We start from the raw sequence: 55,294 nt of genomic DNA on the forward strand, positions 1-55,294 counted from the left end.
TCTGGGTTACCCAGACGCTTGGCCAGGTGCTCGGCATCAATCAGCAGCTTGCCGTCCGGCTCACCGTTGAAGGTGCCTTCCCGCTTGAGCGGCGGGTCCAGGCTGAGCGGCAGGTGCGCCGCATGCCAGGCCTTCAGGCCACCATCGAGGATCGCTACACCGCTGCGCTTGCCCAGCCAGGCCAGCAGCCACCAGGCACGGGCGGCAAAAGCGCCAGGGCCGTCGTCGTACAGCACCACCTCGCTGTCATCGTCCAGGCCCCACTCACGCAGGCGCTCGACCAACCGGCGCGCATCCGGCAATGGGTGGCGCCCGGTGCGTCCCTTGCTCACAGGCCCGCTGAGGTCACGCTCCAGGTCAGCAAAATGCGCTCCGGCAATATGCCCCTGGGCATAGCTGCGTTGGCCATAGTCCACATCCTCGAGGGCAAAGCGGCAGTCGAGGATCACCAACTTGGGCGAGCCCAGACGCTCGGCCAACTGCTGCGGGGTGATCAATTGCGCAAGGGGCATGACAATCTCCTGATCGAAGGCACTATCGATAACACTGAGGCCCTGGGTTAGTGCTCCAGGGCCTGGTTGAACGGTACATGGAATTCCTGGCAAAGGGCGTCCACCGCATTGCGGGCGTTGTCGGTGACGAAACCGAGCTCCAGCACCAGTACCTGGTAGACGCCGCGCTTGAAGGCTTCTTCACCCAGATGCGCGGAATGTTCCCGCGTGGTGCTGAGAAAACGTACCCAGGACGTCAATACGATCCAGGCATTGATGGTCAGCGATTCGATCTGGGCTTGTGTCATGGCCAGGATGCCCGCCTCGACGAAACCGCGGTAGATCGCCTGGCCCTGACGCAGGCATCGTTCGGAAAAGCGCCGATAACGTGCGGCCAGCTCCGGGTCGCTGTCCAGCAGGTGTTCCAGATCACGATGCAGAAAACGGTAGTTCCACATCGCCGCCAACAGCGCCTTCAGGTAGAAGCGCTTGTCCTCCACGGTCGCCGCACGGCCTTGCGGCGGGCGCAGGAAGCTGTCCACCAGTTCTTCGTACTGACTGAACAGCAAAGCGATGATCGCCTGCTTGTTGGGGAAGTGGTAATACAGGTTGCCGGGCGAAATTTCCATGTGCGCGGCAATGTGGTTGGTACTGACGCTGCGTTCGCCCTGCTGGTTGAACAGCTCGAGGCTGTTCTGCACGATGCGCTCTCGGGTCTTCATGCGCGGGGCCATGCTCAGCTCCCAGTCTGCGGGCCTTCATCAAAGGGTCATCTTACGGCGTATTGGCAATGGAATGCACCGCTCGACAACGCGGAAAAATTCGCACCATCGTACAAATTAGAGTATAGGCTCTAGGGATTCCCTCCCCGGACTCGACGCCGCCATGAACTCGCCCAGTGCCTTGCCCCCTGTGCAATCCGACCTCGACCTTGCGGCGACGTTCGCCACCCAGCGCCAGGCTTTTGCCGGCAACTCATCGCCAGCGGCGGCGCAGCGGCGCCAATGGCTGAAAAGCCTGCGGGAAGCCTTGCTGGCCGGCCAGGCCGAACTGATCGAGGCAATCGGCCAGGACTTTGAGGGGCGCAGCGCCGACGAGACCCTGCTGGCCGAGCTGCTGCCCTCGGTGCAAGGCCTGCGTCACGCCGAAAAGCACCTGCAGCGCTGGATGCGCGCCAGCCGGCGCAAGGTCGGCCTGGCCTTCCAGCCGGCCAGCGCGCAGGTGCGCTACCAACCCCTGGGCGTGGTCGGCATCATCGTGCCGTGGAACTACCCGCTGTTCCTTGCCATCGGCCCACTGACCTGTGCCCTGGCCGCCGGCAACCGGGTCATGCTCAAGCTCAGCGAAGCCACGCCTGCCACTGGCCAGGCGCTCAAGCAACTGCTGGAGCAGGTGTTCCCCACCGATCTGGTCAGCGTGGTGCTCGGCGAAGTCGAGGTAGGCCAGGCCTTTGCCCGCCTGCCGTTCGATCACCTGCTGTTCACCGGCGCCACCAGCGTGGGGCGCCAGGTAATGCTGGCTGCGGCGCACAACCTGACCCCCGTCACCCTAGAACTGGGCGGCAAGTCGCCGGCCATAGTCTCTGCCGACGTACCGCTGGACAGCGCCGCCGAGCGCATCGCCTTCGGCAAGACCCTCAATGCCGGCCAGACCTGCGTCGCCCCCGACTACGTGCTGGTGCCACGCGAGCGCCTGGATGCCTTCAGCGATGCCTACCAGCGTGCCGTACGCCGGCTGTACCCGCGCATCGCCGACAACCCCGACTACACCGCCATCATCAACCAGCGCCAGCTGCAGCGCTTGCAGCATCTACTGGACGATGCCCACGCCAAAGGTGCGCAGGTACTCGACCTGTACCCCGGTGAAGCCCGCCAGGGCCGGCGCCTGCCACCCCACCTGCTACTGGGGGTGAACGACGGCATGCAGGTGATGCAGGACGAAATCTTCGGCCCATTGCTGCCGCTGGTGCCCTACGACAGCCTCGAGCAGGCACTGGCCTACATCAACCAGCGCCCGCGCCCGCTGGCGCTTTACTACTTCGGCTATGACCGCGCAGCCCAGGAGCAGGTGCTGCGCCACACCCACTCCGGCGGAGTGTGCCTGAACGACACCCTGCTGCACGTGGCCCAGGATGACTTGCCGTTCGGCGGCATCGGCCCTTCAGGCATGGGCCATTACCATGGCCACGACGGCTTCCTGACCTTCAGCAAGGCCAAGGCGGTGTTGGCCAAGCAACGCTTCAACGCTGCCCGGCTGATCTACCCGCCCTATGGCAAAGCCTTGCAGCGCCTGGTCTTCAAGCTTTTCATCCGCTGAGGGCGAGCCCATGCACCGCCGCGAACTGCTGCGCTTCAGCCTTGGCGCCAGCGTCTTTCTGGCGGGTACCAGCCTGGTCGGCTGCAGCGCACAGACAGCCGCAACGGGTTACCAGGTACTGCGCGACGACGACCTGCCGCTGCTGCGCGCGCTGATCCCGGTGGTACTGGCCGGCACCCAGGCCGCCGAGACACTGGTGCTGCATAGCCTCGACCACAAACTGGCGGCGCTGTCGCCGGAAATACTCAAACTCACCCGGCAGTTGTTCGACGTGCTCAACCTGCCGCTCACCCGCGGCCCACTGACCGGGGTCTGGGGCGCCTGGGAGCAAGCCAGCGCCGCGCAGGTCACGGCCTTCCTGAAACGTTGGCAGGACAGCTCGCTGAACCTGCTGCGCATGGGCCACGCCTCGCTGCTGCAGTTGCTGCAGATGGCCTGGTACGAACGCCCCGAATCCTGGGCCGCCTGCGGCTACCCCGGGCCACCGAAAATCTGAAAACAACAAGAGCAGCGCCAATGCCTGTACCCGACCCGTTTCGCCAAGGCCTGGAAAGCGGCTGGATCACCCACGACGCCTCGCGCCTGGAGCACGACCTCACGCTGGAAGCCGACGTTGCCGTGATCGGCAGCGGTGCCGGTGGCGCTACCAGCGCGCAAATGCTCAGCACTGCCGGCTTCAAGGTGCTGCTGATCGAAGAAGGCCCACTGAAGACCAGCAGCGATTTCCACCTGCTGGAAAACGAAGCCTATGCCAGCCTGTACCAGGAAGGCCTGGGCCGCATGAGCAAGGACGGCGCCATCACCATCCTCCAGGGCCGCGCCGTGGGCGGCACCACGCTGGTCAACTGGACCTCCAGCTTTCGCACGCCGCCACAGACCCTGGCCCACTGGGCCGCAGCCCACAAGGTGAGCGGCCTGGGCGAGGAGCAGATGCGCCCCTGGTTCGAGCGCATCGAGCAAGAGCTGGGCATCACCCCTTGGGCCCTGCCACCGAACGCCAACAACGAAGTGCTGCGCCGTGGCTGCGAACAGCTGGGCTACCGCTGGGCGGTGATCCCGCGCAACGTGCGCGGCTGCTGGAACCTAGGCTACTGCGGCATGGGTTGCCCGGTGAATGCCAAGCAGTCGATGCTGGTCACACGTATTCCCGCCACCCTCGAACAAGGCGGCGAGCTGCTGTACCTGGCTCGGGCCGAGCGCTTCGAACACAACGGCGAGCGCATCCAGGGCCTGTCATGCCAGGCGCTGGATAGCCAGGGCATACACACCACAGGCCGGCAGATCCGCGTTCGCGCGCGTCACTACATCCTTGCCGGTGGTGGCATCAACAGCCCGGCCCTGCTGCTGCGTTCCGACGCGCCCGACCCGCATGGCCGCCTGGGCAAACGTACCTTCCTGCACCTGGTCAACTTCAGCGCAGCACGCTTCAACGATCGTATCGACCCCTACTACGGCGCTCCGCAGTCCATCTACAGCGACCACTTCCAATGGCAAGGCGGCAACGATGGCCCGATTGGCTACAAGCTGGAGGTGCCACCGCTGCACCCGGCCCTGGCCACCACGCTGCTGGGCGGGCATGGCCACGAGAATGCCCAGCGCATGGCCGCGCTGCCACATACCCACGTGATGCTGGCGCTGCTGCGTGACGGCTTCCACCCGCAAAGCCAGGGCGGGGCCGTGGAGCTGCGCGGCGATGGCTCACCGGTGCTCGATTACCCGATCACCGACTACCTGCGCGACGGGCTGCGCCGCGCCTACCGCAGCATGGCGCAGATCCAGTTCGCCGCCGGCGCCACCCAGGTCACCCCCGTGCACAGCGATGCCAGCGCCGCGTCCAACCTGGCGCAGGCCTTGGCCATGATCGACCGGTTGCGCCTGGAGCCGTTCCGCACACGCCTGGGCAGCGCTCACGTGATGGGTGGCTGCGCCCTCGGCGACGACCCGCGCCAGGCGGTATGCGACAGCCTTGGCCGCCATCACCAGCTGGAAAACCTGTCGGTTCACGACGGCTCGCTGTTCCCCACCAGTATCGGCGCCAACCCGCAACTGTCGGTGTATGCCATCAGTGCCAGGCTCACCGAAGCACTGGTCGCCCGCCTGGCACACAGTGCATGACAAGGAACAGGCCCCCTGTCTATAGTGCCGTCAGCCGGCCGCATGACTTGGCCGGGGCGCCGTCGCTGCGCTACCATCCGACTCCCCCACGCACTCCAGCCAGGATGACGCGATGAACCGAGTGTTGTACCCGGGTACTTTCGACCCCATTACCAAAGGCCATGGCGACCTGGTCGAGCGCGCCTCGCGGCTGTTCGACCACGTGATCATCGCGGTGGCGGCCAGCCCGAAGAAAAACCCGCTGTTCCCGCTGGAACAACGGGTGGAGCTCGCCCGTGAGGTCACCAAGCACCTGCCCAATGTCGAAGTCATCGGCTTCTCCTCCCTGCTGGCGCATTTCGCCAAGGAGCAGGGCGCCAACGTCTTCCTGCGTGGCCTGCGTGCGGTGTCCGACTTCGAGTACGAGTTTCAGCTGGCGAACATGAACCGGCAACTGGCCCCCGACGTCGAGAGTCTGTTCCTCACGCCTTCGGAGCGTTATTCGTTCATTTCCTCGACCCTGGTCCGGGAAATTGCCGCGCTGGGTGGTGATATCAGCAAGTTCGTCCACCCAGTGGTGGCCGATGCGCTGACCGAACGCTTCAAGAAATGACCTTTAGCGGCTGATCATCGCGCCCGCGTGCACTGCGGGCGCGAATGCGGCACAATTGTGCCCACTGCGTTGAACATGCCCGGGCGCGGAGCCCCGGCCGGAGTCCCCATGTCCCTGATCATCACCGACGATTGCATCAACTGCGACGTCTGCGAACCCGAGTGCCCGAACGAGGCCATCTCCCAAGGCGAAGAGATCTACGTGATCGACCCTAACCTGTGCACCCAGTGTGTAGGCCATTACGACGAGCCGCAATGCCAGCAGGTCTGCCCGGTCGACTGCATCCCGCTGGATGAAGCGCACCCGGAAACCGAAGAAGAGCTGATGGCCAAGTACCGCCGGATTACTGGCAAGGCCTGATCGCTGCCTGAACGCCTCCACGCGGTCCCTGTGTGGGAGCGGCCTTGCGTCGCGATGGGGCGCGAAGCGGCCCCAGGATTTCAGCTTCGCAGCAGAAACTGCCGGGGCCGCTGTGCGGCCCTTTCGCGACGCAAGGCCGCTCCCACAAGGGGTTCCGCGTAACTTGCCTCAGCGCTGGCAACGCGGGCAATACACACTCGCCCTCTGCCCCAGCTTCACCTCGCGCAACTCCGTGCCACACACCTTGCACGGCTGCCCGCCCCGCCCGTACACGAACAATTCCTGCTGGAAGTACCCCGGCTGCCCATCACCACCGATGAAGTCGCGTAGCGTGGTGCCGCCCTGTTCGATCGCCGCCGCCAGCACACGCTTGATCTCGATCGCCAGCTTCAAGTAGCGCGCCCGGGAAATCCCGCCCGCTTCCCGACGGGGGTCGATGCCAGCGGCAAACAGCGCCTCGGTGGCGTAAATGTTGCCCACCCCCACCACTACCGCGTTATCCATGATGAACGGCTTGACCGCCATCGACCGCCCACGGGACAACTGGAACAGTCGCTCGCCGTCGAACAGGTCGGTCAGCGGTTCAGGCCCCAGGCGCAGCAGCAGTTCGTGATTGAGCGGGTCCAGGCTCCACAGCATCGCGCCAAAGCGGCGCGAGTCGGTGTAGCGCAGCATCAACCCCGACTCAAGCTCGATATCCACATGCTCATGCTTGGCCGCCGGCAAGCCCAGTTCGACCAGGCGCAGGTTGCCCGACATGCCCAGGTGACTGATCAGGGTGCCGACCTCGGCATTGATCAACAGATACTTGGCGCGCCGCTCGACACTGACGATGCGCTGCCCCGACAGGCGCACATCCAGGTCTTCCGGAATCGGCCAGCGCAGGCGCCGGTCACGTACCACCACCCGGCTGACGCGCTGGCCTTCCAGATGGGGCGCAATACCGCGCCGGGTGGTTTCTACTTCTGGCAATTCCGGCATGTGTCAGTGCCCGCCCATCTCGCGAATGTTCTGCTTGAGGTTCTCGAAATCGTATTCCGACAAACCAATGTAATCGAGCACCAGCGGGCCAACCACACTCCATTCGTGGTCCACGGCCTGGCTGCCCAGCACCCGGTACGATGCGCAGATGTGCTCGGCCATCTTCAGCACTGCCAGCAGGTTTTTCAGTTGGCTCTGGGTATTGCGCGCGCTCTCGTCGCGGAACACCGCCAGGGCGTTGTGGTGGTTGGCAATGGCCGCGCTGAGGTGCTCGGGCAGGCGCCAGGACTTGGCCGTGAAATAGCCGACCACCGAATGATTGGTGTTGAACACGCGGTTTTCGGTGTCGACCACGCGGGTTTCCTCGTCGGCCTTGGCATAGGCGTCCTCCAGCACATCCATATAGTTGGGGAAGCGCTTGAGCATCAGCGGCACGCCACAGTCATGGAACAGGCCCAGGGTATAGGCCTCGTCTGCCGCCTGGATGCCGGTGCGCTTGGCCAGAGTGAGGCAGGTCATCGCCACGTCCTGGGCAGTGTCCCAGAAGCGGTTGAGGGTAACGATGGTCTCGTCGGTCATTTCACCCTTGATCGACTGGGCGTTGATCAGGTTGATGATCGAACGGCTGCCCAGCAGGTTCACCGCGCGCTGGATCGAACCGATCTTGTTGGAAAGGCCGAAATGCGGGGAATTGACCAGCTTGAGCAAGGCGCCCGAGAGGCCCGGGTCCTGGGAAATCAGCTTGGCGATGGTTTCCAGGTCCGGGTCAGGCATGTACTGCTCGAACTGCAGGTCGACCATTATCTGCGGTTGCGGCGGGATGGTGATGCCTTGCAAGGCTTGCTGGATCTGTTCGGCGCTGAGTTCTTGGGACATACGTGCACACTCGTTTGGGACCGGCGATTCTAACCCTCCAGACCGGAAATGGACCAACCACTGAATCGTTGCGCCGGAACTTTACTCTATCCATGCGGGCCTCTCTCTCATATTCATCAAGGAAAGGAGCAAGGCCCATGAGTGCAGAACTGAACGGCAAGCGAGTGGCTTTCCTGGTCACCGACGGCTTCGAGCAAGTGGAGCTGACAGGCCCTCGCGAGGCCCTGGAACAGAGCGGCGCGGTGGTGGACATCCTCAGCGACAAAGAGGGAACGGTACGCGGCTGGAACCACGACCAGCCGGCTGACGCATTCGCCGTGGACGCAACCTTCGAAAGCGCCCACCTGGATCTCTACGATGCTCTGGTGCTGCCCGGTGGCGTGCAAAACTCTGACACGATTCGGTTGATCCCCGCCGCGCAGAAACTGGTGAAAAGCCACGATTCAGCTGGCAAGCCGCTGGCGGTGATCTGTCATGGTGGCTGGTTGCTGGTGTCCTGCGGGTTGGCCAAGGGCAGGCGGCTGACCAGCTATAAGACCCTGCAGGACGACATCCGCAATGCCGGCGGAGACTGGGTGGATGAAGAAGTGGTGGTCGATGGCAACCTGATCACAAGCCGCCAGCCCGATGACATTCCGGCGTTCAACCGGCAGTTGATCAAGGCATTGGCAGCCTGACGTCATCTCATGGCCGACGCGAGGCTGCTCCCGCAAGGGACGAGTGCCCAGGCAACAGGCTATAATCCCGCTCTTTTTCCCGGAGCGACGTCATGCCCCTGCCCAGCCTACGCCTCAAAGCCAATGCCGACCGCCGCCTGCGTGCCGGCCACCTGTGGGTCTACAGCAACGAAGTCGACGTCAGTGCGACCCCGCTGCAAGGCTTCCAGGCCGGCCAGCAGGCTGTTCTCGAGGCAGCCAACGGCAAGCCGCTAGGCATCGTCGCACTGAGCCCGAACAATCTGATCTGCGCCCGCCTGCTGTCGCGCGACGCCAAGCTGCCGCTGGACAAGTCGCTGCTGGTGCACCGCCTGAACGTCGCCCTGTCGCTGCGTCAGCGCCTGTTCGACCAACCGTGCTACCGCCTGGTCTATGGCGATTCCGACCTGTTGCCAGGCCTGGTTGTCGACCGCTTCTTCGACATCCTCGTAGTGCAATTGGCCTCCGCCACCATGGAAGCACATAAGGACGACGTGATTGCAGCCCTGGTACAGGTGCTCAAGCCAAGCGGCATCCTGTTCAAGAACGACTCCTCCGCGCGAGATGCCGAAGGCCTGCAGCGCTATGTCGAAACCGTCTATGGCGAGGTGCCGGACTGGGTGCCGCTGGAAGAAAACGGCGTCAAGTTCGAAGCCCCGGTACGCGAAGGCCAGAAGACCGGCTGGTTCTACGACCACCGCATGAACCGTGCACGCCTGGCGCCGTACGTGAAAGGCAAGCGCGTGCTCGACCTGTTCAGCTACATCGGTGGCTGGGGCGTGCAGGCCGGTGCCTTCGGCGCCAGCGAAGTGTTCTGCGTCGATGCCTCGGGCTTTGCCCTGGACGGCGTCGAGCGTAACGCCGCCCTGAACGGCATCAGCGAGAAACTGACCTGCATCGAAGGCGATGTGTTCGAGGCGCTGCGCGAACTGAAGGCCGCCGAAGAGCGCTTCGACGTGATCATTGCCGACCCACCCGCCTTCATCAAGCGCAAGAAAGACCTGAAGAACGGCGAAGCGGCCTACCGCCGCCTGAACGAGCAGGCCATGCGCATGCTGACCAAGGATGGCATCCTGGTCAGCGCCTCGTGCTCGATGCACCTGCCCGAGGACGACCTGCACAACATCCTGCTGACCAGCGCCCGTCACCTGGACCGCAACCTGCAGTTGCTCGAACGCGGCGGCCAAGGCCCCGACCACCCGGTGCACCCGGCCATCGCCGAAACCCGCTACATCAAGAGCATCACCTGCCGGTTGCTGCCAAACAGCTGATATCCGCTAATAAGGGCCGCCAAGCGGCCCTTTCCTGCTGCAATCTCCCCGCCAGCTATCCACATCTGCATTCCCTCGCCGCGCCAGCGGTGTAGAATCGGCCTATTCATCGCCAGTCATCCCCGGCGGGTTTATGAGCTCTGCCCAAGCACGCGGCGATCCCGCGCGGTCTTCGGCCCCATCCGTGCCAGTGGCAACCGGCCTGCGGTACAAAGGACAAGAGAAGCTCACTCCCCTTTTTGTGACCTGATTAAGCCGCCAGGAGTGTTTCATGCCTGATTATCGTTCCAAGACTTCCACCCAAGGCCGCAACATGGCCGGCGCCCGTGCCCTGTGGCGCGCCACCGGGATGAAGGACGAAGATTTCAAGAAACCGATCATCGCCATCGCCAACTCGTTCACCCAGTTTGTCCCGGGCCACGTGCACCTGAAGGACCTGGGCCAGCTGGTCGCCCGCGAAATCGAACGCGCCGGTGGCGTGGCCAAGGAATTCAACACCATCGCGGTCGATGACGGCATCGCCATGGGCCACGACGGCATGCTCTACTCGCTGCCAAGCCGCGAGATCATCGCCGACGCCGTGGAGTACATGGTCAACGCCCATTGCGCCGACGCCATCGTGTGCATCTCCAACTGCGACAAGATCACCCCCGGCATGCTGATGGCCGCCCTGCGCCTGAACATCCCGGTAATCTTCGTCTCCGGCGGCCCGATGGAAGCCGGCAAGACCAAGCTGGCCAGCCACGGCCTGGACCTGGTCGACGCCATGGTCATTGCCGCCGACTCCTCGGCTTCCGACGAAAAAGTCGCCGAATACGAGCGCAGCGCCTGCCCTACCTGCGGTTCGTGCTCCGGCATGTTCACCGCCAACTCGATGAACTGCCTGACCGAAGCCCTGGGCCTGGCCCTGCCGGGCAACGGTTCGACCCTGGCCACCCACGCCGACCGCGAGCAGTTGTTCCTCACTGCCGGCCGCACCATCGTCGAGCTGTGCAAGCGCTACTACGGCGAGAACGATGAGTCGGTACTGCCGCGCAACATCGCTAACTTCAAGGCGTTCGAGAACGCCATGATGCTCGACATCGCCATGGGCGGCTCGACCAACACCATCCTGCACCTGCTGGCTGCCGCCCAGGAAGCCGAGGTGGCGTTCGACCTGCGTGACATCGACCGCCTGTCGCGCAAGGTGCCGCAGCTGTGCAAGGTTGCGCCGAACATTCAGAAATATCACATGGAAGACGTGCACCGTGCCGGCGGCATCTTCAGTATCCTCGGCTCGCTGGCCCGTGGCGGCCTGCTGCACACCGACCTGCCGACCGTGCACAGCCGTAGCATGGAAGAAGCCATCGCCAAGTGGGACATCACCCAGACCGATGACGAAGCCGTGCACACCTTCTTCAAGGCTGGCCCTGCCGGCATTCCGACCCAGACGGCATTCAGCCAGTCGACCCGCTGGCCGAGCCTGGACCTGGATCGTGCCGAAGGCTGCATCCGCAGTGTCGAGCACGCCTATTCGCAGGAAGGCGGCCTGGCCGTGCTGTACGGTAACATCGCGCTGGATGGCTGCGTGGTGAAAACCGCCGGTGTCGACGAGTCGATCCTGGTGTTCGAAGGCACCGCGAAGATCTTCGAGAGCCAGGACAGCGCCGTACGCGGCATCCTCGCCGACGAAGTGAAGGCCGGCGACATCGTGATCATCCGCTACGAAGGCCCGAAAGGTGGCCCGGGCATGCAGGAAATGCTGTACCCGACCTCGTACCTGAAGTCCAAGGGCCTGGGCAAGGCTTGCGCCCTGCTCACCGACGGCCGCTTCTCGGGCGGCACCTCGGGCCTGTCGATCGGCCACGCCTCGCCGGAAGCCGCCGCTGGCGGTGCAATCGGCCTGGTGCGCGACGGCGACAAGGTGCTGATCGACATCCCGAATCGTTCGATCAACCTGCAGGTCAGCGATGAAGAGCTGGCTGAGCGCCGTGTCGAACAGGACAAGAAAGGCTGGAAACCGGCTGAAGTACGCCCACGCAAGGTGACCACCGCGCTGAAGGCCTACGCCCTGCTGGCGACCAGTGCCGACAAGGGTGCTGTGCGTAACAAGGCGATGCTGGAAGGGCTGTAAGGCTTCCTGGCGTTTGAAAAGCCGGCGCCTTGTGCGCCGGTTTTTTCATGGCTATGAAAAATGCTCGATCAAAGCTCACCCCGCGCAGCGCATTGGCGCAATTGCGCCAGCAACAGAGCAACTGAACGCTTCGGCTTCGCTGTCGATGTCAAAATGAACTGCGCATGAGGAAGGGGGGGCAACGTTGGCACTTCCTGTAAACCTGAAGCCAGTGCAGACGATCGGGTGATTGGCGTTACACCCAGCCCACCGCTGACAGCGGTCATCAGCCCACCGGCACTTGGGCTCTGGCAAACGATCCGCCATTGTCGCCCCGCATGCGCCAGGGCTTCGATGGCTGCAGCACGATATGGGCATTGATCGGAAAACACCGCCAAGGGTATCGGAGCAGTTGCATCATCGGGGTTCACTGCAACCGGCCCTGTCGCCCAGACCAAAGGCTCGGACCAAAGCAGTTCGCCTCGGTCCTCATCGCCGCAGCTGCTTCCCAATACGATATCGAGCCCACCCGATTGCAGAAGGGCAAGCAGATCACCGGTCAGGCCGACTTTCAGGGAGATCTCTGCATCGGGATGTGTCACCGAGAATCGACGCAGACAGTCGATGATGGGCGGTTTCACCACCTCCTCGCTCAACCCGACAAACACTGTACCTGACACCCGACGGCCTGCGCCAAGGCTCGCGCGAGCATCATCATGCAGCGCCAGAATCGTGCGGGCATACCCCGCCAGGCGAGCACCTGCCGGCGTCAGGCTGACCGAACGGGTCGTGCGCTCCAGCAATTTTTGCCCAGCTTCGCTCTCAAGCCGCCTGATGTGAGCGCTGATCGCCGACTGCGTTAGGTGCAGTCTTTGCGCTGCACGCGTGAAACCACCGCTGTCGGCAACGGCAAGCAGGCTACGCAAAAGCACAGGGTCGAACACAGATTAATCACCTAGCTCACTCAATATGCAGAGCATACGTGATTTCTATAACCAATCATTCTGAATCAGACTTGCACTTAACACCTGAGCGAACGAACGCCAGGGAAAGTGCCCTCAATGCTGACAAGGAAACGCCCCATGGTTGAACGTATTTTGTATGTCTGTGCATCACCGAGAGGCGAGCGGTCCGTTTCCACCCAGATTGCAGACGTGTTTCTGACCGCATTGGCCAAGCGCAAAGCCGTAGAAATTGACCGCCTGGACCCTTGGGAATGCGAACTCCCGGAGGTAGATGGCGCTTTGCTCGCGGCAAAATACGCAGGCCTTGCCGATGTCCCGTTGTCGAGCGAACAGGTCGCGGCATGGGAGCAGATCAAGGCACTCGCTGAACGGTTCCACCGGGCTGATACCTTGGTGTTCAGCGTACCGCTGTGGAATTTCGGCATCCCGTACAAGCTCAAGCATCTGATCGACGCAATTTCGCACAAAGGCGTCCTGTTCACCTTCGATGAGCAAGGGTTGAATGGCATGCTGGGCGGACGTCGAGCTGTTGCAATCTACTCCCGTGGGCTTGGTTACGGCTCTGACTCACAGACACCCGACCAGGCTTTTGGACTGGAAAAACCCTTCATCGATACGTGGTTCCGCTTCGTCGGGATTAACCAGGTGCACAGTGTCGTGGTCGAACAGACGCTTGGCCCGGTGGGGGCCAGCGTCCGTGCAAGCGCCATCGAAGCAGTGACCTTGTTGGCACAGAACATCGATCAGGAAGCGGCCCGGACTCTCATCGTGGGCCGCAACGGCTGACAGGCCTCGTTACTGGATCTGCTCCGGTGTCACGATCACCCAGTTCTTGTCTGCTGTCACCGGCAGCCCTTCCTTGGCCTGCGCCGCTGCATTCCTGGCAATCATCCCGTTCATCTGGTCCATGTACTTGGCCTTGCGATTTATCCACAGGTGGATGCCGCCCTTGCCCACGTCCACCCCATGAAACTGCATGTAGCCATCGCTGGTCGGTGTGTCGCCCCCCACGAGTACCGGTTTCTTCCACTCATCGATATAGGTGAGGATCGCCGCCTGCTTGCCCGCCATCCAGGTGGCCGGAGTCCACAGGTACGGGGTCAGCTCCAGCCCCAGGTTGGCCTTGGCATCATAGTGCCCGGCGCTGATCTGCTTGCGTGCGGTGGTCAACTGGCCGCTGGCACGGTCCTTCAGCAACAGGCTGACGCCAATCACGTTCTGCGGCTTCACGTTGTAGCCGTACTTGGGGTCCGACGCGACCATGCGCACCAGTTCCTCTGAGGCCGCGGAAATCACATAGACCTCGATACCGTTCTCCATGAGCTTGTTGTACAGCTCAGCCTGGCCCTGGAAGACCTTGGGGGGCTGTACCTCGATGGTCTTGACCTGATCGCCTTCGTAATAGGTGCTGGGGATCGGCTTGCCGGAGGCCATCAGCTCATCCACCTGCACTTTCAGCTCCTGTAGGGTAAAGCCGGAGAACACCTGGGCCACCCACGGGTAGCAGACCATGTCATCGACTTCGCACAGACGGTAGTAGTAACTGAACAGGCTTTCCTTATGTTCGGCGGTGTCCTTGAACGGCATCAGCTTCAACGACGGGTCGAGCTTGTCACGGCTCAACAGGCCCTTGTTTTCCATGAAAGGCAGCAAGGCCTCTTCAAGATCGTAGCGGTAGCTGGTGTTGTCCATGTCGAACACCGCGTAGTTACCCTTGTTGGCATTGGCGGCGATCATGCTGTCGAGCTGCTTGGCCGCCTCGGCGGGCCAGTGTTTGAGCTCGGTGGCGAAGGTTTCGATACTGAACAACAGGGACAGGCCGACGGCGACGGCTTTCGGAGCAAACTTCATGTACGAATCTCCTGAAATGACCCAGAAACGCTAGTGCAACACCCTCCGCTGGCAGCCCTCGATAACGACCTCCATGCAGTTGCAAACGCCGCGTTCATTGCAATCCGCGACACATCGTTATTCCATAAACGACTATACACATTCCATTTGGGTATAAATTCGTTTGTTTTCAGGCTGTTAGCATTTCCGTTCGCAATCGCTCACAGGGGCGATGCCTCTTCTGCTTTTTTCTGCTGGAGCTTCAATGAACCTGCCGCTGTCCCTTAACCTGCTGGCGTTCCTGGCCCTGTTGCTGGGCCTGGCACAAACCCGCCGCACCGACTGGAGCCTGGCCAAGAAGGTATTGCTGGGCCTGGTGTTGGGCGTGGTGTTCGGCCTGATCCTGCATACCGTCTATGGCGCGGGCCACCCTGTGCTCAAGGCCACCATCGCCTGGCTCGACCTGGTCGGCAACGGCTACGTCGGCTTGCTGCAGATGATCGTCATGCCGCTGATCTTCGCCTCGATCCTCAGTGCAGTGGCGCGCCTGCACAATGCCTCGTCGTTGGGCCGCATCAGTGTGCTGAGCATCGGCACCCTGCTGCTGACTACCGCCATCGCTGCGTTGATCGGCATCGTCCTGACCAACCTGTTCGGCCTCAGCGCCGAAGGCCTGGTGGCCGGCGCCCAGGAAAGCGCGCGCATGCAGGTTATCCACAGCGACTACGCCGGCAAGGTCGCCGACCTCAACATTCCGCAACTGCTGCTGTCGTTCATCCCCAGCAACCCGGTAGGTGACTTGGCACGGGCCAAGCCGACCTCGATCATCAGCGTGGTGATCTTTGCCGTGTTCCTCGGCCTGGCCGCGCTGCAGCTGATCAAGGACGATGCCGAGAAAGGCGAACGCGCGCTGTCGGCCATCGACACCCTGCAGGCCTGGGTGATGCGCCTGGTGCGGGTGGTAATGAAGTTGACCCCGTATGGCGTACTGGCGCTGATGACCAAGGTGGTGGCCAGCTCGAACATGGAAGACATCCTCAAGCTGGGCAGCTTCGTGGTGGTGTCGTACCTGGGCCTGGCGCTGATGTTCGTGGTGCACGGCGTTATCCTCGCCGCTACCGGCGTGAGCCCGCTGCGCTTCTTCCGCAAGGTGTGGCCGGTGCTGACCTTCGCCTTCACCAGCCGCTCCAGCGCCGCCAGCATTCCGCTGAACATCGAAGCGCAAACCCGCCGCCTGGGCGTACCGCAGTCGATTGCCAGCTTCAGCGCATCGTTCGGTACCACCATTGGCCAGAACGGCTGCGCCGGGCTCTATCCCGCGATGCTGGCGGTGATGGTGGCGCCGGCGGTGGGCATCGATACCTTCGACCCGCTGTGGATCGCCACCCTGGTGGCCATCGTCACCTTGAGTTCGGCAGGTGTTGCCGGCGTAGGTGGCGGTGCGACTTTCGCCGCGCTGATCGTGCTGCCGGCCATGGGCTTGCCGGTGGAGCTGGTGGCGTTGCTGATTTCGGTGGAGCCCCTGATCGACATGGGCCGCACGGCGTTGAACGTGAACGGCTCGATGACCGCAGGGGTGGTGACCAGCCAACTGCTGAAAGAGACCGACAAGGATGTGCTGGCTGGCGATGAACATGCCGAGCTAAGTCATTCCTGACAGATTGCCGGGGGCGCGTTGCGCCCCTGTCGCGACACAAGGCCGCTCCTACAATGGTCCCGCGTACGCCGATCAATGAGGGAGCGGCCTTGCCGGGGCGCCGGACCGGTCGGATAGGGCTGCAAGGCAGCCCCGGCAATCTCAAACCTTGTCCCAGACCTCGAAATGATACCCAGGCTTGCCTTCCTCAGCCTGCGCCTCGCTCGACACCAAGGTCCACTGCCCCCGATCAAACTCAGGGAACCACGCATCCCCTTCCGGCGACAACTCGACCCGCGTCAGGTACATGCGGCTGACCAGCCCTTTCTCCAGCGCCTGCCCATACAGCTGCGCCCCGCCAATCAGCATAAGCTCATCAACGCCCTGCTCACGCGCCCACTGCTCGGCCCGCACCAGCGCCTCTTCCAGCGAGCCAAACACCTCGGCCCCCGCCAGTTCCAGCCCGGCCTGCCGGCTGACGACGATATTCAACCGCCCGGGCAATGGCCTGCCCAGCGAGTCCCAGGTCTTGCGCCCCATGATGATCGGCTTGCCCAGGGTAGTGGCCTTGAAGTACTTGAAGTCCCCCGGCAGATGCCAGGGCATGGAGTTGTCGATGCCGATCACGCGGTTCTCGGCGTGAGCCGCGATCAGGCTGAGGGGGAGTGATGTATTCATGCCAGCGAGGATAGCACCGGGCGTGTGGGTTATGCTTCTGCCCTGACCTGTGCAATGGAAGACCTTGTGACTGCACCCACTTCACTGGACAAGCGCTGGCTCACCGAAGCGGTACGCCTGCGTGAGGAACATGCCGGCCCCCTGGAGGACCAGGAAGCCAACCGCCGCGCCCGCCAGGCAGGCGGTGACCTGGCGGCCCGCATCGAAACCCGTGCCCTGTTCCTGGCCGAACGCGACGGCATCACCACCGCCCTGCGCCACTGGAAACAGGGCGCACGCCTGGCGCTGCTGGCCTTGCTGGTGCTGGCCGTGCTCAGCGGCGCAGGGTTGGCACTGGCCGCCCTGGGCGACGGGCAGCGCCCGGTGAATGTGTTCTGGGCCCTGGGTAGCCTGCTCGGGCTGAACCTGCTGATGCTGCTGGGCTGGGCCATCGGCTTTGCCCTGAGCGGCGAGCATGGCGCGGGGCTGGGCCGTTTGTGGCTGTGGCTGAGCGAACGCTTTGCCCGTGACGCCAAGGCCGCGCACCTGGCACCGGCGCTGCTGGTGCTGCTGCAACGTCAGCGCCTGAACCGCTGGCTGCTCGGCCTGCTGGTGCATGGCCTGTGGCTGCTGGCGATGATCACCGCACTGGGCATGCTGCTGGCCTTGCTGGCGACCCGGCGCTATGGCTTTGTCTGGGAGACCACCCTGCTCGCCGCCGACCCGTTCATCCACCTGACCCAGGCCTTGGGCGCGCTGCCCTCGTTGCTGGGCTTCACGGTACCCGACGAGGCCATGATCCGCGCCAGCGGCGACAGCCAGCCGGCCCTGGACCTGGCGCGCCAGGCCTGGGCCAGCTGGCTGCTTGGCGTGGTGCTGGTGTACGGCCTGCTGCCGCGTCTGCTGCTGGCCGGGCTGTGCCTGTGGCGCTGGCGTCAAGGCCGCCAACGCCTGGCGCTGGACCTCAGCCTGCCCGGCTACGCGCAGCTGCGTGAAGCGCTGATGCCGCGCAGCGAACGCATCGGCGTCCAGGATGCCGCGCCCGAGGCCTTGCCGCAGTTTGCCGCTGGCCAGCTGGAAAGCGGCAGCAGCGGTGCCCTGCTGGTCGGCCTGGAGCTGGACGACCAGCATCCCTGGCCACCCGCGCTGCCAAAAAGCGTAACCAGTGCCGGCGTGCTCGACAGCCGCGAATCGCGTAACCGCCTGCTGGAACAGCTCAGCCGTTTCCCGCCAGCACGCCTGGCCATCGCTTGCGACCCGCGCCGCTCTCCCGATCGTGGCAGCCTGGCGTTGCTCGCCGAACTGGCACGCAACGCCGGTGCCACCCGTATATGGCTACTGCAGGCCGCACCGGGCGAGGCCCTGGACGCCCAGCGCCTGGGCGACTGGCACGAAGCCCTCGACCGCCTTGGCCTGGCGCATGCCGATACCTCGCCGCTGACCTGGCTGGAGCATGGCCATGACTGAGCCGCTGAAACTGGCCGTGGTCGGCCACACCAACGTCGGCAAGACCTCGCTGCTGCGCACCCTGACCCGCGACGTCGGCTTTGGCGAAGTCTCCCACCGTCCCAGCACCACCCGCCATGTGGAAGGTGCGCGGCTGTCGGTGGACGGCGAACCCTTGCTCGAGTTGTATGACACCCCGGGCCTGGAAGACGCCATTGCCCTGCTCGACTATCTCGAACGCCTGGAGCGCCCGGGCGAGCGCCTGGACGGCCCGGCCCGCCTCGAGCGCTTTCTGCAAGGCAGCGAGGCACGCCAGCGTTTCGAGCAGGAGGCCAAGGTGCTGCGCCAGCTGCTGGCCAGCAATGCCGGCTTGTATGTGATCGACGCCCGCGAACCGGTGCTGGCCAAATACCGCGACGAACTGGAAGTGCTGGCCAGCTGCGGTAAGCCGCTGCTACCGGTGCTCAACTTCGTCGCCAGCCACCAGCACCGCGAGCCGCAATGGCGTGAAGCCCTTGCCAGGCTTGGGCTTCACGCGTTGGTGCGGTTCGACAGCGTGGCCCCGCCAGAGGATGGCGAGCGCCGGTTGTACGAAAGCCTGGCCCTGCTGCTGGAAGACGCCCGCCCAGCCCTGCAGCGGCTGATCGACGACCAGCTGGCACAGCGCCTGGCACGCCGCCACAGCGGCAAGCGCCTGATTGCCGAGCTGCTGCTGGACTGCGCCGCCTGCCGGCGCAGCGTCGAGGCCGAGCCGGCTGCCGAAGCCCGGGCCATCGAGGCATTGCGGCAAGAGGTGCGCCAGCGCGAACAGCGCTGTGTCGAGGCACTGCTCAAGCTGTATGCCTTCCGCCGCGAGGACGCCCATGCCAGCGACCTGCCGTTGCTGGATGGCCGTTGGGGCGATGACCTGTTCAATCCCGAAACCTTGAAGCTGCTGGGCGTGCGTTTGGGCAGCGGTGTGGCCGCCGGTGCTGCGGCGGGTGCCGGGGTGGACCTGCTGGTCGGCGGCCTGACACTGGGGGCTGCCGCCCTGGCCGGGGCAATTGCCGGCGGCGCGCTGCAGACGGCGCGCAACTATGGGTCGCGGCTGATGGGCAAGCTCAAGGGCAAGCGCGAGCTGACGGTGGACGACACGGTGTTGCGCCTGTTGGCCTTGCGTCAGCAGCAGTTGATGGTGGCGCTGGAAAACCGCGGGCATGCGGCGCAGGACAGCATTCGGCTGGGGGAACTGGATGAGAAGGCCTGGCGGGAGGGCAAGTTGCCGGAGGCGCTGAGCAAGGCGCGGGCGCATCCGCAGTGGTCCACCCTCAACCCTGGGGCGAAGCTGAACCAGGCTGAGCGGCAGGAACAGCTGGAGGCTCTGGTTTCACAATTTTGAGTGGGCAGGTCTGGCCTCTTCGCGGGTAAACCCGCTCCCACAGGTATCTCACATTCCTTGAGATGTGCACTATTCCTGTGGGAGCGGGTTCACCCGCGAAGAGGCCCGCACAGGCAGCCCACATCTCAAAGTAATGCCAAAGCCTTCCGCTTCAACCCATCCAGGTCAATCACCGCCACCCCGACCACCTTGGCCCGCTCATCCCACTCCCTCATCCGCAAGCTCACCTCGAACAGCGGATCCCGCTCGAACACATCCGCCTCGTCCTCGCTCATCACGCCCCCCTGATACTCCAAGGTCCGCCGGCTCGCTTCACTCAACCTCTGGTAATACCCAGGCTGGCGCAAAGTCAGGTAGCGCTTGGCCTCCACGTGATACTGCACCAGCCGCGCCATGCGTTCGCCGAAGCCACAGCGGCGTAAATACTCAGCGCCGATGCGCTCATGGCTGACCACGCCATAACCGCCCATGCTGGCGTCACCGCCGCACAGGTGGCCGATGTCGTGGAAGAACGCCGCCAGCACCACTTCGTCGTCGAAGCCTTCGGCCATGGCCAGTTGCGCGGCCTGGGACATGTGCTCGAGCTGGGTGATGGCTTCGCCGATGTAGTCGTCACTGCCGTGGCGTTCGTACAGCGCGAAGGTGCTGTCGATGATCTGGGCTGGGGTCGGCATCACTGTCTTCTCCTGGCTTGATTGGGTGCTGCGAAGTGGCCGGTGCAGGTTACTGCTGAGCCACCTTCTCCGACTTGCCGTCATAGCGTTTGCGCCACTCGGCCAGGATCTGGTCACGGTTCTTCGAGGCCCAGGCAAAGTCGTTCTTGATCAGGCGCTGTTCATAGTCCGCCGGCAGTTCGGTCTGCGGCTTGGCAATACCCGGGGCAGCCAGCACGGCGAAGTTCTCCTTGTACAGCTCCATGGCCGCCGGGCTTGCCGAGAAATCAGCCAGGCGCCTGGCCGCATCCGCTTTTGGCGAACCTTTGATCACCGCAGTCGCCTCGATCTCCCAGCCCAGGCCTTCCTTCGGCAGCACGATGTCCAGCGGCGCGCCCTGGCGCTTGAGCTGCACGGCCGGGTACTCGAACGAGATACCGATCGGGTATTCACCCGCTGCGGCAAGCTTGCACGGCTTGGAACCGGAATGAACGTACTGGCCGATGTTCTGGTGCAGCGCATCCATGTACGCCCAACCCTGTGGCTCGCCAAAGGTCTGCAGCCAGGCACTGACATCCAGGAAGCCGGTGCCGGACGAGCCCGGGTTCGGCATGACGATCTTGCCTTTGTACTCGGGCTTGGTCAGGTCCTGCCAGCTCACCGGCTTGCTCAGGCCCTGCTTCTCGGCCTCGATGGTATTGAAGCAGATGGTCGCGGCCCACACGTCCATACCGACCCAGGCTGGCGGGTTGGCAGCATCGCGGTAATTGGCGGCAATCTTGCCCAGGTCCTTCGGTGCGTAGGCTTCGAGCATGCCGTTCTGGTCGAGGATAGCCAGGCTGGAAGCAGCCAGGCCCCACACTGCGTCGGCTTGCGGGCGGTCTTTCTCGGCCAGCAGCTTGGCGGTGATGATGCCGGTGGAGTCACGAACCCACTTGATTTCGATGTCCGGGTTGGCCTTCTCGAAGGCCTGCTTGTAGCTCTTCAGCTGTTCGGCTTCCAGGGCGGTGTAGACCGTCAGCTGGGTGCCAGCGGCCGAAGCCTGCAGGCTGAACACGGCGGAAACGGCAGCAGCAAGTGCAAGGTGCTTGTACATGGGTAGGTTCCTTACAGGTCAGACGGTCGCGGCGCGTTGGCGCCAGGCTTGGGAGCGGCGCAGCAGGCCGCGTGAGGCTGCGGCCAGCAGCAGTGAAGCGCCGGCACTGGTCAGCAGGATCAGGGTGGACATGGCGGCGGCACCACCGACATTGCCGGCGTCATCCATGTTCAGCACGGCAACGGCAGCCAGGATGGTGTCGGGGCTGTACAGAAAGATCGCCGCCGACACGGTGGTCATCGCCGAAACGAACAGGTAGCGGATGACGTCCAGCAGCGCCGGCAGGCAGATCGGCATGGTCACCCGCAGGAAGTGCCTGTACAGCGGCGCCTTCAGCGACAGCGCGGCGGCCTCGAACTCGCCGTCGAGCTGGCGCAGGGCGGTGGTCGCGGTCATCTGCGCGGTGGTCAGGTAGTGGGCGATGGTGCACACCACCAGCAGCCCCATGCCGCCGTAGAACACATGCAGCGGGTTACCGTTCAGGTTGAAGAAGAATACGTAGCCCAGGCCCAGCACCAGGCCCGGCACGGCCATGGGGATGAAGCTGAGCAGGCGCAGCGCCTGGTTGAGCAGGCGTTGGCCCTGGGTCTTCTCCATCAGGTTGGCGCCGGTGAAGATCACGATGCTGCCGATCAGCGCGGTGCCGATGGCCATGGTCACGCTGTTGCGGTAGGCCAGCCAGCCACCACCGGCGGTGTCCTCGAACATGTAGTGACGCAGCGACAACGACAGGTTGTAGGGCCAGAACGTGACCAGCGACGAATACACCGCCATGCCGATCACCAACAGCAATGCCGCGCACACCAGCAGCACGATCGCCAGGAAGCAGGCATCACGGCCCCGCGACGGCTTGGGCTCGAACACCTGGGCACGGCCGCTCATGGCCTCGCCCTGGCGCCGACGTAGCCAGGCATCGACGGTAAAGCTGAACAGCGCCGGCAACAGCAGCACCATGCCGATCAGCGCGCCGCGGCCGAACTGCTGCTGGCCGACCACCGCCTTGTAGGCTTCCAGCGCCAGCACCTGATAGTCGCCGCCGACCACGACCGGTACACCGAAGTCGGTGACGGTCAGGGTAAATACCAGGCAGAACGCCGCGAATACTGCCTGGCGAGTGGCCGGCCAGGTGATGCTGGTGAACGCTCGCCAAGGGCCGGCACCCATGCTGGACGCTGCGTCGAACAGGCGTGCATCGGCCAGCGATAGCGCCGACAGCAGGATCATCAGGGCATGCGGGAAGGTGTAGATGGCCTCGCCCAGCACAATGCCCCAGAAGCCATAGATGTTGTCGCTGAGCAACCCGCGCAGCAGCCCCTGGTTACCGAACAGGTAGACCAGGGCGATGGCCGGCAGCATTGACGGCGCCAGCAGCGGCAGCAACGAAATCCCCCGCCACAGGCCTTTGCCCGGAATCAGCGTGCGTTGCAGGGCATAGGCGAACAGGTAGGCCAGCGGCACCACGATGGCTGCCACCGTGAAGGCCACCGACAGGCTGTTGCCCAGCAGCCAGTGGAAGTTTTCACTGGCGAACAGTTCGCGGGCCGCCAGCAGGCCGCCACCCTGGCCCGCTTCTGCGCTGAAGCCGCGCCAGAAGATCGCCAGCAGCGGCATCAGCACCGCCAGCACCAGAAGGATCAGCAGCAGGCTCTTGCCGCCGACGACGAACAACCGGTCGCCCAGGGCGACGCCAGCACGCGGCGTGGCCTTGGCCTGGCTCAGCGGCAGGGACATTGGCGCGGCCATCTCAGGCAAACACCTGCAGGCTCTGCGGCGGCAGCGCCACCCAGATGTCCTGCGAGCCCAGCCGCGGCATGGCCTCGGGAGCCAGTTCCGCCAGCAGTGCATGGCCAGGCAGCGCCTTGAGCTCGAAGCTCATGCGGCAGCGGTTACCGAGGAAGGTGATTTCACGAACCATGGCCGGGAACAGGTTTTCTTCGTGCACCGCCGGGTTGACCGTGATCGCCTCCGGGCGGCAGAACAGCCGACCGCTGCTGGGTCGGGCCGAACCTGGTGCCAGACGCATGTTCATGCCACCGACCTGGGCATGGCTGTCACTGCTGCGCTGGAACGGCAACCAGTTGCCCTGGCCGACGAACTCGGCAACGAACGGCGTGGCCGGCTGGTCGTAGATTTCCTGCGGGGTGGCGTATTGCTCGACCTGGCCGTTGTTCATCACCGCAATGCGGTCGGCCATCAGCATGGCCTCGTCCTGGTTGTGGGTGACCATCAGCGTGGTGATACCCAGCTGGCGCTGCAGTTGGCGCAGTTCGGTGCACAGGTGCTCGCGCACCCGGGCATCCAGCGCCGACATCGGCTCGTCCAGCAGCAGCAACGACGGCGATGGTGCCAGCGCGCGGGCCAGGGCCACACGCTGCTGCTGGCCACCGGAAAGCTGACCGGGGTATTTCTTCTCGCTGCCGGCCAGGCCCACCAGTTCGAGCATTTCGGTCACTCGCTGGCGGGCCTGTTCACGGCCGCTGCCAGTCAGGCCATAGGCGATGTTGGCTTCGACAGTAAGGTTGGGGAACAGCGCGTAGGACTGGAACAGGATGCCGTAGTCACGGGCCTGGGGTGGCAGCTCGGAGATATCACGCTCGCCGATGTACAACGTACCGCGGTCCTGGCGCTCCAGGCCGGCGATGCAGCGCAGCAATGTGGTCTTGCCGCAGCCGGAAGGCCCGAGCAGGCACACCAGTTCGCCGGCGGCGATGTCCAGCGAGACATCGTTCAGCGCCGTGAAGGCGCCGAAGCGCTTGTGGATGTTGCGCACTTTCATCTGTGCGCCGGGGGTGGTGTGGTTCATGGCAGGGCCTCATCGAAGAGATGAGGGCCATGCTAGGAAGGCTGTGCGAAGGTTCTGTGGCTTTAGGGCAAAAGCCAGTGATAGTGGTATAGGCAGATTTTGTAGTGGTCTTTGCGGGCCTCTTCGCGGGTAAACCCGCTCCCACAGGAATCTCGCCGCATCTGAAGGCTGTGCAGTACCTGTGGGAGCGGGTTTACCCGCGAAGAAGCCAACACAGGTCTAGAACTATGAACCGGCCACTTCCTGCGCCACCCCAAGGAAGGCCGCCGGCAACCGGGCCTGGCGCCGCTCCTTCAGGCAATACATGTACTCATGCATCACCGGCGCGTTCTCCAGCGTCAGCACCCGCAACTCAGGGTTGTGCGGCACCTCGTGCCGGGCAATCACGCTGATGCCGATATTGCGCAGCACCGCCTCGCGGATCGATTCGCGGCTGCCAATCTCCAGCAACGCCCCGGCCTTCACCCCGGCCTCTTGCATCATCTGCTCGGTCAGCTTGCGTGTGGTCGAGCCCTTCTCGCGCATCAGCAGGCAATGCCCGGCCACCACGTCAATGGACACCGCCTGGCGGTGTGCCAACGGGTGGTTGCGATGCACCGCCACCACCAACGGGTCAGTCCCCAGCACCCGCCGCACCAGCCGAGCATCTTCCAGCAGTTGCGACGAAGCGGCGATATCCACCCGGTAGTCCTCGAGCATCTCCAGCACCTGCTGCGAGTTGCCGATTTCCACCGCCACCTCCACCTGCGGCAGGCGTTCACGGTAGATCTTCACCAGGTCGAGGATGTAGTAAGGCGCCGTGGCCGCGATGCGCAAGCTGCCCTGGGCCTGGCCGCTGTTGCGCAGCTCGAACTCGATGTCGGCCTCCTGCTGCAGCAGTGCCTTGACCATCGGCAGCAGGCGCACGCCCTCCTCGCTCAGCACCAGGCGCCGCCCGCCGCGGTAGAACAGCTCCACCGCGTACTGGCTCTCCAGGTTGCGAATCTGCGTGGTCACCGTGGGCTGGCTGAGGCCGAGCTTCTTCGCCGCCAGGGTGATGCTGCCCAGGCGGGCCACCATGTAGAAGGCTTTCAGCTCCGAACTCAGCATGCACGTCCTCTATCTGCGCAACAGGCGCAAGCCGTTGAACACCACCAGCAGGCTCACGCCCATGTCGGCGAACACCGCCATCCACATGGTGGCCATGCCGGCAAAGGTGATCGCCAGGAATATCGCCTTGATGCCCAACGCCAGAACGATGTTCTGCATGAGGATCGCCGCACTTTGGCGCGACAGCCTGACGAAGGCCGGGATTTTCCGCAAGTCGTCGTCCATCAGCGCCACATCGGCGGTCTCGATGGCGGTGTCGGTACCGGCCGCCGCCATGGCAAAACCGATCTCGGCACGAGCCAGCGCCGGGGCGTCGTTGATACCGTCACCGACCATGCCCACCCGATGGCCCTGGGCGTACAGGGTTTCGATGCTCTTGAGCTTGTCGGCAGGCAGCAGGTTGCCTTCGGCACGGTCGATACCCACCACGGTGGCGATGGCCTGGGCGGTATGCGGATTGTCACCGGTCAGCATGACAGTCTTGATGCCCAGCTCGTGCAGCTCGGCGATGGCCTGGCGACTGCTTTCCTTGACCGTGTCGGCCACCGCGAACAGCGCCAACGGGCCGGAGCGGTCGAGCAGCAGCACCACGGTCTTGCCCTGGCGCTCCAGCGCATCCAGCTGGGCCTCGAGCTCGGGCGAGCACAGCCCCAGCTCCTCGACCAGACGGTGGTTACCCAAGTGGTAAACCTCACCCGCGATGGTACCGCGCACACCGCGCCCGGCCAGGGCGGCGAAGTCATCAACCTCGCTCAAGGCCAGGCCTTGCTCCTTGCCGAACTGGGCAATGGCGCGGGAGACCGGGTGGTCGGAACGCTCGCCCAGGCTGGCGGCCAGGGCTTGCGCGCGGCCTTCGAACAGCGGCTCCAGTATCTTGGCATCGGTTTGCACCGGCTTGCCGTGGGTGATGGTGCCGGTCTTGTCCAGGGCCAGGAAGTCCAGCTGGCGCCCGCCTTCCAGGTACACGCCACCCTTGATCAGGATGCCCTTGCGCGCGGCGGCAGCCAGGCCGCTGACGATGGTCACCGGGGTCGAGATCACCAGGGCGCATGGGCAGGCCACCACCAGCAGCACCAGGGCGCGATAGACCCAGTCGAACCAGGCACCGGCCATGAACAGCGGCGGTATCACCGCAACGGCCAGGGCAATGGCAAACACCACTGGGGTGTAGATGCGCGAGAAGCGGTCGACGAAACGCTGGGTAGGCGCCCGCGCGCCTTGCGCTTCCTCGACGGCCTTGATGATCCGCGCCAGAGTCGATTGCCCGGCAGCGGCGGTAACGCGGAACTCCAGCGCCCCTGCCTGGTTGATGGTGCCGGCGAACAACTTGTCGCCCACGGCCTTTTCCACAGGCAGGCTTTCGCCGGTGATCGGCGCCTGATCGACAGTGGATTGCCCGCTGGTCACTTCACCGTCCAGGCCAATGCGTTCGCCGGGGCGCACCCGCACCAGGGCCCCGATGGCCACCTCCCGCACCTCCACTTCCCGCCATTGGCCATCGGCCTGGCGCACGGTGGCCATGTCCGGGGTGAGCTGCATCAGGCCGCCAATGGCGTTGCGCGCGCGGTCCAGCGAGCGGGCTTCGATCAGCTCGGCGACGGTGAACAGCACCATCACCATGGCCGCTTCCGGCCACTGGCCAATCAGCACCGCGCCAGTCACGGCAATGCTCATCAGCGCGTTGATGTTGAGGTTGCGGTTTTTCAGGGCGATCCAGCCCTTCTTGTAGGTACCCAGGCCACAGCCGAGAATCGCTGCCAGCGCCAGCGCCGCCACCACCCACTCCGGGGCCAGCGCGGCAAAGTGCACGATTTCGGCGGCGATCGCGGCAATACCGGACAGCGCCAGCGGCCACCAGCGGGTCTTGGCCACTTGCGGTGCGCTGGCAGTGCTATCGTCTTCGGCGCCAAGCGGCTCGGCTTTCATGCCCAGGCTGTCGATGGCCTGCTCGATTTCAGCAGTGCCACCCAGAGTGTGGCGAACGCCAAGCACACGGTTGATCAGGTTGAATTCCAGCTGCTCGATACCGGCCAGCTTGCCCAGCTTGTCCTGGATCAGGGTCTGCTCGGTAGGGCAGTCCATGGCCTCGATGCGGAAACGGCTGAACTGGGCGTGGCTGCTGGCCTTTTCGCTCAGCTGGACCAACGCTGGCGCAGCAGCGCTGCCACAGCAGCTGTGGGCGTGGTGATCGTGCTTGTGTTCGTGGCTGACAGGCTGGTTCATGGGGTCATCCTTAATTTGAGCCTGTTGCCAAGTGAACACCCTGTAGCCACTATAAGGTCAAGCCACTTGCTGGAGAATTTCGTGATGAAGATCGGAGAACTGGCCAAAGCCACCGACTGCGCCGTGGAAACCATCCGCTACTACGAGCGTGAACAGCTGCTGCCGGAGCCGGCGCGAAGCGACGGCAACTACCGGCTGTACACCCAGGCCCACGTCGAGCGGCTGACGTTCATCCGCAACTGCCGCACCCTGGACATGACCCTGGATGAAATCCGCAGCCTGCTACGCCTGCGCGACAGCCCCGATGATTCGTGCGGCAGCGTCAATGCGCTGATCGACGAGCATATCGAGCATGTGCAGGCGCGGATCGATGGATTGGTGGCGTTGCAGGAGCAGTTGGTGGAGCTGCGGCGGCGCTGCAATGCGCAAGGGGCGGAGTGTGCGATCTTGCAGCAACTGGAGACGAACGGGGCGGTATCGGTGCCGGAAACCGAGCATTCGCATGTAGGGCGAAGCCACGGGCATTAAGCCAAAAGCTTCGCGGGTAAACCCGCTCCCACAGGTACTGCACAGGCCTGAGCTTTGTGCGGTCCCTGTGGGAGCGGGTGTACCCGCGAAGAGGCCGGTACAGGCAATAGAGATCTGTCACACCGCCATCGGCGCCGTCATCGGCGCATGGTGCTCATACCCTTCCAGCCAGAAATCGCTCGGCTCGATCTTCTCCAGCCACTCCGGCTCGTACTTGCCCGTCTCGGCAAACGCTGGCACGCGGTCGCTGATCACCAGCTTCGGCGCCTCCAGCGGCTCACGCTTGAGCTGCTCGTTGAGCATGTCCAGGTGGTTCTCATACACATGGGCATCGCCGATGAAGTAGGTGAACCAGCGCGGGGTGTAGCCGGTCAGGCGGCCGAACAGCGACAGCAGCGCCGCGCCTTCGGTGAGGTTGAACGGCGTACCCAATCCATTCTTCCGACACCATACATGCACATTTCACCGTAGATTCTGGCTTTCACACCGCAAGTGCTTGTGTGCAAAACAAATATCGCACAGTACGATACGAATAGCAAGGCATATATGCAGCAATCACATGCGGCTCAAGCCCAGTGTTTACGTGGCCTAGCGGCCAACCAGCGTTCGTCGGGTCAACCACGTCCACATCCCCTCCCTATCGCTATACTTCCTACTAAATGGCACAGTGCCTCCATGGCATTGATTGCCGTGAATTGCCTCTCTATCGCGAGCCCAGGAGCTCACCGGAGAGCTGATTCTTGGCTGCCAAATCCTCGAGTCCTGTCGCCTCCGGCGATGGGGAAAGCAAAGGCTGCGGCCCCTTTGGAAAGATCGTGTTATGGATGGCGTAATCTTCAAGCAAACCGGTCAGTACGCAGTGTGCTGTGTTGAAAACTTTTCTGATGAGCTAAAGACCACGATACGAGACAACCTAACGCGTATCTGCCATGGCGCCGATCTCGCCAGCCGCAGCTCGATCATGTTCAAGTATGCAGCCACCCTCAAATCATTCTGGGATCGCTATTCGACTAAAGATGATAAGACGCGCATTGGTATGCTTGGAGAACTCCTGGCACACGTGATCATTCTTAAAAAGCTTGATAGCTTCGATGTCATTTCCCCGTTCTTCAACATGGAAGAAAAACACATCAGGAAAGGCTTTGACCTCGTCCTGTACGAATCCGCTTCGAATGAAGTGTGGATCACCGAGGTGAAGTCGGGCGGAGCAGGCACAAGAACCTCTTGCGCAGCTACTAGTGCCTTGCTGGCCAAGGCTCGAGATGACTTAAAGGGTCGACTTGCCGAGGCCGAAACGAACCATTGGCACAACGCGATCAATGCCGCCCAGAAATCAATCAGTGAAAGTAAAGGCTACAAAGAATCAGTTCTTGAGATTCTAGGTCTAGAGGGTGACAACGCCTACCTGAACACTGCTGTTGCCTCAGACAACAATGTCGTTCTGGTATCTGCGCTATTCAACGATGCGACACGAAAAGTAGAAGAGAAGACAGTCGAACATTTCACAAACAAGCTGATAGCCAACCCGATATTCAAAACCGTTCTAGTGCTATCGCTACAGAAAGGAACGCTTCAGAAACTAGAAGATTTCCTCCGCACAGAGGCAGGATGCTAAATGCAAGAGATCACCATTAAGGAACTAGCAAAAACCCGTTTCAAAGACATCTACATGAACCTTCTGCGCGGTCACGAAATGTCCGACGGGGAAACTGTAAAGCTGCTCGCTATTGCTGTATTACTACTTAATCACAGCGCGGCAGAGATTAAGCGTCTAGGTTATCGAATCACCCTATTTTATGGAAACCTTACTGGCCGATACGAGCCTCTTTACGACGTAGCCGTGAACAGCGGGCTTCTTCCAGTTTCTGCCGCTATCGGAAAGTCGTTTGAACAAGATGAACGGCTGAGCAACTCTTTTATCCAGAATATCGTGAGCAGCTATGTAGATACCTTCCGCGATCAAGGAATGGTGCTTACAGAGCAGCAGGATATTTTGAGAACTTTCGTACAAGCCGAGTATGAAAATTCATCAGTTGTAGTAGCTCCGACCTCCTACGGCAAATCAGAGCTGATCATCAAGTCCGTTAGAGACAATCCTGAAAAACGTGTACTCATTCTTGTACCGTCGAAAGCCTTACTAGCTCAGACAAAAAAGCGGTTGATTTATGCTGACATCAACGACATGGGCAAAGTCATCACGCATCCCGAGATGTATTCTCCTGAACGAAATAGCCGCGTTTTTGTGCTGACTCAAGAACGACTGAATCGCATGCTTAACGAGCATAATTATTTAAAGTTCGACATGGTGTTCGTGGACGAGGCACACAACCTCCTCCAAGGCGATAGCCGAAACGAACTATTGGCCACAATGCTATGTATCTTGGGTGCTCGTAACCCCGACGCTTCCTTCAAGTTTCTAACCCCGTTTCTTTGCAACGAGCTTAATGTCCGTGTTCGCTACTTGGACATGACACCGAAGGGATTCAGGATTGATGAGTACATTAAATCTGAGCGCTTCCTCGTCAGAGACTTCAGAACGGGAAAAAATGATGGAAAGCTTAAGCTCTATGACCACTTCCTTAACCACTGGATTGACCTAGAGCGCAAGCACAATAATTGTTTTGATCTTATAAAAAGTGAATCACTAGCCAAGAACATTATATATGGGAACACCAAAAAACGGATTGAGCAATTTGCGCTTGAGCTAGCCGAAAGCTTGCCAAACATTGAATGCCCACTGATTCAAACAGCTTGCGACGAACTCGAAGAAACGTTCGACAAGCGCTATCGGCTCATCGCCTGCCTACGAAAGGGTGTGATGTATCATCACGGTTCAATCCCAGACACCATCCGCCTTTATCTTGAAAATTTGTTCAACCAGTCCAAGGCAATGAAATACCTGGTATGCAACTCAACGTTGCTTGAAGGAGTAAACTTACCAATCGAACGACTGTTTATATTTGACTATTCCAAAGGAAAAGGAAATCTGACCTCATCACAGTTCAAAAATTTGATTGGACGGGTAAACAGATTCAGTGAGGTATTTGACCCCAAGGCGGGTTCTGCACTGCAAAAGCTTGAGTCCAGCATTTACCTTTTGGGGGTTGATGAGTACACCCATAAGAGAGCGAACCTCAAGACGTTCTACGAAAACTCCGTAAACGTCTCGCAAGAAGACGAAGACACGGTCACCAATGTTCTCCTCCAAGCAGCAGACATAAGTGATGACAAGGCCGCCCTGCGCCACAAGGACGCGGTATCTAGGCTTGAAAACCTTCAGCCAGGCGTTGTAACTGGCGAAGAATGCAAATATGTAAAGACAGAGGTTGGCCGCTTAATGATCGCCAACAGCGTCAGCGAAATCGACGTATTTGCCTCAGAAGAAGAAGTGGACGAAGCCATTACCCTATCACTCGAGGCGAATGGGCCAATCAATACCGCCGACCGGCTCTTAACCGACATCAAGACTTGCTTCATCGAAAAGTTTCATGCAGGAACAAAAAATAGCGACATGCTGCGCCTAAAAAACCAGGCAGCGTTGGACTTTTACGCAATGTTCCTAGATTGGAAACTAAAAAAACGCACTACAAAACAAATCATCAGACACACGTTAAAATACTGGGAAGATCTTCCCCGAACGAAAGGCACCGACTATGTATTCGTGTCAAGCTGGGGCGACACCACGTACAGAAATAGCCATAGCGCTCACTATGTAAGAATTTCACGAAAGAACGAGGTAGAACGAGTCAATCTCGCAATTGTAAGACTCAAAGACGAAGATGACTTTTTTGATAACAAAATATTCAGATTCCTTGAGATCCTCAATGGAGTTGGCGCCGTCGAGCCTAGTTTCTACAAGCGAGTGAAGTACGGTACGGACGATGAATCAAAAATCAAATTGATTCGCGAGGGCTATAGTCGCGGATTATCCGAACTGTTGCTTGATCGATACCCTCGGTATGTGCGCATGAATGCGAATGGTGAGATCGAGGTCAGCTCCCATGTAATCGCACTGATGAGAAAGAACGAAGAAAGTGACCTGCTGATTTTTGAAGCCCAGATGAACTTGAAACCTGTGCCGGAGCAGTCGGCGTAGCCCCACAGAGAGCTGAAAGATGATGCCCGCTCGCCTAGTTGATACTGGGAGGGCGGGCAACCAGCAGAGCAGCTATCAGTCAGCTTGGAGGGTATAGACCGCAGTCCGCTTTCCATACACTGCAATCTTCAGCGCATCGTTCCCGGCACTTGCAGCCGGTCTCTTCGAGCCCGCAGCAGCGACGCTCTCAAACCGCCACCCAACCCCGACCGCACACCCTCCGATTGCCGTGCACCTTCCTAAAACCCCTCCAAACCCCGCCAGAAGTCACCCTGCCCCGGACAGCCGGGAGGACGCGACCGGGGCAACCCTTGTAGGTGACTCACCTCTACCTGGCTGGCCGAACAGGCGTTACATTCGATTGGGGAATTATACGAGATCGTGCGCCAGGCTCGGGACATGAGCGATGAAGATCGGTGGCGAATACGTCAGGAGTTGGCGGTACCGATCAGCAAAACACTGCATGAGTGGATGTTAGCCCAGCGCGACCTGGTGCCCAACGGATCAGCCACGGCCAAAGCTCTCGCCTACAGCCTGAAACGCTGGGTAGAGCTAACGCGCTACCAGGACGATGGCGCTGCGCCAATCGACAACAACCAGGTCGAGACCAGATACGGCCGTGGGCACTAAAGGGCGCTCGAACTGGTTAGTTGCCGGGTCGTTGCGCTGCGGTAAACGGGCGGCTGCGATCATGAGTTTGATTCAGTCGGCGCGTATAAATGGCATGCGGACACTTACCGACAATCTCAATGATGATCCCATCTGGGTCAAAACTCGATCGCTCTAGCCAGCCAAAGGCTGGATAGCGATATTTAGCCTTGCCCCGGCCCTTGGATGGGTTGACCCTGACTCGGTTGAGCCTGGCTCATTCGCGCCCCGGATTCATTTGCTGCCGGCGCTCCGGCCAACTGAGCACCTTGAGATACCGAAGCTTGGGCTGCAGCCTCTTTAGCAGCTTGCTCCTTGGCCGACTCCTCAGCAGCGCGCGCCTCATCCGCACGCTTAAAGGATTCGCGGATGGCGTCACTGAAAAAGCTGATCGAAACGATATTGCTCTGGCGGAACGCGATGGGCCTGATGGGCGTATCGTTCGGGTAGTCCGTGGTGTAAATCACCCTCATGGTGTCTTTATCCCGGTAACCGCTTACCGACGGAATCAGCGATACCTCTTGGTCGACACCCGTGACCTCGGTAGGGGCCCCTACGTCGGTGATATGACCGACATAGACCTTGCGATCATCCATGGTGATCATCACCTGCCGCTTGAAAGCAAATGCTTTCACCATGGCTGAGCAAATCGGGCTGTGCCGCACTGACTGGGCGAGCAGGTACATCTCAATTTCATCTCTGTCGTTAGCATTCAGCTCGCGCTTGAACGCTCGAACGGTGAGGAATGACCAAAGGGCTGGCATCACCAGGGTAAGCACACCGGCAATCATCAGGAAGACGCTAGTCTGGCTGTAAGGGTCTTTGGCGATACCCACCTTCACGGACTGCTTGGCCAGCCAACTCAGGAAATCCAGATTGACCGGATAGCAAACGGGCGCAGCAACCTCAGCACCTGACGTCGGCACCTGCTTCCAGCTTGGACAGAAGCTGCCCCAGTCGTGGGATAAGACGCCGGTAACCACAGCCGTGATGACAAACGACATCAACAAGCAGTAGATGCCGTAGCGCGCTACCTGAAGGTAGAGCATCTGGCCTTCCCAGCGATGCAATCGGCAGTAGATTGTGGGGTCTTTCAGGCACACCAGAAAGCCGCTGACCAGGAGCGGCAGGATGAGTAAAAGGGCCATTTATTCGGCGTCAGTGTGCGCAGGCTTAACCAGTTTCTTGGCTTCGTCGCGAGAGGCGCGAACCAAGTCTTCGATCTCGGTGGCATCCATCGACATCCGACCGTCCCTCACAACGAGGGTGTCGATGTTCTTGATGGCCTGCATGAAGGCGTCATCTTCGGCCTTCTTCGCATCGCTACGATGTCCAATCCGGTTGAAAAACATAGGCGATTCCAGTGAGGATCAGGGAGGATTGCGCCCGGATTATAGCATATGCGGTAAAAAAACGCCTTTAAGGCTTCGGGATCGTACCTGCGAAGCTATTCAGTACAGCCTCTACCTGCGGCGGAACCTCGAACGGATGCTTGGAAAACGCATCGCTCAGGTGCCCCAGAATGAGCTGGTAAATGCCGCCTCGACTGGCGCGGTGAACCAGAAGGTCATGCTGAGCGATGCCGGTAGCGTCGAAAAGCAGATCCATCTCGACCTTGTCTTCCGCCCGAACTGTCACTCGCCACATGAAGCGCGGCAGGCTCTTGTATAGCGTATCCGCCAAGGGGATGCCCAGAGCAGGATACTCGAGACGAGCCGACGCCTTGTAATCACTGGCATTCGTCAGGTAGATGTCCCATTCCACGCGGGGGATATTCGGTTGATGCACTCGGAATTTTTCGATGAGCGCATCCAGAGACAATACCGCCGCATGGATCTCTCCATATGGGATACGGATCTTGTGGTACAGCGGGATCATGACGAAGCGGTTTTGAATATCGGCAAAGACTTCGCCTGGCCACGACGTTTTCAAGGTGGTCATGTCGCTGGGGTGAACCGGGCCTACCATGCTGGCAGCGCACCAGTTCATGCGAGCGAAAGGCCCCACCTGGTCGTCATGCGCGTACAGTCGGTCAATTCGCTCAGCGCGCAGCTGGAAGCCTGTCTTCCGCTGAGGAAGGGGTGGCGCCTCTGAAAGAGAAAAGCCGGTGATGGCTACGGCGTGCAGACCCATGAAGGAAAACTGCTCCTCGCCGTCCCACTCCTTCAATGCGAAGGCGAGGACGCAAGGAATCTTGCCCTTCAGAAACGCGTAAGCCACCCCGTTGAGGGTATGGCGATCCGTGGTGCTAATCACCATCGGCTCTAGCTCGAGCCTACGAACGGCGGCAGCCATCTGACTGGCCGTCAGCCCGTTGTTCGGGAATGCGCGAGCGCTCGCGAGCGCCAGGTTTTCCGGCATATGTTCCGCCGCCCAGTCAGTGATCACGACCGGAGGGGGTATTTGATGCTGGAAGAGCTTACCGGTGCCCTGGAAGCACGACCACAGAGCGCTAGTCGCGCACGCTGCGACAACAGTGTCTTGCTCTTGGTAGGCCAGGCTATGAACCTCGAGCCGCAGACCGAAGAGATGCACCTCATAGGTACGCAGGCTCGGGAAATGACGCCGCCCACTATCCGATGGGTAGGTACGCAAGCAGGTGCGACCGATGATCGACTGAGGAAGCGGCTTAACGACCACGAAGCCCAGGTAGCCATCACTCAGCGCTTGCTCGCTTAGGCCACCCGTTGCCGTGATGCACGCGTCGAAATCTTCTGCGCTGAAATCAACGTCAAAGAAGTGAAGACGGTGAGTCCGTCGGTCGTAGTCGCGGAAGCAGCGGTCATAGTAGGCCGCGTAGTCCTCCAGGTAGTCCTTATCGATGTAGTCGGTCTCGACCACGATCGTCTTGGCTTTGAGCTCGCTGAAATACTCTTCGAAGTAGATCCGATGGAATTTCCGGCTGATCTGGCCATGCGAGGTGCCGGCGGAGCCGTTAACAAAGCACTGGATCAGGTTCGCGATTGTGTAAGGGTGGACTGCAAACGCCAAAGATCACCTGCCAGGAATCAAGCCAAGGTGATCGGACGGTACAGCTCCTCAGGAGGAATGACGCTCGCCTTTTTGTATTCCTCGATGACGCCGCGTGCGAACGCAGCAGCCGAAGCTAGCTGATGGCCGGCATCCTCAGACTGAAACCAACGAGCTACAGCCTCAAGGTCTGTAGCAGACACAAGCGGAGCGGGCACGAGGGCATCCAACTGATTATTGACCATGGCTCTCAACCGTTCTGAGTAGGAATTTCAAGGTAACGATAGCTCACCAGACCACACGGTGCGCCATCGGGTCAACCCCGTGCTTGGACGAGGTTAGGTGCATTAGTACTGCGAAATGCGAGCGGAGACTAGATCAAAACGCATCTGACCGCCATAAATTTGTGCAGCTCCCGACCAGCTACCGCATCCCAAGGCCAAGTCTTCCTGCCACTCTCGTGAAATATCACGACGCCAAGGCCGCCTCCAAGAGACGTCACAAAAGCACCACCGGCATTTCTACGACCAATCTGGGAGGCGATTTGCTCAATTCAAGACATCGCCCCCAAGCTAGCGATCACCCGAGCAGCCCATCGTGACGACATCACGACACTCGCCACTCCTGGCGCTACAAAACCGTCACAGCACGCGGGACTTAGCCACGCATCAGGTTTAAGAGGCCAATCCTCAAGGTGTGACAACCCGCCCAAGGGTGCTATTGCGCTCGCAACGATGGCACCCTCTTCACCATCTGCCACCCCCGCAGATTTAGTGGCACAATGCCACGAAAAAGCGGACACCCATTTCTGCTGAGTAGAAGTTGAGGCAAACGGGAAATGGGAAAGCCAAATTAAGGATAGGCAAATGCGTTTGCATTCATTTTCTAGCTTTTCTGTATCAACCAGCATAGCAGTAGCACTTATTGCAATAAGCGCAATATCCAGCTACGTGGGGGTAACTGATGCCTGGTTCAGGCTCAGCGAGAACCAAATAATGTATTTGTATTCGACATCAGCTCAAGTTATTGCAGCTGTGTATGGGCTTACGATTACCGGCTACTTGTTTTTCAGAAGCGAGCTGTTACGAGAAGCACAAAATGATGACACCAGAGCCAAGTCCATTGAAAAAGTTGAAAAGAGGTATTTGTGGCAATTAATTGTAATCACCATTCTTGTCGCCATAACGATACTACTCACAAACGTGGTAATTGCAAAACAGAGTTCTTCCAGCCTCGTAACCCTCACAGTTCTTCTTAACTCAGCGCAGTCCAGTTTTGCTATTGCGTTTGTTGCCATATCTTTATTTGTTCTTGACGTAGTGACACCTCACAACGTTGAAGCAGCTAGCCAGCAGATTCAGAATGAGATTGACCCAGGCCATGGCTCAGACCGGGCACAGGGTAGCTTAGAAGACTTCATTCGCACGTACAACGAAATCGAAAACTTGTTGAAAAAGGCCACCGATATATTTCAACCTTTAATGCTGGCAATGCACGCTCCAAGCAAATTAAGAAGAACTCCTAATGCTCGACTTGCGGAGCTATTGTGGCGAGAGCGCAAGATAACGCATTCGTTATTTGTGGAAATCAAAGAATTGATCACTCTGAGGAATGCTATCGTTCACGGTGCCGATCCTGTAGTAAGCCAGGAGCTGGTTGAGCGCTCCAAGCGGGTGCTACAAGACTTTAAGGATGCCATTGAGAAAGCCGAGGAGGAAAACTCAACCCCTCGAAATGTCATGCCTTAATAATTTTGCTCATAGCCAACGGACACTAGGGAACGCCAAGCCAGTGAAACTTTTACTCTTGCCCGACAACAGTGGCGCAGGACTTCAAAAGCTCTACCATCGAGCGCTGCGGGAGTCTGAAGAGCTATATATTCTGAGCGCATACCTGACTGAATGGGATACGACTGTCAGACTTGGAAAACAGTGTAAAACTTTTGCATTCATCGTAGGTAAAGACTTCGGGATCACTCGGAAAGCGGCGTGCGCCAAAGTAATTGAGTGGCTACCACCTTCACGACGAACCCATTTTTTAGTAACAGAGCTGATTGAAGGGTTTCACCCTAAGTCAATGTTTTGGAGAGAGGCCGACGGAAGCTATCATGCTCTTGCAGGCTCCTCTAACCTCTCCAAAGCAGCATTTGCGACCAACCATGAAGTAAATGCCTACTCAAAAATTTCCCGCCCCGAGTTTGAGGCCGCAAAGGCATGGATACTAGAAATTAAAAAATCTTGTGTAATGCTAGGCCAGAGTTGGTTAGATGGCTATATCGAAGCGAAGCGTACAGGAAAGCCTAGCAGAGGAGGCAAAGCGACTCCCAAATTTCCAGATCGGGTTTTCAATCTTCGCCTGCCATCAAAAAGATCTATCTCTGCGTCAGAATCTTCTTTGGATTTCCGCAGGAGTCAGATGCTGACGTTTGAGAAGCTAAAAAAGGATCTACTCACGCATTTCAAAAACGCGTCGACGGTGCAGAAACGTTGGTGGACACCACAAAAAAACGAGGCCTTTTATCACGAGTTTCGTAGACTGTGGGATTTTGGCGACGGTAGTCGCTTTCAAGCAAATGGATGGGAGCGCCGAGGCAAAGACAGTGATTTCAGGGAGCTATCCATTTCACTCCTGCGCGTCATAGAGGCTAAAGCCTCTGATCGGGACGACGTTGTAATGAGTGAGATCGACCGCCTCACTGAACTGAAGATCGCAACACGCCGCTCTGTTTTTACCGAAATGCTGTGTCAATTCTTTCCTGCTTTGTACCATCTGGACAACGAACCGATAAGAGCTTGGATAAAATCCACGGGATGCTCAAGCCACTATGGAGCTACCGCAGGATACCGGTATCTTGAAGCGGCACTTCTTCTCAGAGCTGCTCTGTACTCCGCGCAAAACAAAAAAGGTGGCTATCCAGTCGAGAATCTTGGCGTGTTGGACGCACTTCTATGGGATGAGACTCGGAGGCGCAGGGCCCTGCTGTCCGATTAAGCTGAGGCAGTGCACTAAACGCTGGACGCGTCAGTAAACCCGAGGTTAGCCCGGCGCGGTTTCTTCTTGCCTGGAGCAAGCATTTGCATCGGCTTATCATCGACGTCAATCACGCCCTAGCTCAGCACCGCCCCACCCAGTGCATCCATCAGTTCTACATGCCTAAGGCACATACCTCAGAAGAAAACGGTTCACAGAAAACCGCCGACTCGGCGGTTTTTGCTTTCCAGTTTTTCCCACAGTTACCCACGTTTCTTGATCAGATCCAGCAGCAGGTGACCTTCCGGCATGGGGGACATCGTGCGGAGGAGTACGACGTTCTTCTGAACCGTTTTCTTGATTTCAGCTGCCGGCACAGGCTTTTCTAGACGTTTGAAGCCTTGCAGCTCTTGGTAGTGGCACTCGTCTTCGAAACCGTGGTGGCTACGCTTTTTAGTCACGCCTGTGCCTTTTCCATACGCCACGATCCCCTTGCCGTTCTCATACAAGAAGACGATGTCCCCTTGATTGATTCGATTAATGTTGAGCTTCCAAGGCGCGTAAAACGCAGCCGCACAGCCCTCGCTCAGCATGCGCTCGTGATCCTCGACACTATGGCGCTTGTTGGTATTCAGGATGTAAAAATTTGAAGCAGGTTGGGAATCGATTTCCGCTGCTGCCTCCACCTCGTCGTCGAGCTTCATAGCAACTTTGGCAATCTCAACTCCTTTTTCAAGAAGCTTGAGCATGGTCTCCTGTCGGCTCATATCAAGGTGGTCAGCCAGCCCTTCGATGAAGGAATAGAGCTCTTTGGGCATCCGAATAGACGCGGAAGCTAGGTCGCTCTTGGTCTTAGCAACGTTCTCGATCAAGGAAATGATGTCGGTCATGGGGGGCCCCTTTTCAGATGGCGAAAAGCATCCCACGGAATAGACTTAGAAGCAACGAATGCTTTTTAAAAAAAGCACCTAGAGAATCACGTGCTCAGTTGCAGCATCCCGGATGAGCCCTTTAGGGCGAGATGGATAGGACGAAATCGGCGATCTGCCGGCCGTAGCGGTACATCAGGTATGCAGTAGCTACGACCGCCGTAGGGAAGATCCCGTAGACGACCAATGGGCTTACCAGGCTGTCGCCTCCGATGAGCACCGTCAGGACGAATAGGCTTACTATCAACAAAGGAATGAAGGTTGCGGCTAAGACGGTAAGCGTCACGGCAGCCCAAAATATCAGTCCAAATATCATCCTGATCACGCTTGCGCTCCATCGAGGCAGTGATACCTACTCGCCAAACGAGGCGACCCAAGAACGGCATTTAATCGCGGCCTGTAGCCCCTTCGGGAACGCGACGCTTTTTGCGTCCGCTGCCATGGGACAGGCCCACCTTCACCCATATTCTTAAGATTCGATCCTCTGCAGGGCTCATCAGGAAGCTTATCTTCGAAGCACCCAATGTAACCCCATAGCGGAGCCTATCATGAGCAAGAACGTCGTCTTCACACCAGGTCGCCAGATGTACCATTTCACTCAGCTTCGTCAGGAGGTAGGCGACCTGCAGGTCATTGGCCTGATGGCTCAACGACTGATCAACACCACTCAGCTATCCATACCGATGGCTGTTCGCACCGCGACTGACCAGTTCGAGATGCTTGATCAGCTTCAGCAAGGCAGCCCCGTTTTTTCGCAGATGCGGGCGGATGCCGGATTTGGCCGCTTAGCCATAGACACCGCCCAAACCCCTGCGGTGATTCAGCGCATCGAAAACAAGGATGAGTGACATGAGCGAGAAACACGTTGCCCCAACCGAACCCGCACTCTACGACCCTGCGACCTCAATCGACGCCCTTGATCCGATGGAGCCGTTCGATAAATCAGACTTTGCTGACTACATCTACGCCAGATTCCAGGCGTCTGAGAAGATTTATGAGCCACTCAAAGATTTACTGGCAAGCTACAAGATTGAGCCTGATCAGATTTTGGGCTCGGAACTCACGACGACCGAAAACTCAGACCAGCTCTTACAATTTGAACGAGCAAAGCTTTTGGTTTTAGCGCGCTCAATGTCTGCGAAAAACAAAAAGTGGCGATCGATTGTCAGTCGTTCCAAACCCACAATGAGCGCTGTATTCGGCTCTAGCGCCCCTGGCAGCTTGACTCACAAAGAGAAGCTCGCATTATCTCGCAACTACATTACGTTACTTAAAAATGGTATTCCAGCCGCACAACTTGACTCAGCCAAACCATTATTGGAGAACATAACCGGCGATGTGTTTGATGGCGGGACTTTCGAAAAGCTCGGATCCCTGATGTCGACGTACACCACTAACTATATTACTGCCCGTCAGCGCGAGCTTTTAGCAAAATCGAATAAAATCAATGGCCGAATGGATGGCACAAATGGCTATAAACACTGGCCATCGGACATACCCCCTGATTTTGGCTTAGCGGATGCAATTGAGCGCGCCAAAGATGGCTTCTTACTGATGTTAGAGCAGTCTCAACCAGACGCTGAAAAGGACATGGCTCGGATTCGGCTGCTAAAAGACTTCTTCCTTGACTCCGAAAGCTCGTTTTGGGAGGAAACACACAAACTCAACTTGGATATTTTAAATCACCTCCCTCCAGAGCTACTCAGGCTTAATTTACAAATGTCTTGGGATCAGATTGGCGAGCGAGTAACCCAAGCATTTGATAAAAATTCAAATCATTTGCCGGATGACCTGCTGGCAGAGGCAGAGTGTTTGATTTGGCTTTATGGCTTGAAGCACTGCCCCATCACCATTGAGAAAGCTGACGAAGAAAGAGATATATATTTTGAAGGAAATAGAACACCCCAGTACTTGGCCATATCGGCAGTAATTTTGAACCATTTGCGCCTTGCGCATAAAAATATAAAAATAAGTATCCCCGGGGAAACCTATGTAAAAGTACCCGTGTACAAAGCGTTCCAGAGCGCACTGATGGACGCGGGAGTAGATTTAACTTTGGGCGTAGAAGCCAATAAGGTACAACTAACCAGCGCCTACCGCGATATGGACACAAAAGCGATGGCATACCTAGCATCATTATTCTCCATCGCAACAAATGCCGTCGATGGAAAATCAAATTATATACGCCCGGATTATTTCCTTGGACAAGCTGAAGTCAAGGCAAGACGTACCGCGCTCCTAGCCGAGCTGCCTAAAATGCTCAAGCCTTATAGCTGCAAGACTGCGTTCATGCACATCTGTACCTTCATATGCATAATGCGAGATTGTACACTTAGTGCCCTTCGCCAAACTGGCCATCGAACAGCAAAATAAACCGTACTGACATCGATGGCGACAGTCGACCCTAAACCATCACAGGAGAATCTATACAATTGTTTCCGATCAGGACAGTTCAACGAGAAAGGCTCTGAGCATTTGCTCAACTGAAACTTGGTTAATCATCTACCGCTGGCTGCTTCACCAGCCAGCGTTCTGCTCCGTTGTAGTCATCACCGCCTACTGCGATATAGATTTGCCCCGTTTCATCAACTGCGTATACTCCTGGTCGTTCGCATTGAGGATCTCGAACCTCATCTTTCCAAGCGTATACCTCTCCTTCCCAGATCATCACGATCCCGCCCCGGTACTCTTCATTCTTTGCTCGCCACCGGCAGCAGTTACGCGCAGTGCATTCCAAAAAGCCTTCATAGATCGATGTACCCTTTATTAGCTCTAAATGTCAGGCACTCAGCAGCGGAAAAAACTCACCAACAAGCCTACCGCTGTCCTAGCCTTTCACTTGCAGTAGACAGTCCATAGCTCGTCAACTCGTGTGGTGAAGCTTTGGCTCATCATCTCCCGGCGCATGCCCCATGAGGGATCCACTGGCACGCTTGCCAGCCGCATCGTCCCCTTGCCCCACCTGCCGTTCACCGCATCGAGCACACCCATGAGCTTCTCGGTCGCCACCGGCTGAGCAGCCGCAAACAGGTCACCCGTAATTTCGTTCGGTTGGCTGAGGTCGAGCAGCAACACCTCTGCCTTGCTGTAGCGGAAACCTTCACGGAATACTCGCTCCACGCCCTCCTGCGCTGCCTTTGTCAGCAAACGCGTATCGTCCGTTGGATATGGCAGCTCGACCAGGACGCCGTTGGCATACTTCGCCTCGTCCGGATTGAACATACCCGTGCGGATGCTCACCCGTAGCCGTTTGCAGAGCGAATGCTGGGCACGAAGCTTCTCGGCAGCCCTGGACGTATAGGTGGCCACCGCTTCTTTAATCGGAGCTAGCTCGGTCAGTCGGGTACCGAACATACGGCTGCAGCAGATCTCCTTTTTAGGTGGGGCAGGCTCGTCCAGCTCGAGGCACGAAGTGCCGGCCAGCTCCCTGGCGGTCTTCTCCACCACCACGCTGAACTGCTTTCGGAGCGACCAGGCGTCGGCATGAGCCAGCTCCCAAGCAGTGCGGATATCCATAGCCGCCAGGTGGGCGGAAAGGCGACGACCGATACCCCAGACGTCTCCCGCATCGCACTTCTTGAGCACCCAGTTGCGCTTCACGTCATCGCGCAAATCGACGACACCACCGGTATGGTTCTGCCATTTCTTGGCAGCGTAGTTGGCCAGCTTCGCCAACGTTTTTGTCGAGGCAATGCCGACTCCAACAGGGATACCTGTACGCCGATAGACCTCCGCTCGGATCTGCCGGCCCAGGCGCTCGAGGTCTCCAGGGATGCCCGTGAGCTCAGCGAAGGCTTCGTCGATGCTGTAGACCTCGGCAGCGGGCACCATGGACTCGATAACCGACATGACCCGCTCACTCATATCGCCATAGAGCGAGTAGTTGGACGAACACGCCACAATGCCGTGCTTACGGAGCTTGTCTTTGATCTGGAAGTACGGTTCGCCCATCTTCACAAATGGCTTCGCGCACGCGCTTCTTGCTATCACACAGCCATCATTGTTGCTGAGCACTACGACGGGCTTGGTGCGAAGGTCGAGGCGGAACACCCGTTCACAGCTCGCATAAAAGCTGTTGCAGTCGATGAGGGCAAATACGCGATCAGAGCTTGGCATGGCTACGCACGCTGTAGGTCACCACACCCCAGATCTCGAGCTCCTCACCCTCCAGGAGATACCTAGACGGGTAACGAGGGTTCTCGGAACGCAGCACTACCTGGGTGCCCTCACGACCTAAGCGCTTGCACAGCGGTTCGCAGTTCACCGCAGCGATCACAATATGACCTGGCTCTGGCGGTATGGAGCGGTCGACCAGCACAAGGTCTCCAGGGTAGATACCAGCACCGATCATGCTGTCGCCTTCAACCCTGACGAGGTAGATGTGTGGGGCTCGGATGTCGAAGAGCTCGTCCAGGGAGAGCCGCTTCTCCATGTGGTCTGCAGCAGGAGACGGAAAGCCTGCCGGCACTTGAAATGAGTACAGAGGGAGCTCTGTGGTGCTGGGGTCGAGCGAGCCAAGGAAAGTGATCATGACGAAAACGCCTTTACTGTATATGCGTACAGTTAAACGGTTTGATGGCACCTGGTCAACGCCACCTGGTCAGCTCATGAAAGCTGAGGAAAATTCAGGGCGATTTTCTGAGGGGATCTGTGATGGTTTCAGCCATGCCCTGCATAGCTCGCCCCACTCGCGGCCTGCTGATTGTTTCTGCAGGAACATTCGTAATCAGCTTCGGCGCGTGTTGAGAAATTACAGGTGAGCCGAGTTTTCTGATGGGTATCGTAAAGGTCGTAGCCTGCTCCAAGAGCGGTGGGAAGGCCGGTGCGACGAGGGAAGATTTCTTTCTCCACTGGTACAGCAGGAACCACAACAAATCGCGTCTGCATGATCATCCCTCTTCCGGCAGTACCTTAGTATTAGTACCGATATGTGAAAGCATCAAGACCGCTCATGCTGTGGCTGCCGGACATACCTGGAATCATCTACAGGCGGCAACCCAGACCTGCCGAGCTAGGCTTGTTGATTGGAGATTCAACAGGATGGGTGGGTGTCGCGTACAATAGGCACAACGTGCTGAACGGGGTTGTTCATACCCATGGATGCAAGGCAAAAAAATGCCCCGGCAGTACCTCACCGGGGCCAAGTTCCATATGCAACCTTTAATGGCTCCGTGCCGTTTCCAGCTCGGCTCGCAGCGAATCCACTGCCGCGACGATCACTCGCGCTGTGGATAACACTTTCGCGCCTGCAGGACTGAGCAGCGTTCGCCGTGATGCACTAACGAACAACTCGACGCCCAGTTCTGCCTCCAGCGCGTTCAGATGCTTGGTGACAGCCGGCTGACCAATGCCGAGCTGTGCCGCAGCGGCGCTCACTGTTCCCAGGTCAACAGTCGCCAGAAAGCTTTCCAGCTTGGTGACGTTCATGTGTTTCACCAGGCCTACAGGTCAAGCACTAGAAGCTTGGACTTCGCACGCGAAACGCACGCCGTCAGACAGCTACCTTTTTCGGAGTCGTCGAGGATGTAGTCCTGATGGTCGACTTCTCCTTCCAGATAACGAATCTTGCAGGTGCCACACAGTCCCGACTGGCATGAAGTCTCGACTGGGTAACCCGCATCCTGGAGCACCTGCGCGAGATTCTCGTGGGCCTGGACGACGATCTCTTCGCCATTGCTGGCTATGCGTGCGACGAACGAACCATTGCTCTGCTCCGCGCTTGCCGGCTCAGGTGCTTTCACGGGTGCCTTGAAGTGCTCAAAGTGAACTGTGCCAGCAGGCCAATGAGCAGCGGCTTCCTTGCACGCGTTCATGAAGCCTGCAGGCCCGCAGTAATACACGTGGCAACCTTCGGGGGCGTCTTTCAGGAATGACTGTAGGTCGAAGCTCTTGGATGGATCCCCGCCATCGAAATGAAGGACGACCTTTCCTTCCCCGATCAGCTCTTCCATCTCCTCTGAAAACGCAGCGAACTCGGGGCCTTTGCAACAGTAGTGGAGCTCATACTCCTGCTTCGCCGACTCCAGTGCATGCATCATCGATTTCATGGGCGTGACGCCGATGCCACCGGCCAAGAGGATGGACTTGCGAGCTTCCTTGCTCAGCATAAAGTTGTTACGCGGCACACTGACCCTCACGGTTTCACCGACATGCAGCTGATGAACCGCGATGGAGCCGCCAGTCCCTCGCTCATCACGCAGTACACCAATCACGTAGCGATGAGGCTCGGCGGGCGAATTGCTCAGCGAATATTGCCTGACCATTCCATTGGGCAGATGGATGTCGATGTGTGAGCCGGCTGTAAATGGTGGAAGCGCACCACCATTCGGATCAACGAGCTCGTATGAGTTGATCCCCTGGGCTTCGCGGGTAACGCGACGGATCAACAGTTCCAGCAACGCTGGGTTGGGATTTGCTAAAGATGTCATCGTCATCACCTCTCACCAAGGCACGGGAGCCCCAGGTAGCCCAGGGCCCGCGCTTTCTTCTTATTGTTCTTTGAAGCTCTGTTCCAACTGCTCGAACCGTGCCGTGACGAAATCCGCACGCTCCTTGCCCTTGAGCTTGTCAGCTTCGGTGAGGATGGCCACTGCCTCCCTTGCGAGCTTGCGGCGATTGATAACCTCTTGTTCCGGAGTCGCGGCTCTGGGCATGTTGAACACGTTGCCGGTGCAGTAGCTGTTCGGCTCACCGCCCATGTCACGCAGCCACTGGGCGAAACCAGCTGCCGCAGCTTGCGGGTTGGTGCCACGGATGCCATCGCGCAGCATTTTGCGGAACGCATACAGGCCGGCGTCGAACTTGGTCGGGTTCTCCAGCGAGTGCACCGCAATTGGACGTTGGCTGATGATGGCCTCGTAGTCCCCTGGAGCGTACTGAGCTTCCTTGTAATTGTGACGTTCACGGTGGTTGGACGGAATCGGTGGAATGTCTTCGAGCTTGTATTTGCCGAAGCGCTCTGGACGACGCATGGCCACTTGGCCTTCCAAGAAGTCGATGGTCTCGTACCCGACCATGCTCTTGTCACCGACGCCACGGGTGTCGATGCCTGGGCCCATGACGCGCCAACCAATCATCTTGGAGTTTTCGTCATCCACAGGAACAGTCCAGCGGACGATGTGGAAGCGGCTGAACAGCTTCTTCGCCGAACCGTCTTCCGACGTGTAGGCATGCAGGCTGAGGTTCGGCAATACCTGATGCTGAATACGCAGGAACATGCGGTCGTCGTTCACGCGACGAGCGCCCGCACAGGCCAGACTACGACCCTGGTGAACCGGGATGAATTGCATGTCCGGAGCGACTTCCATCGAGGCGGCGCCGACTTCGTCGAAGGTGGTGCCCTGGAACTGGCCGCCCACGACGTTCTTCGCCGAGTGCAGGGCAGTTGGATGGAAGTTGTCCGCCGCGTTGTCCTGCACCTGCAGCCAGTTGCAGTGCTGGAAGTTGCTGTACGGAACCAGCTCGTCGCCTTCCATCACAGTGAAATTCTGCTCCCATTCGGGGAACGGCGGCTCTTCATCAGGCGGGCCCATGTAGGCGAACACCAACCCGTGACGCTCGAACGCCTTATAGGCACCCTGGCGGATAGAGCAGGCATATTTCTCGCCTTCCTTTTCCTCGCCGGCAGGGAACGGGACATGGAGGCAGGCACCATCCACATCGAAGACCATACCGTGATAGCAGCACTTGATGCCCTTCTCCTGAATGGCATCTCAGCATGTAGAACATGGCGGGCGTTTGTACGAACACCATACAGGCTGACAGTACCCCCCAGCTGACCATGATGCGGGCGATCCACCGACGAGCGCCGATCTTGTGCAGCATCATGTTGCTCGGCACCTCAAAGATGAAGTAACCGAAGAAAAAGATCCCGGCCCCAAGACCGTACACGGTCTCGCTGAACTTGAGTTCGTCGAGCATCTGCAACTTGGCAAAGCCGACGTTCACCCGATCCAGGTAAGCGAACACGTAGCACAGAAAGAGAAAGGGGATCAGTCGAAGGGTTAAGCGCGCGTACAGCTTTGACTCGTCCGGAATGGAACGCGAATCGGGGACGCAGGCAGCATCAAGAGCATTAGGCATCTGCCTATCTCCAGTCATTGTTATTGTGCGGTAAGGAAGAGGCGCCGCCCGGACGGACAGCGCCAGAGGGCGTTACGAGAACATGTCAGGCTGCTCAGCCGCGATCTTGTCGTACAGCGCCTGGAAGTGCAGCCAGCCAATGAAGGGGCTGCCCACGTTCTCACGGCTGTAGCGGCAACGTTCTGGCGACACCAGTTTTGGTGTGATGCCAGAGGCCTCGATCAGCAACTGCTGCTGGCAGCAGCGTTCCAGAGCGATGAACCAGAATGCGGCTTCGTCGATGCTGTGGCGGCTCGCGGTCAGCAGGCCGTGGTTTTGGTGAATAGCAGCGCGCACGTCTTTGAAGTAATCGCAGACGGCGTTACCAGCCTTGGTCTCCACCGCAACGGCGCCGGCTTCTGCAGTGATGACGACGTGGTCTTCAAAAAACACGGCAGCATCTTGGGTGATCGGCAGCAGCGGACGCCCGGTGGAGGCCCATGCGCCACCGTAGATGGTGTGAGCGTGGCACATCGCAACGATGTCCGGGTGCGCTTCGTGGACGGCAGCGTGCAACACGAAACCGGCACGGTTGATGGCGTAGTCACCCTGAACCACTTTGCCCTTGTGGTCGGCCAGGATCAGGTTGGACATCTTGACCTGTGAGAAGTGAACGGCCATCGGGTTCGTCCAGTACAGCTCAGGAAACTCTGGATCACGGACAGTCAGGTGACCAGCAAAGCCGTAATCGAGGCTGTGCTCGGCGAATGCGCGGCACGCAGCCACCAGGTGCTTCTTGCGGTACTGACGCTCTTCTTCGAAGTTCTTGAACTCAGGGATCTCGGGGAAGATGAGCCCTTCCTGTTCAGGCTGATAAATCGAAATGCGCTTCTTACCGCCTGCGGTTGGGTCAAGTTTGAGTACCGATTCCACGATTACCACCTCTGGTTATTGTTTGGGGTGACGTCATGGTCTCGATCTGGCGTGGGGGTGACAAACGATCCGTTTTCAAGCAAGGCTCAATAAAATTCAGTCTTCGCTGTTTGGCATCTACGGCATGAAGCCGGCACTACGAAAGCTCTCGAGGGCCTGATCGTAATTCAGCCCTTGAAACGCAAAATGCCCTGGAGCGAGTAAACGCCAGGGCACATTGCACTGATGCTGCGATGCAGCATTGGAAGGTTGTCAGGCGTTTTGCATAGCTCTGACTTTGTCAGTGGTAATGAGCTCACCACCGATGCCCCAGTCACCGCTCTTCACCTCTTCGAAGATGACCCAGGTCACACCACGCATTTTCTCGCCTTCAACCGAGACCATGGCGTCGGTGATCTTGCTGATGATCTCTGCCTTCTGCTCCGCAGAGAAAACACCTTCGATGCCTTTCACAGTTACCAATGGCATAACCGCACTCCTTCAGTTATTGGGTATTCCGATGATCAACACGCCTGATCAAGCCTGGTAAGGCGCGTAGTCCGTGTAGCCTTTTGCCCCGATCACACCGTAGAACGTGGAATGATCGCTGGGGGCCAGAGGCCAGCCGTTTTGCATCCGCTCCACCAGATCGGGGTTGGCGATGTAGGAGGTGCCGAAGGCGATCAGATCGTGATTGCCGTTCTGCAGCTCCGCTTCTGCCAGCTCAGCGGTGAAGCCACCTGCGCCAATGACCGTGCCCTTATAGAGCGAGCGGAACTGCTTGTAGAAACCATCCGGGAATGGAACCGCGTCCAGTGTTGGCTGGTAGTTCAGATGGACGAAGGCCAATTCGCGCTCGTTCAATTCGGCAGCAACACTGTTCCAGGTTGCTTCCTCTTCCGGGTACGGGCGAAGGTCATACAGGCGCCCAAACGGCGAGATACGAACACCGACACGGAAGCTGCCAATGGCATCAGCAATCGCGTCGACCGTTTCCAGCAAGAAGCGCTGTCGGTTTTGAATCGAGCCGCCGTACTCATCGGTACGCGTGTTGATTTGGCTGCTCAGGAACTGGTCGAACAGGAATGCGTTAGCCGCCATGAGCTCCACACCATCGAAGCCCGCATCCACCGCTCGCAGTGCGGCGGCAACGAAGTCTTCGGTCACGCGGTGGATCTCATCCACAGTTAAAGCACGCGGGACACTCGGTGCGACCGGGCCAGCCACACCGGGTGCAGTCCAGGCGTAAACCGTAGTGCCCACAGCAGGCTCGGCACTTGCCGAAACAGGCGCTGCGTTGCCAGGCTGCAGCGATTCGTGAGACATCCGGCCTACATGCCACAGCTGGGCGAAGATCTTGCCGCCTTTAGCATGAACGGCATCAGTTACCTCGCGCCAAGCGCGGGTCTGCTCGTCGGTGTAAATGCCGGGGGTGTACAGGTAACCGCGCCCCTCGTCGGAGATCGGCAGGCCTTCAGTGATAATTAGGCCCGCCGAGGCCCGCTGCGCGTAGTACAGAGCGGTCAGCTCGGACGGCACATTGTCTTCCGTCCGGGTGCGGGTCATTGGGGCCATCACAACGCGGTTGGCGAGTTTGAGGCCTTCCAGGTCGTAAGGAGTAAACAGCTTTTTCATGATCTACCTCTGCAAACAACTTCGTGAATCAGGCGGTTGGTTGACCAGCGATAACTTCCAGCTTGGGCACCATGCGGATGGCCTTCGAGAAGTTGGCGAGGTTCACGGAAGTCTTGGTGACGATGCGATGCAGCTCTTCCACTTTTTCTGCAGGTGCATCGGTGTGGATGCGCACCACGTAGCTCATCTCGTCAAAGCCTGGGTTGACGCTTTCGTCCAGGCCCAGGAAGCCACGCAGATCCAGCTCGCCACTGGTTTCGATTTCCAGACTGTGGATAGTGATGCCCATGGCCGACGCGTTCACCACATAGCCAACTGAGAGGCAGGCGTTCAGGCCAGAGATGAGTAGCTCCTGCGGGTTGGGGGCAGAGTTGGTACCCAGCAGCTCCAGCGGCTCATCAGCCGCGATCTGGACGTTTCGTGGGTAGTCGGTGCCGCTCAGGTGGAAGCGGTCAATGGTCGCCACGGTGCGGGTCTGATGTTCCCACTTGGTGTTGATTTTGAAGCGTGCGTGACGCTTGGCTGGATCTTCAGCGACGCCCTGTGCAAAGGCTTGCAGAGCAGCGACATCGATACCGTTGAGATGCTTGTCCATTTTCAGTTCCTCTCAAAATCGTGGATAAAAAATCAGAAATAAAAAACAGGTGAAGGCGATGGCCTGGTCAGCTCTCGCAACCAGAAATCGAGCAACTTGCTCCACTCACGCTCTCTCCATCGTTCGAAAGATCCTCAACAGCTGATTTCAGCACCTTGGAGAACACCTCAATCTCTTGGGCCCCTGAGAGATAGCGGTTGCCATTGACAACGAACAATGGGATGCCGGTGCCAAGGCCCTTAACGGTTGCTTCATCGCTGAGAATCGCTGCTTCCGAAGAATCGAATCCAAAGAGGTCAGCAGCACCAACTTCAGCTGCAAGATCTCTAAGTGTTCGCTCATCGAAAATGTCGCGCCCCTCTGTAGTTCCAGCTGCGTAGAGTCGCTCTACATATTTCGCCTGTAGCGTCGGACTCGAAATGGCTTTCACGTACTGATGCGCCGCACTGGTGTCCCCGAAACGCATCACATCGAAGCGGTAGTCCAAGCCCTCAAGAGAGGCGACTTCCTGAATAGCTTCCATGAAGACCTGTGCACGAGCCCGGCTACCTGTCTTCAGCACCAGTGCCTTCTCGAATGCGATGGGCTGCATGCCTTTGGCCAAGCGGTAGGCCCTGGGTACAACTTCAACCTCTACGTCGCTCGGAAGAGCGCCGATTGCCTGCTCCAATCGCTTCTTTGCTATCCAGCACCAGGGACAGACAAAGTCGGAATAGACTTCAACCGTGATCTTTTTCATAACTTTCCTCTGCACCTTTGCTGTCACAAAGAACGGCCTGGGCTATCAGCTACGATCCATGGCATCCAGCACGTGGGTGCTGTAAACAACCGCCGCGCCGGCATTCAGGTTCACTGCTACTCCAAGTGCCTCAGCGACTTCCTCGGTCGTGATGCCAAGCTTCTTGGCTTCCGCTGCATGGAACGCGATGCAGCCGTCACAGCGAGTCGTTACTGCCACCGCCAGCGCGATCAGCTCGCGAGTCTTCGCGTCCAGGTGATTGGTTTTGTTGCCGGCGTTACCGAGCATTGCCACGCCCCGCAGGGTGTCAGGCGAATGTGCGCCGAACTCTTTCAGGCGGGCACTGACGTCGGTGATGGTTTGTTCCCAATTAGGCATGCTAGACATGATTACCACCCTACTAGTTGATAGGTAAGATTAGCCAAAAAATGGGCCGACACGGACAGCGCTTCGACCCTGTGCTCTTGCAGAGATCAGTACTCTGCGATCATCCAAATTACTGCCTTGTTCACATGGTCATCTTCGTTGGTGGCCCAGTTAATAAAGCTGGAACCTTCAAGGATGCTCAACAGCAAATAAGCCTTCTCTCTGGAGCCCCTACCTCGGGTGATTTCTCCTGAGGCGATTCCTTGCTCCATGACTCCGGTCAACCAGGACAGCTGCACATCGAAAAACCTGCGCGTTTGTCGCTGCAGCCCCTCGGGCAACGCAGCCATTTCAGCGGCCAGCGCACCACACAGTGGTAGAAGCCCACCTTCAGTACTGGCATGGAACAACACGAAAAACGCATGAAGTCTGTCCAGTGCACTTGGGTGATTGATTTCGATACGTTCGAACTCAGCCTCCACCCGAGATACATATTCTTCAACGATCGCAATCCCAAGGTCTTCCTTCGTCGGGAAGTGGTAGTGAATGCTCGCCTTTCGAATACCTACCGCATCGGCAAGATCTGCATAGCTGAATGCCGCATACCCCTTGGTACGCATCAGCCCTTCAGCGGTTTGAATCAATGCGTCCCGTGTTGCCAGTGTCATAAATTCTCCTGCCACAATCGCTCGACCAGAAAAGAGCGATTCCGGCCACTACCAGTATGTTACTTGCCTTGCTTACGACCGGCCATGACCCCGCCGTCAACATCCCACACCGCGCCAGTTACCCACGACGCCTTGTCCGACAGCAGGAAGACGATCGATTCAGCGACATCACGCGGAGTGCCGTTGCGGCCCAGCGGGTGGAAATTGTTGAAGTCCTTCAGGGCACCATCCAGCTGATCACCAGGAATGAAGCGTTCGAAAATCTTGGTTTCCACAATGCCAGGGCTTACCGAATTCACGCGGATACCATGCTCTGCCAACTCTGCACCTGCGTGGCGAGTGAGCGTGTCCAGGCCGATCTTGGCCATTGAGTAAGCTGATGCGGGTACACCTTCAACGGCCTGGCGGGCAGCAGCAGCAGTTACGTTTACGATCGAGCCATGCTTTTTCTGCGCGACCAATTCTGCAGCTACGTGACGGGTCAGGAAGAAAATGGCGCGATTGAGGTTGAGGAAGTTGTCGTAGTCCTCCAACGAGTGCTCAACGAAGGCCTTTGGATAATAGATGCCGGCGGAGTTGACCATCAGATCAATGTCCTTGTGCTCGGCAGCCAGTTTCTCGATCAATCCCTTCACGCTAGCGAAGTCGGTGAGGTCAGCCGAATAAGCAATGACCTTATTCTCACCTACCAGAGCTGCCAGCTCTTTACGGGCCGCTTCGGCCTTTTCGGCACGGTTACCCACGATCACGACTGAGCCGCCTTGTTCCGCCACCATACGTGCGGTTTCAAGACCGATGCCGCTCGTACCACCTACAACCAGAAGCTTACGACCTTTGAACTGCATGAGTAGTACCTTCTCGCTTGTCTATCTACTGGTAGGTAGATTAGGCCTGCGTGATTTGGGTGTCAAGCTACCGCCTGTCGTGATCGGTCAGAGGGAGTGGATGACGCCGCGAGGGGGCGCTAATCCGGCTCGTCGGCTGTTGCGATCAATGCTCGAAGGCTGTCACGGCCTGTGCCGCGCCTGAAGGTCGTCAGCACGTAATTCCCGCATTTCGAGGAGATCACCCAATACCGCCCTATCTTCGACAGGGTGTAGATCGGCTCCGTCCTCAGCGTGTAGCCACGCATGTGCGACCCATGTCCTTGAATCATCTGACCAAAAACAACACCGAGCGCGCAGTCGGACGAGATGACCACATCACTCAGGTAAGCCGTGATGGGCATAGGGTACTTCTGAGCCATTGCCCGGATGACCCGTTTGAGTTGAAAAGTAGAGAGCTCTTCACCGCAGTATTCCTTGATTTGATCTGCCATTCACACATCCTGTTAATGCGTCTAAACCATACCAATGCACTTGGTGCTGACCGCTTAAGCGGCTTTCAAATATCGACGGTGAACTCCGGAGAAAACCCCGTACGCTCACCCGGATATCCTTTCGGATTGGAGACCACACGGCAGCCAAAAACGACTTTGTCCACCGCGTGATGCGTATGACCAAAAATCCACACGTCGGCCTGCGCTACCAAGTCGTGCCAAGCATTGAAATAAGCAGCCCCCAAGTGACCCTCATGACCACTCCCGGCGACCTCAGGGATAGGGCAATGGTGCGTGACCACGACGGTCGAACCGTCAAAGCTCTTGGCGAGCTCTGAGGCCAGGTAAGCACGAGCAGCAATGTTCCGGGCAATGAGGTCGACTGGGCGAAGCTTGCTGTAGCCGGTACCGACGCGGATCCGTTTGAAGTCAGTCATCCACTCTGCGCACTCCCGCATCGCGGCCCTGTAATCACCGGTTGCGGTGTAATCCGTCCAAGCCGTAGCGACCAAAAAACGGACGCCGCCAATGACGATGCTCTGGTTGTCCAGCACATGCACGTGGTGCGCAGCAGCCTCACACATTTTGGCCAACGTCCGGTCAACGTTTCCGCCGTAATGCTCGTGGTTGCCGCAGGCATAAATCACCGGGCAATCGAAGACCTCATTTGCCCAATGCACACCCCGGCTACGCACTGAAATGTCGCCTGCAAGTACAACGAGATCCGCGTCTACTAAAGGTGGCTGGAAGTCAGCAAACTCCAAGTGCAAATCAGAAAAAACCAAAACCTTCATACGGAACCCCGTACTCCACGCTGCGGAAGGCTACGTCGCCCATCCAAGGCCACCCAGAGGGGGCCGGGCTCAAAAATCTGGAATGCTCTACGGCTGCAACGACAAAACCAGCTCGAGCTTCGCCTGCTTCCTGTAACCATCTCCGACGAGAAGGTAGACCGTGCTTTTCGTTTCAAACATGCACGGGTGCTCGAACGAAACCGCATACGTGGATCTCACCCAGGAGCGTGGCGCAAAGCGCCTCCGGCTGTCATGGATCACGTCATGGGCAAAGATCACCATGGGCGCTATTCCATTCGGTAACGTCTCAACCTCTTCCGGAGGCAGATCTACCAGAATCCAGCGCTGCACCAGGCAAAACGCTTTACCTGAAAAGCGTTCGTGCGCAGCTTGAACTAGGTCAACTCTCGTACCTGTCCAACCCTCCAATAGCTCCCCGGCGCCGTAAAGAAACTCCGTTATCTCATCCAACGAGATGACCATGATTCAGCCTCTCGCGC

General features: G+C 59.0%; 57 protein-coding genes and 3 pseudogenes (2 of these 60 only partly in view). 20 read left to right on the forward strand and 40 right to left on the reverse strand.

Annotation, left to right across the window (positions count from 1 at the left end):
- Positions 1 to 512 carry the 5' portion of a sulfurtransferase gene (locus MJ643_RS05865; protein ID WP_013974638.1) on the reverse strand. 343 nt of this gene lie to the left of the window's left edge, so 512 of the gene's 855 nt are visible here — the first part of the coding sequence; its start codon is at positions 510 to 512; its stop codon lies beyond the left edge, outside the window.
- Positions 513 to 559: 47 nt separating this feature from the next.
- On the reverse strand, positions 560 to 1,225 hold the full coding sequence (locus MJ643_RS05870; protein ID WP_023663002.1) for a TetR/AcrR family transcriptional regulator: 666 nt from the start codon (positions 1,223 to 1,225) through the stop codon (positions 560 to 562).
- Between the two features lie 151 nt (positions 1,226 to 1,376).
- Here MJ643_RS05870 and MJ643_RS05875 point away from each other — a divergent pair, with 151 nt between their 5' ends.
- The 5 genes from MJ643_RS05875 to MJ643_RS05895 all read left to right on the forward strand — a co-directional run bounded on the left by MJ643_RS05875 (position 1,377) and on the right by MJ643_RS05895 (position 5,874).
- The gene (locus MJ643_RS05875; RefSeq protein WP_013974640.1) at positions 1,377 to 2,807 is read left to right on the forward strand and encodes a coniferyl aldehyde dehydrogenase; all 1,431 of its coding nucleotides are present in this window, start codon (positions 1,377 to 1,379) and stop codon (positions 2,805 to 2,807) included.
- Positions 2,808 to 2,817: 10 nt separating this feature from the next.
- On the forward strand, positions 2,818 to 3,303 hold the full coding sequence (locus MJ643_RS05880) for a hypothetical protein (protein WP_023663000.1): 486 nt from the start codon (positions 2,818 to 2,820) through the stop codon (positions 3,301 to 3,303).
- 20 nt (positions 3,304 to 3,323) lie between these two features.
- On the forward strand, positions 3,324 to 4,922 hold the full coding sequence (locus MJ643_RS05885) for a GMC family oxidoreductase (protein ID WP_013974642.1): 1,599 nt from the start codon (positions 3,324 to 3,326) through the stop codon (positions 4,920 to 4,922).
- A gap of 112 nt (positions 4,923 to 5,034) precedes the next feature.
- Positions 5,035 to 5,514, forward strand: a complete 480-nt coding sequence (gene coaD, locus MJ643_RS05890; RefSeq protein WP_003249065.1) for a pantetheine-phosphate adenylyltransferase — start codon at positions 5,035 to 5,037, stop codon at positions 5,512 to 5,514.
- 108 nt (positions 5,515 to 5,622) lie between these two features.
- Positions 5,623 to 5,874, forward strand: coding sequence for a YfhL family 4Fe-4S dicluster ferredoxin (locus MJ643_RS05895; protein ID WP_013974644.1), 252 nt, complete (start codon positions 5,623 to 5,625; stop codon positions 5,872 to 5,874).
- A 168-nt stretch (positions 5,875 to 6,042) separates the two neighbouring features.
- Here the strand turns inward: MJ643_RS05895 and mutM are convergent, their stop codons facing one another.
- Together mutM and MJ643_RS05905 are read right to left on the reverse strand one after the other, a co-directional pair.
- A complete protein-coding gene (gene mutM, locus MJ643_RS05900) occupies positions 6,043 to 6,855 on the reverse strand; it encodes a bifunctional DNA-formamidopyrimidine glycosylase/DNA-(apurinic or apyrimidinic site) lyase (protein ID WP_038410214.1) in 813 nt (270 codons plus the stop codon).
- A gap of 3 nt (positions 6,856 to 6,858) precedes the next feature.
- Positions 6,859 to 7,677 (reverse strand): HDOD domain-containing protein, encoded by an 819-nt coding sequence (locus tag MJ643_RS05905; RefSeq protein WP_169774634.1) that lies wholly within the window; start codon positions 7,675 to 7,677, stop codon positions 6,859 to 6,861.
- Positions 7,678 to 7,868: 191 nt separating this feature from the next.
- Here MJ643_RS05905 and MJ643_RS05910 point away from each other — a divergent pair, with 191 nt between their 5' ends.
- The 3 genes from MJ643_RS05910 to ilvD all read left to right on the forward strand — a co-directional run bounded on the left by MJ643_RS05910 (position 7,869) and on the right by ilvD (position 11,810).
- Entirely contained in the window at positions 7,869 to 8,408 is a 540-nt protein-coding gene (locus tag MJ643_RS05910) for a type 1 glutamine amidotransferase domain-containing protein (protein WP_013974647.1), read from the forward strand.
- A 92-nt stretch (positions 8,409 to 8,500) separates the two neighbouring features.
- Positions 8,501 to 9,697: a class I SAM-dependent rRNA methyltransferase gene (locus MJ643_RS05915; protein WP_038410215.1), complete on the forward strand. Its 1,197-nt coding sequence runs from the start codon at positions 8,501 to 8,503 to the stop codon at positions 9,695 to 9,697.
- Between the two features lie 271 nt (positions 9,698 to 9,968).
- Entirely contained in the window at positions 9,969 to 11,810 is a 1,842-nt protein-coding gene (gene ilvD / locus MJ643_RS05920) for a dihydroxy-acid dehydratase (protein ID WP_015272169.1), read from the forward strand.
- Positions 11,811 to 11,878: 68 nt separating this feature from the next.
- Here the strand turns inward: ilvD and MJ643_RS05925 are convergent, their stop codons facing one another.
- Complete coding sequence (locus tag MJ643_RS05925) at positions 11,879 to 12,733, reverse strand: LysR family transcriptional regulator (RefSeq protein ID WP_169774626.1); 855 nt, start codon at positions 12,731 to 12,733, stop codon at positions 11,879 to 11,881.
- 138 nt (positions 12,734 to 12,871) lie between these two features.
- Here MJ643_RS05925 and MJ643_RS05930 point away from each other — a divergent pair, with 138 nt between their 5' ends.
- Positions 12,872 to 13,540, forward strand: a complete 669-nt coding sequence (locus MJ643_RS05930) for an NAD(P)H-dependent oxidoreductase (protein WP_024087862.1) — start codon at positions 12,872 to 12,874, stop codon at positions 13,538 to 13,540.
- Between the two features lie 9 nt (positions 13,541 to 13,549).
- On the opposite strand, the gene MJ643_RS05935 is transcribed toward MJ643_RS05930, so the two are convergent.
- The gene (locus MJ643_RS05935) at positions 13,550 to 14,605 is read right to left on the reverse strand and encodes a phosphorylcholine phosphatase (protein WP_013974652.1); all 1,056 of its coding nucleotides are present in this window, start codon (positions 14,603 to 14,605) and stop codon (positions 13,550 to 13,552) included.
- A 244-nt stretch (positions 14,606 to 14,849) separates the two neighbouring features.
- On the opposite strand from MJ643_RS05935, the gene MJ643_RS05940 reads away from it, so the two are divergent.
- Positions 14,850 to 16,241: an L-cystine transporter gene (locus MJ643_RS05940; protein ID WP_024087863.1), complete on the forward strand. Its 1,392-nt coding sequence runs from the start codon at positions 14,850 to 14,852 to the stop codon at positions 16,239 to 16,241.
- Positions 16,242 to 16,382: 141 nt separating this feature from the next.
- Here the strand turns inward: MJ643_RS05940 and MJ643_RS05945 are convergent, their stop codons facing one another.
- Positions 16,383 to 16,898: a dihydrofolate reductase gene (locus MJ643_RS05945; RefSeq protein ID WP_038410217.1), complete on the reverse strand. Its 516-nt coding sequence runs from the start codon at positions 16,896 to 16,898 to the stop codon at positions 16,383 to 16,385.
- Positions 16,899 to 16,952: 54 nt separating this feature from the next.
- On the opposite strand from MJ643_RS05945, the gene MJ643_RS05950 reads away from it, so the two are divergent.
- Entirely contained in the window at positions 16,953 to 18,344 is a 1,392-nt protein-coding gene (locus tag MJ643_RS05950; protein WP_038410218.1) for a DUF2868 domain-containing protein, read from the forward strand.
- Positions 18,337 to 19,701 carry a GTPase/DUF3482 domain-containing protein gene (locus MJ643_RS05955; protein ID WP_038410220.1) on the forward strand — a complete coding sequence of 455 codons (1,365 nt, stop codon included), beginning with the start codon at positions 18,337 to 18,339 and terminating at the stop codon, positions 19,699 to 19,701. Before MJ643_RS05950 ends, MJ643_RS05955 begins: the two co-directional genes overlap by 8 nt.
- 125 nt (positions 19,702 to 19,826) lie before the next feature.
- On the opposite strand, the gene MJ643_RS05960 is transcribed toward MJ643_RS05955, so the two are convergent.
- The 6 genes from MJ643_RS05960 to MJ643_RS05985 form a co-directional block, all read right to left on the reverse strand.
- Positions 19,827 to 20,375, reverse strand: coding sequence for a phosphonate degradation HD-domain oxygenase (locus MJ643_RS05960; RefSeq protein WP_024087867.1), 549 nt, complete (start codon positions 20,373 to 20,375; stop codon positions 19,827 to 19,829).
- Between the two features lie 49 nt (positions 20,376 to 20,424).
- Positions 20,425 to 21,450 carry a putative 2-aminoethylphosphonate ABC transporter substrate-binding protein gene (locus MJ643_RS05965; RefSeq protein WP_038410221.1) on the reverse strand — a complete coding sequence of 342 codons (1,026 nt, stop codon included), beginning with the start codon at positions 21,448 to 21,450 and terminating at the stop codon, positions 20,425 to 20,427.
- Between the two features lie 18 nt (positions 21,451 to 21,468).
- Positions 21,469 to 23,193 carry a putative 2-aminoethylphosphonate ABC transporter permease subunit gene (locus MJ643_RS05970; RefSeq protein WP_208209206.1) on the reverse strand — a complete coding sequence of 575 codons (1,725 nt, stop codon included), beginning with the start codon at positions 23,191 to 23,193 and terminating at the stop codon, positions 21,469 to 21,471.
- Position 23,194: 1 nt separating this feature from the next.
- Positions 23,195 to 24,253, reverse strand: a complete 1,059-nt coding sequence (locus MJ643_RS05975; RefSeq protein WP_015272180.1) for a putative 2-aminoethylphosphonate ABC transporter ATP-binding protein — start codon at positions 24,251 to 24,253, stop codon at positions 23,195 to 23,197.
- 225 nt (positions 24,254 to 24,478) lie between these two features.
- Complete coding sequence (locus tag MJ643_RS05980; protein ID WP_208209207.1) at positions 24,479 to 25,342, reverse strand: LysR family transcriptional regulator; 864 nt, start codon at positions 25,340 to 25,342, stop codon at positions 24,479 to 24,481.
- 9 nt (positions 25,343 to 25,351) lie between these two features.
- Positions 25,352 to 27,565: a heavy metal translocating P-type ATPase gene (locus MJ643_RS05985; protein ID WP_038410223.1), complete on the reverse strand. Its 2,214-nt coding sequence runs from the start codon at positions 27,563 to 27,565 to the stop codon at positions 25,352 to 25,354.
- Between the two features lie 84 nt (positions 27,566 to 27,649).
- Between MJ643_RS05985 and cadR the strand changes: the two genes are divergently transcribed.
- The gene (cadR, locus tag MJ643_RS05990) at positions 27,650 to 28,093 is read left to right on the forward strand and encodes a cadmium resistance transcriptional regulator CadR (RefSeq protein ID WP_015272183.1); all 444 of its coding nucleotides are present in this window, start codon (positions 27,650 to 27,652) and stop codon (positions 28,091 to 28,093) included.
- Between the two features lie 117 nt (positions 28,094 to 28,210).
- Here cadR and MJ643_RS05995 read toward each other — a convergent pair.
- Positions 28,211 to 28,555, reverse strand: a pseudogene (locus MJ643_RS05995) (thymidylate synthase); the annotation flags it as partial.
- A 358-nt stretch (positions 28,556 to 28,913) separates the two neighbouring features.
- On the opposite strand from MJ643_RS05995, the gene MJ643_RS06000 reads away from it, so the two are divergent.
- The 3 genes and pseudogenes from MJ643_RS06000 to MJ643_RS06010 all read left to right on the forward strand — a co-directional run.
- Entirely contained in the window at positions 28,914 to 29,708 is a 795-nt protein-coding gene (locus tag MJ643_RS06000; RefSeq protein WP_047596034.1) for a Hachiman antiphage defense system protein HamA, read from the forward strand.
- Positions 29,709 to 32,189: a DEAD/DEAH box helicase gene (locus MJ643_RS06005; RefSeq protein WP_208209208.1), complete on the forward strand. Its 2,481-nt coding sequence runs from the start codon at positions 29,709 to 29,711 to the stop codon at positions 32,187 to 32,189.
- Positions 32,190 to 32,525: 336 nt separating this feature from the next.
- A pseudogene (locus tag MJ643_RS06010) lies at positions 32,526 to 32,913 on the forward strand (transposase); the annotation flags it as partial.
- 88 nt (positions 32,914 to 33,001) lie between these two features.
- Here MJ643_RS06010 and MJ643_RS06015 read toward each other — a convergent pair.
- The 4 genes from MJ643_RS06015 to MJ643_RS06030 all read right to left on the reverse strand — a co-directional run bounded on the left by MJ643_RS06015 (position 33,002) and on the right by MJ643_RS06030 (position 36,052).
- Entirely contained in the window at positions 33,002 to 33,985 is a 984-nt protein-coding gene (locus MJ643_RS06015) for a hypothetical protein (protein WP_243899819.1), read from the reverse strand.
- Positions 33,986 to 34,189, reverse strand: coding sequence for a hypothetical protein (locus MJ643_RS06020; RefSeq protein ID WP_021783627.1), 204 nt, complete (start codon positions 34,187 to 34,189; stop codon positions 33,986 to 33,988).
- A gap of 67 nt (positions 34,190 to 34,256) precedes the next feature.
- Positions 34,257 to 35,828: a hypothetical protein gene (locus tag MJ643_RS06025; RefSeq protein WP_208209209.1), complete on the reverse strand. Its 1,572-nt coding sequence runs from the start codon at positions 35,826 to 35,828 to the stop codon at positions 34,257 to 34,259.
- A gap of 17 nt (positions 35,829 to 35,845) precedes the next feature.
- Positions 35,846 to 36,052 carry a hypothetical protein gene (locus MJ643_RS06030; RefSeq protein ID WP_021783625.1) on the reverse strand — a complete coding sequence of 69 codons (207 nt, stop codon included), beginning with the start codon at positions 36,050 to 36,052 and terminating at the stop codon, positions 35,846 to 35,848.
- A gap of 621 nt (positions 36,053 to 36,673) precedes the next feature.
- Between MJ643_RS06030 and MJ643_RS06035 the strand changes: the two genes are divergently transcribed.
- The gene (locus MJ643_RS06035) at positions 36,674 to 37,555 is read left to right on the forward strand and encodes a hypothetical protein (RefSeq protein WP_208209210.1); all 882 of its coding nucleotides are present in this window, start codon (positions 36,674 to 36,676) and stop codon (positions 37,553 to 37,555) included.
- Between the two features lie 43 nt (positions 37,556 to 37,598).
- Positions 37,599 to 38,798, forward strand: a complete 1,200-nt coding sequence (locus MJ643_RS06040; RefSeq protein WP_208209211.1) for a phospholipase D family protein — start codon at positions 37,599 to 37,601, stop codon at positions 38,796 to 38,798.
- Between the two features lie 242 nt (positions 38,799 to 39,040).
- On the opposite strand, the gene MJ643_RS06045 is transcribed toward MJ643_RS06040, so the two are convergent.
- Together MJ643_RS06045 and MJ643_RS06050 are read right to left on the reverse strand one after the other, a co-directional pair.
- A complete protein-coding gene (locus tag MJ643_RS06045) occupies positions 39,041 to 39,667 on the reverse strand; it encodes a hypothetical protein (RefSeq protein WP_208209212.1) in 627 nt (208 codons plus the stop codon).
- Positions 39,668 to 39,788: 121 nt separating this feature from the next.
- Positions 39,789 to 40,022 carry a hypothetical protein gene (locus MJ643_RS06050; protein ID WP_247726711.1) on the reverse strand — a complete coding sequence of 78 codons (234 nt, stop codon included), beginning with the start codon at positions 40,020 to 40,022 and terminating at the stop codon, positions 39,789 to 39,791.
- Positions 40,023 to 40,254: 232 nt separating this feature from the next.
- Here MJ643_RS06050 and MJ643_RS06055 point away from each other — a divergent pair, with 232 nt between their 5' ends.
- Both MJ643_RS06055 and MJ643_RS06060 read left to right on the forward strand, forming a co-directional pair.
- Positions 40,255 to 40,554, forward strand: coding sequence for a hypothetical protein (locus MJ643_RS06055; RefSeq protein WP_021783619.1), 300 nt, complete (start codon positions 40,255 to 40,257; stop codon positions 40,552 to 40,554).
- Position 40,555: 1 nt separating this feature from the next.
- Complete coding sequence (locus MJ643_RS06060; RefSeq protein ID WP_208209213.1) at positions 40,556 to 42,079, forward strand: hypothetical protein; 1,524 nt, start codon at positions 40,556 to 40,558, stop codon at positions 42,077 to 42,079.
- 121 nt (positions 42,080 to 42,200) lie between these two features.
- Here MJ643_RS06060 and MJ643_RS06065 read toward each other — a convergent pair whose 3' ends face one another.
- The 20 genes and pseudogenes from MJ643_RS06065 to MJ643_RS06160 all read right to left on the reverse strand — a co-directional run.
- Complete coding sequence (locus MJ643_RS06065) at positions 42,201 to 42,443, reverse strand: antirestriction protein ArdR (protein WP_243899820.1); 243 nt, start codon at positions 42,441 to 42,443, stop codon at positions 42,201 to 42,203.
- A gap of 98 nt (positions 42,444 to 42,541) precedes the next feature.
- Complete coding sequence (locus tag MJ643_RS06070) at positions 42,542 to 43,822, reverse strand: Y-family DNA polymerase (protein WP_208209214.1); 1,281 nt, start codon at positions 43,820 to 43,822, stop codon at positions 42,542 to 42,544.
- Entirely contained in the window at positions 43,809 to 44,237 is a 429-nt protein-coding gene (locus MJ643_RS06075) for a S24 family peptidase (RefSeq protein WP_021783616.1), read from the reverse strand. Before MJ643_RS06075 ends, MJ643_RS06070 begins: the two co-directional genes overlap by 14 nt.
- 128 nt (positions 44,238 to 44,365) lie before the next feature.
- Positions 44,366 to 44,599, reverse strand: a complete 234-nt coding sequence (locus tag MJ643_RS06080; protein ID WP_021783615.1) for a hypothetical protein — start codon at positions 44,597 to 44,599, stop codon at positions 44,366 to 44,368.
- Positions 44,600 to 44,866: 267 nt separating this feature from the next.
- A complete protein-coding gene (locus MJ643_RS06085) occupies positions 44,867 to 45,133 on the reverse strand; it encodes a LysR family transcriptional regulator (RefSeq protein WP_021783614.1) in 267 nt (88 codons plus the stop codon).
- A gap of 14 nt (positions 45,134 to 45,147) precedes the next feature.
- Entirely contained in the window at positions 45,148 to 46,140 is a 993-nt protein-coding gene (locus MJ643_RS06090; RefSeq protein ID WP_046784302.1) for a PDR/VanB family oxidoreductase, read from the reverse strand.
- 54 nt (positions 46,141 to 46,194) lie between these two features.
- On the reverse strand, positions 46,195 to 47,364 hold the full coding sequence (locus MJ643_RS06095) for a (2Fe-2S)-binding protein (RefSeq protein ID WP_247726709.1): 1,170 nt from the start codon (positions 47,362 to 47,364) through the stop codon (positions 46,195 to 46,197).
- A gap of 40 nt (positions 47,365 to 47,404) precedes the next feature.
- Positions 47,405 to 47,788, reverse strand: a pseudogene (locus tag MJ643_RS06100) (MFS transporter); the annotation flags it as partial.
- Positions 47,789 to 47,860: 72 nt separating this feature from the next.
- Entirely contained in the window at positions 47,861 to 48,700 is an 840-nt protein-coding gene (locus MJ643_RS06105; RefSeq protein ID WP_009681448.1) for a class II aldolase/adducin family protein, read from the reverse strand.
- A gap of 252 nt (positions 48,701 to 48,952) precedes the next feature.
- Entirely contained in the window at positions 48,953 to 49,168 is a 216-nt protein-coding gene (locus MJ643_RS06110) for a 4-oxalocrotonate tautomerase family protein (protein ID WP_009681449.1), read from the reverse strand.
- A gap of 48 nt (positions 49,169 to 49,216) precedes the next feature.
- Positions 49,217 to 50,314: an alkene reductase gene (locus tag MJ643_RS06115; RefSeq protein ID WP_082044636.1), complete on the reverse strand. Its 1,098-nt coding sequence runs from the start codon at positions 50,312 to 50,314 to the stop codon at positions 49,217 to 49,219.
- A gap of 28 nt (positions 50,315 to 50,342) precedes the next feature.
- Positions 50,343 to 50,909, reverse strand: a complete 567-nt coding sequence (locus MJ643_RS06120) for an OsmC family protein (RefSeq protein WP_021783602.1) — start codon at positions 50,907 to 50,909, stop codon at positions 50,343 to 50,345.
- 67 nt (positions 50,910 to 50,976) lie between these two features.
- A complete protein-coding gene (locus tag MJ643_RS06125; RefSeq protein ID WP_021783601.1) occupies positions 50,977 to 51,648 on the reverse strand; it encodes a DsbA family oxidoreductase in 672 nt (223 codons plus the stop codon).
- Between the two features lie 45 nt (positions 51,649 to 51,693).
- Entirely contained in the window at positions 51,694 to 52,026 is a 333-nt protein-coding gene (locus MJ643_RS06130; RefSeq protein ID WP_009681453.1) for a carboxymuconolactone decarboxylase family protein, read from the reverse strand.
- A 95-nt stretch (positions 52,027 to 52,121) separates the two neighbouring features.
- The gene (locus MJ643_RS06135; RefSeq protein ID WP_021783600.1) at positions 52,122 to 52,682 is read right to left on the reverse strand and encodes a TetR/AcrR family transcriptional regulator; all 561 of its coding nucleotides are present in this window, start codon (positions 52,680 to 52,682) and stop codon (positions 52,122 to 52,124) included.
- A 59-nt stretch (positions 52,683 to 52,741) separates the two neighbouring features.
- Entirely contained in the window at positions 52,742 to 53,527 is a 786-nt protein-coding gene (locus MJ643_RS06140) for an SDR family oxidoreductase (RefSeq protein ID WP_021783599.1), read from the reverse strand.
- A 119-nt stretch (positions 53,528 to 53,646) separates the two neighbouring features.
- The gene (locus tag MJ643_RS06145; RefSeq protein WP_208209217.1) at positions 53,647 to 54,000 is read right to left on the reverse strand and encodes a hypothetical protein; all 354 of its coding nucleotides are present in this window, start codon (positions 53,998 to 54,000) and stop codon (positions 53,647 to 53,649) included.
- 65 nt (positions 54,001 to 54,065) lie between these two features.
- A complete protein-coding gene (locus MJ643_RS06150) occupies positions 54,066 to 54,794 on the reverse strand; it encodes a metallophosphoesterase family protein (RefSeq protein ID WP_208209218.1) in 729 nt (242 codons plus the stop codon).
- Between the two features lie 87 nt (positions 54,795 to 54,881).
- A complete protein-coding gene (locus tag MJ643_RS06155; protein WP_208209219.1) occupies positions 54,882 to 55,277 on the reverse strand; it encodes a hypothetical protein in 396 nt (131 codons plus the stop codon).
- Between the two features lie 3 nt (positions 55,278 to 55,280).
- Positions 55,281 to 55,294 carry the final stretch of a hypothetical protein gene (locus MJ643_RS06160; protein WP_031322386.1) on the reverse strand. It continues 367 nt past the right edge of the window, so 14 of the gene's 381 nt are visible here — the last part of the coding sequence; the start codon falls outside the window, past its right edge — the gene reads right to left on this strand; its stop codon occupies positions 55,281 to 55,283.

Origin of the sequence: Pseudomonas sp. PNPG3 (genome assembly GCF_023093815.1) — a bacterium.
Taxonomy (GTDB): Bacteria; Pseudomonadota; Gammaproteobacteria; order Pseudomonadales; family Pseudomonadaceae; genus Aquipseudomonas; species Aquipseudomonas asiatica.

Excerpts from the sequence above, each read along its gene's own strand:
- MJ643_RS06015 (WP_243899819.1), bottom strand. The coding sequence starts at position 33,985 with ATGGCCCTTTTACTCATCCTGCCGCTCCTGGTCAGCGGCTTTCTGGTG.
- MJ643_RS05875 (WP_013974640.1), top strand. The coding sequence starts at position 1,377 with ATGAACTCGCCCAGTGCCTTGCCCCCTGTGCAATCCGACCTCGACCTT.
- MJ643_RS05965 (WP_038410221.1), bottom strand. The coding sequence starts at position 21,450 with ATGTACAAGCACCTTGCACTTGCTGCTGCCGTTTCCGCCGTGTTCAGC.
- MJ643_RS06145 (WP_208209217.1), bottom strand. The coding sequence starts at position 54,000 with ATGGCAGATCAAATCAAGGAATACTGCGGTGAAGAGCTCTCTACTTTT.
- MJ643_RS06070 (WP_208209214.1), bottom strand. The coding sequence starts at position 43,822 with ATGCCAAGCTCTGATCGCGTATTTGCCCTCATCGACTGCAACAGCTTT.
- MJ643_RS06075 (WP_021783616.1), bottom strand. The coding sequence starts at position 44,237 with ATGATCACTTTCCTTGGCTCGCTCGACCCCAGCACCACAGAGCTCCCT.
- ilvD (WP_015272169.1), top strand. The coding sequence starts at position 9,969 with ATGCCTGATTATCGTTCCAAGACTTCCACCCAAGGCCGCAACATGGCC.
- MJ643_RS06045 (WP_208209212.1), bottom strand. The coding sequence starts at position 39,667 with ATGACCGACATCATTTCCTTGATCGAGAACGTTGCTAAGACCAAGAGC.
- MJ643_RS06110 (WP_009681449.1), bottom strand. The coding sequence starts at position 49,168 with ATGCCATTGGTAACTGTGAAAGGCATCGAAGGTGTTTTCTCTGCGGAG.
- MJ643_RS05935 (WP_013974652.1), bottom strand. The coding sequence starts at position 14,605 with ATGAAGTTTGCTCCGAAAGCCGTCGCCGTCGGCCTGTCCCTGTTGTTC.
- MJ643_RS06120 (WP_021783602.1), bottom strand. The coding sequence starts at position 50,909 with ATGGACAAGCATCTCAACGGTATCGATGTCGCTGCTCTGCAAGCCTTT.
- MJ643_RS06090 (WP_046784302.1), bottom strand. The coding sequence starts at position 46,140 with ATGACGATGACATCTTTAGCAAATCCCAACCCAGCGTTGCTGGAACTG.
- MJ643_RS06140 (WP_021783599.1), bottom strand. The coding sequence starts at position 53,527 with ATGCAGTTCAAAGGTCGTAAGCTTCTGGTTGTAGGTGGTACGAGCGGC.
- MJ643_RS05960 (WP_024087867.1), bottom strand. The coding sequence starts at position 20,375 with ATGCCGACCCCAGCCCAGATCATCGACAGCACCTTCGCGCTGTACGAA.
- MJ643_RS05895 (WP_013974644.1), top strand. The coding sequence starts at position 5,623 with ATGTCCCTGATCATCACCGACGATTGCATCAACTGCGACGTCTGCGAA.
- MJ643_RS05915 (WP_038410215.1), top strand. The coding sequence starts at position 8,501 with ATGCCCCTGCCCAGCCTACGCCTCAAAGCCAATGCCGACCGCCGCCTG.
- MJ643_RS06150 (WP_208209218.1), bottom strand. The coding sequence starts at position 54,794 with ATGAAGGTTTTGGTTTTTTCTGATTTGCACTTGGAGTTTGCTGACTTC.
- MJ643_RS06085 (WP_021783614.1), bottom strand. The coding sequence starts at position 45,133 with ATGAACGTCACCAAGCTGGAAAGCTTTCTGGCGACTGTTGACCTGGGA.
- MJ643_RS06030 (WP_021783625.1), bottom strand. The coding sequence starts at position 36,052 with ATGGTCAATAATCAGTTGGATGCCCTCGTGCCCGCTCCGCTTGTGTCT.
- MJ643_RS05955 (WP_038410220.1), top strand. The coding sequence starts at position 18,337 with ATGACTGAGCCGCTGAAACTGGCCGTGGTCGGCCACACCAACGTCGGC.
- MJ643_RS05885 (WP_013974642.1), top strand. The coding sequence starts at position 3,324 with ATGCCTGTACCCGACCCGTTTCGCCAAGGCCTGGAAAGCGGCTGGATC.
- MJ643_RS06080 (WP_021783615.1), bottom strand. The coding sequence starts at position 44,599 with ATGATCATGCAGACGCGATTTGTTGTGGTTCCTGCTGTACCAGTGGAG.
- MJ643_RS06135 (WP_021783600.1), bottom strand. The coding sequence starts at position 52,682 with ATGACACTGGCAACACGGGACGCATTGATTCAAACCGCTGAAGGGCTG.
- MJ643_RS05975 (WP_015272180.1), bottom strand. The coding sequence starts at position 24,253 with ATGAACCACACCACCCCCGGCGCACAGATGAAAGTGCGCAACATCCAC.
- MJ643_RS06055 (WP_021783619.1), top strand. The coding sequence starts at position 40,255 with ATGAGCAAGAACGTCGTCTTCACACCAGGTCGCCAGATGTACCATTTC.
- MJ643_RS05970 (WP_208209206.1), bottom strand. The coding sequence starts at position 23,193 with ATGGCCGCGCCAATGTCCCTGCCGCTGAGCCAGGCCAAGGCCACGCCG.
- MJ643_RS06060 (WP_208209213.1), top strand. The coding sequence starts at position 40,556 with ATGAGCGAGAAACACGTTGCCCCAACCGAACCCGCACTCTACGACCCT.
- mutM (WP_038410214.1), bottom strand. The coding sequence starts at position 6,855 with ATGCCGGAATTGCCAGAAGTAGAAACCACCCGGCGCGGTATTGCGCCC.
- MJ643_RS05930 (WP_024087862.1), top strand. The coding sequence starts at position 12,872 with ATGGTTGAACGTATTTTGTATGTCTGTGCATCACCGAGAGGCGAGCGG.
- MJ643_RS06020 (WP_021783627.1), bottom strand. The coding sequence starts at position 34,189 with ATGTTTTTCAACCGGATTGGACATCGTAGCGATGCGAAGAAGGCCGAA.
- MJ643_RS05950 (WP_038410218.1), top strand. The coding sequence starts at position 16,953 with ATGGAAGACCTTGTGACTGCACCCACTTCACTGGACAAGCGCTGGCTC.
- MJ643_RS06155 (WP_208209219.1), bottom strand. The coding sequence starts at position 55,277 with ATGGTCATCTCGTTGGATGAGATAACGGAGTTTCTTTACGGCGCCGGG.
- MJ643_RS05910 (WP_013974647.1), top strand. The coding sequence starts at position 7,869 with ATGAGTGCAGAACTGAACGGCAAGCGAGTGGCTTTCCTGGTCACCGAC.
- MJ643_RS06130 (WP_009681453.1), bottom strand. The coding sequence starts at position 52,026 with ATGCCTAATTGGGAACAAACCATCACCGACGTCAGTGCCCGCCTGAAA.
- MJ643_RS05940 (WP_024087863.1), top strand. The coding sequence starts at position 14,850 with ATGAACCTGCCGCTGTCCCTTAACCTGCTGGCGTTCCTGGCCCTGTTG.
- MJ643_RS05980 (WP_208209207.1), bottom strand. The coding sequence starts at position 25,342 with ATGCTGAGTTCGGAGCTGAAAGCCTTCTACATGGTGGCCCGCCTGGGC.
- MJ643_RS06000 (WP_047596034.1), top strand. The coding sequence starts at position 28,914 with ATGGATGGCGTAATCTTCAAGCAAACCGGTCAGTACGCAGTGTGCTGT.
- MJ643_RS06035 (WP_208209210.1), top strand. The coding sequence starts at position 36,674 with ATGCGTTTGCATTCATTTTCTAGCTTTTCTGTATCAACCAGCATAGCA.
- coaD (WP_003249065.1), top strand. The coding sequence starts at position 5,035 with ATGAACCGAGTGTTGTACCCGGGTACTTTCGACCCCATTACCAAAGGC.
- MJ643_RS05945 (WP_038410217.1), bottom strand. The coding sequence starts at position 16,898 with ATGAATACATCACTCCCCCTCAGCCTGATCGCGGCTCACGCCGAGAAC.
- MJ643_RS06005 (WP_208209208.1), top strand. The coding sequence starts at position 29,709 with ATGCAAGAGATCACCATTAAGGAACTAGCAAAAACCCGTTTCAAAGAC.
- MJ643_RS05985 (WP_038410223.1), bottom strand. The coding sequence starts at position 27,565 with ATGAACCAGCCTGTCAGCCACGAACACAAGCACGATCACCACGCCCAC.
- cadR (WP_015272183.1), top strand. The coding sequence starts at position 27,650 with ATGAAGATCGGAGAACTGGCCAAAGCCACCGACTGCGCCGTGGAAACC.
- MJ643_RS05880 (WP_023663000.1), top strand. The coding sequence starts at position 2,818 with ATGCACCGCCGCGAACTGCTGCGCTTCAGCCTTGGCGCCAGCGTCTTT.
- MJ643_RS06115 (WP_082044636.1), bottom strand. The coding sequence starts at position 50,314 with ATGAAAAAGCTGTTTACTCCTTACGACCTGGAAGGCCTCAAACTCGCC.
- MJ643_RS06050 (WP_247726711.1), bottom strand. The coding sequence starts at position 40,022 with ATGATATTTGGACTGATATTTTGGGCTGCCGTGACGCTTACCGTCTTA.
- MJ643_RS05870 (WP_023663002.1), bottom strand. The coding sequence starts at position 1,225 with ATGGCCCCGCGCATGAAGACCCGAGAGCGCATCGTGCAGAACAGCCTC.
- MJ643_RS06125 (WP_021783601.1), bottom strand. The coding sequence starts at position 51,648 with ATGAAAAAGATCACGGTTGAAGTCTATTCCGACTTTGTCTGTCCCTGG.